This window comes from Leifsonia sp. NPDC077715, from assembly GCF_040686855.1.
GTDB lineage: Bacteria > Actinomycetota > Actinomycetes > Actinomycetales > Microbacteriaceae > Leifsonia.
The window spans coordinates 503,269-549,234 of record NZ_JBFBOG010000003.1; the positions used below are offsets into that span (position 1 = coordinate 503,269).

Annotated in this window: 45 protein-coding genes and 1 tRNA gene (1 of these 46 only partly in view); 33 read left to right on the top strand and 13 right to left on the bottom strand. The window is 70.4% G+C overall.

The window, feature by feature from the left end:
• Positions 1-363 carry the 5' portion of a valine--tRNA ligase gene (gene valS / locus AB0P25_RS16265; RefSeq protein WP_363808695.1) on the bottom strand. It extends 2,244 nt beyond the left edge of the window, so the window shows 363 of its 2,607 coding nt (coding positions 1-363); its start codon is at positions 361-363; the stop codon falls past the left edge of the window.
• A gap of 93 nt (positions 364-456) precedes the next feature.
• Positions 457-1,779 (bottom strand): MFS transporter, encoded by a 1,323-nt coding sequence (locus AB0P25_RS16270; RefSeq protein ID WP_363808697.1) that lies wholly within the window; start codon positions 1,777-1,779, stop codon positions 457-459.
• A 67-nt stretch (positions 1,780-1,846) separates the two neighbouring features.
• On the opposite strand from AB0P25_RS16270, the gene AB0P25_RS16275 reads away from it, so the two are divergent.
• From AB0P25_RS16275 to ndk, 5 genes are all read left to right on the top strand, one after another.
• Entirely contained in the window at positions 1,847-2,485 is a 639-nt protein-coding gene (locus AB0P25_RS16275) for a TetR/AcrR family transcriptional regulator (RefSeq protein WP_363808699.1), read from the top strand.
• Between the two features lie 223 nt (positions 2,486-2,708).
• Positions 2,709-6,074, top strand: a complete 3,366-nt coding sequence (gene ileS / locus AB0P25_RS16280; RefSeq protein WP_363808702.1) for an isoleucine--tRNA ligase — start codon at positions 2,709-2,711, stop codon at positions 6,072-6,074.
• A complete protein-coding gene (locus AB0P25_RS16285; RefSeq protein WP_363808704.1) occupies positions 6,071-7,438 on the top strand; it encodes a folylpolyglutamate synthase/dihydrofolate synthase family protein in 1,368 nt (455 codons plus the stop codon). Before ileS ends, AB0P25_RS16285 begins: the two co-directional genes overlap by 4 nt.
• Positions 7,435-7,848 carry a DUF4233 domain-containing protein gene (locus AB0P25_RS16290; protein WP_363808707.1) on the top strand — a complete coding sequence of 138 codons (414 nt, stop codon included), beginning with the start codon at positions 7,435-7,437 and terminating at the stop codon, positions 7,846-7,848. Before AB0P25_RS16285 ends, AB0P25_RS16290 begins: the two co-directional genes overlap by 4 nt.
• The gene (gene ndk, locus AB0P25_RS16295) at positions 7,845-8,267 is read left to right on the top strand and encodes a nucleoside-diphosphate kinase (protein WP_363808710.1); all 423 of its coding nucleotides are present in this window, start codon (positions 7,845-7,847) and stop codon (positions 8,265-8,267) included. The genes AB0P25_RS16290 and ndk overlap by 4 nt, the downstream gene beginning before the upstream one ends.
• A 76-nt stretch (positions 8,268-8,343) precedes the next feature.
• On the opposite strand, the gene AB0P25_RS16300 is transcribed toward ndk, so the two are convergent.
• Positions 8,344-8,961 carry a vitamin K epoxide reductase family protein gene (locus AB0P25_RS16300; RefSeq protein ID WP_363808712.1) on the bottom strand — a complete coding sequence of 206 codons (618 nt, stop codon included), beginning with the start codon at positions 8,959-8,961 and terminating at the stop codon, positions 8,344-8,346.
• 310 nt (positions 8,962-9,271) lie between these two features.
• Between AB0P25_RS16300 and AB0P25_RS16305 the strand changes: the two genes are divergently transcribed.
• Positions 9,272-11,794 carry an Rne/Rng family ribonuclease gene (locus tag AB0P25_RS16305; RefSeq protein WP_363808714.1) on the top strand — a complete coding sequence of 841 codons (2,523 nt, stop codon included), beginning with the start codon at positions 9,272-9,274 and terminating at the stop codon, positions 11,792-11,794.
• A 4-nt stretch (positions 11,795-11,798) separates the two neighbouring features.
• On the opposite strand, the gene AB0P25_RS16310 is transcribed toward AB0P25_RS16305, so the two are convergent.
• Positions 11,799-12,074 carry a DUF4031 domain-containing protein gene (locus AB0P25_RS16310; RefSeq protein WP_363808717.1) on the bottom strand — a complete coding sequence of 92 codons (276 nt, stop codon included), beginning with the start codon at positions 12,072-12,074 and terminating at the stop codon, positions 11,799-11,801.
• A gap of 252 nt (positions 12,075-12,326) precedes the next feature.
• Here AB0P25_RS16310 and rplU point away from each other — a divergent pair, with 252 nt between their 5' ends.
• The 14 genes from rplU to AB0P25_RS16380 all read left to right on the top strand — a co-directional run bounded on the left by rplU (position 12,327) and on the right by AB0P25_RS16380 (position 22,382).
• Positions 12,327-12,635 carry a 50S ribosomal protein L21 gene (gene rplU / locus AB0P25_RS16315; RefSeq protein WP_082888862.1) on the top strand — a complete coding sequence of 103 codons (309 nt, stop codon included), beginning with the start codon at positions 12,327-12,329 and terminating at the stop codon, positions 12,633-12,635.
• Positions 12,636-12,665: 30 nt separating this feature from the next.
• Positions 12,666-12,923: a 50S ribosomal protein L27 gene (gene rpmA / locus AB0P25_RS16320; protein ID WP_064108854.1), complete on the top strand. Its 258-nt coding sequence runs from the start codon at positions 12,666-12,668 to the stop codon at positions 12,921-12,923.
• An 80-nt stretch (positions 12,924-13,003) separates the two neighbouring features.
• A complete protein-coding gene (gene obgE / locus AB0P25_RS16325) occupies positions 13,004-14,557 on the top strand; it encodes a GTPase ObgE (RefSeq protein ID WP_363808720.1) in 1,554 nt (517 codons plus the stop codon).
• A complete protein-coding gene (proB, locus tag AB0P25_RS16330) occupies positions 14,554-15,396 on the top strand; it encodes a glutamate 5-kinase (RefSeq protein WP_363808723.1) in 843 nt (280 codons plus the stop codon). The genes obgE and proB overlap by 4 nt, the downstream gene beginning before the upstream one ends.
• Before the next feature lie 9 nt (positions 15,397-15,405).
• Complete coding sequence (locus AB0P25_RS16335; protein WP_363808725.1) at positions 15,406-16,683, top strand: glutamate-5-semialdehyde dehydrogenase; 1,278 nt, start codon at positions 15,406-15,408, stop codon at positions 16,681-16,683.
• 72 nt (positions 16,684-16,755) lie between these two features.
• A complete protein-coding gene (locus AB0P25_RS16340; RefSeq protein WP_363808727.1) occupies positions 16,756-16,992 on the top strand; it encodes a hypothetical protein in 237 nt (78 codons plus the stop codon).
• Positions 16,993-17,020: 28 nt separating this feature from the next.
• Positions 17,021-17,623 carry a nicotinate-nucleotide adenylyltransferase gene (gene nadD, locus AB0P25_RS16345; protein ID WP_363808730.1) on the top strand — a complete coding sequence of 201 codons (603 nt, stop codon included), beginning with the start codon at positions 17,021-17,023 and terminating at the stop codon, positions 17,621-17,623.
• A complete protein-coding gene (locus AB0P25_RS16350; protein ID WP_363808732.1) occupies positions 17,620-19,008 on the top strand; it encodes a hypothetical protein in 1,389 nt (462 codons plus the stop codon). The genes nadD and AB0P25_RS16350 overlap by 4 nt, the downstream gene beginning before the upstream one ends.
• A gap of 64 nt (positions 19,009-19,072) precedes the next feature.
• The gene (rsfS, locus tag AB0P25_RS16355; RefSeq protein ID WP_363808735.1) at positions 19,073-19,450 is read left to right on the top strand and encodes a ribosome silencing factor; all 378 of its coding nucleotides are present in this window, start codon (positions 19,073-19,075) and stop codon (positions 19,448-19,450) included.
• A gap of 63 nt (positions 19,451-19,513) precedes the next feature.
• The gene (locus tag AB0P25_RS16360) at positions 19,514-19,801 is read left to right on the top strand and encodes a zf-TFIIB domain-containing protein (RefSeq protein ID WP_363808737.1); all 288 of its coding nucleotides are present in this window, start codon (positions 19,514-19,516) and stop codon (positions 19,799-19,801) included.
• Between the two features lie 93 nt (positions 19,802-19,894).
• A tRNA-Ala gene (locus AB0P25_RS16365) sits at positions 19,895-19,967 on the top strand.
• A 69-nt stretch (positions 19,968-20,036) separates the two neighbouring features.
• Positions 20,037-20,651, top strand: coding sequence for a GNAT family N-acetyltransferase (locus AB0P25_RS16370; RefSeq protein WP_363808739.1), 615 nt, complete (start codon positions 20,037-20,039; stop codon positions 20,649-20,651).
• 230 nt (positions 20,652-20,881) lie between these two features.
• A complete protein-coding gene (locus AB0P25_RS16375) occupies positions 20,882-21,517 on the top strand; it encodes an MEDS domain-containing protein (RefSeq protein ID WP_363808742.1) in 636 nt (211 codons plus the stop codon).
• Positions 21,507-22,382, top strand: coding sequence for a helix-turn-helix transcriptional regulator (locus AB0P25_RS16380; RefSeq protein ID WP_363808744.1), 876 nt, complete (start codon positions 21,507-21,509; stop codon positions 22,380-22,382). Before AB0P25_RS16375 ends, AB0P25_RS16380 begins: the two co-directional genes overlap by 11 nt.
• A 15-nt stretch (positions 22,383-22,397) precedes the next feature.
• Here AB0P25_RS16380 and AB0P25_RS16385 read toward each other — a convergent pair whose 3' ends face one another.
• From AB0P25_RS16385 to AB0P25_RS16395, 3 genes are read right to left on the bottom strand one after another with little or no spacing between them, the layout of a single operon-like run.
• Positions 22,398-23,435, bottom strand: coding sequence for a thioredoxin (locus AB0P25_RS16385; RefSeq protein WP_363808746.1), 1,038 nt, complete (start codon positions 23,433-23,435; stop codon positions 22,398-22,400).
• Positions 23,425-24,378 carry an alpha/beta hydrolase gene (locus AB0P25_RS16390; protein ID WP_363808748.1) on the bottom strand — a complete coding sequence of 318 codons (954 nt, stop codon included), beginning with the start codon at positions 24,376-24,378 and terminating at the stop codon, positions 23,425-23,427. The genes AB0P25_RS16385 and AB0P25_RS16390 overlap by 11 nt, the downstream gene beginning before the upstream one ends.
• Positions 24,375-25,586 (bottom strand): epoxide hydrolase family protein, encoded by a 1,212-nt coding sequence (locus AB0P25_RS16395; RefSeq protein WP_363808751.1) that lies wholly within the window; start codon positions 25,584-25,586, stop codon positions 24,375-24,377. The genes AB0P25_RS16390 and AB0P25_RS16395 overlap by 4 nt, the downstream gene beginning before the upstream one ends.
• A gap of 234 nt (positions 25,587-25,820) precedes the next feature.
• Here AB0P25_RS16395 and AB0P25_RS16400 point away from each other — a divergent pair, with 234 nt between their 5' ends.
• Positions 25,821-27,152, top strand: a complete 1,332-nt coding sequence (locus tag AB0P25_RS16400) for an LCP family protein (protein WP_363808752.1) — start codon at positions 25,821-25,823, stop codon at positions 27,150-27,152.
• Here the strand turns inward: AB0P25_RS16400 and AB0P25_RS16405 are convergent.
• Together AB0P25_RS16405 and AB0P25_RS16410 are read right to left on the bottom strand one after the other, a co-directional pair.
• Complete coding sequence (locus AB0P25_RS16405; protein ID WP_363808754.1) at positions 27,149-27,355, bottom strand: DUF6186 family protein; 207 nt, start codon at positions 27,353-27,355, stop codon at positions 27,149-27,151. The genes AB0P25_RS16400 and AB0P25_RS16405 overlap by 4 nt on opposite strands.
• On the bottom strand, positions 27,352-27,990 hold the full coding sequence (locus tag AB0P25_RS16410) for a hypothetical protein (RefSeq protein ID WP_363808757.1): 639 nt from the start codon (positions 27,988-27,990) through the stop codon (positions 27,352-27,354). Before AB0P25_RS16410 ends, AB0P25_RS16405 begins: the two co-directional genes overlap by 4 nt.
• Positions 27,991-28,059: 69 nt before the next feature.
• Here AB0P25_RS16410 and AB0P25_RS16415 point away from each other — a divergent pair, with 69 nt between their 5' ends.
• The gene (locus AB0P25_RS16415) at positions 28,060-29,457 is read left to right on the top strand and encodes an MFS transporter (protein ID WP_363808759.1); all 1,398 of its coding nucleotides are present in this window, start codon (positions 28,060-28,062) and stop codon (positions 29,455-29,457) included.
• Here AB0P25_RS16415 and AB0P25_RS16420 read toward each other — a convergent pair.
• Positions 29,439-30,272, bottom strand: a complete 834-nt coding sequence (locus AB0P25_RS16420) for a UbiA family prenyltransferase (RefSeq protein ID WP_363808761.1) — start codon at positions 30,270-30,272, stop codon at positions 29,439-29,441. The two genes, AB0P25_RS16415 and AB0P25_RS16420, sit on opposite strands and share 19 nt — an antisense overlap.
• A gap of 74 nt (positions 30,273-30,346) precedes the next feature.
• Here AB0P25_RS16420 and AB0P25_RS16425 point away from each other — a divergent pair, with 74 nt between their 5' ends.
• The 7 genes from AB0P25_RS16425 to AB0P25_RS16455 all read left to right on the top strand — a co-directional run bounded on the left by AB0P25_RS16425 (position 30,347) and on the right by AB0P25_RS16455 (position 38,396).
• Positions 30,347-31,360 carry a LacI family DNA-binding transcriptional regulator gene (locus AB0P25_RS16425; RefSeq protein WP_363808763.1) on the top strand — a complete coding sequence of 338 codons (1,014 nt, stop codon included), beginning with the start codon at positions 30,347-30,349 and terminating at the stop codon, positions 31,358-31,360.
• A 136-nt stretch (positions 31,361-31,496) separates the two neighbouring features.
• On the top strand, positions 31,497-33,194 hold the full coding sequence (locus AB0P25_RS16430; RefSeq protein WP_363808765.1) for a glycoside hydrolase family 13 protein: 1,698 nt from the start codon (positions 31,497-31,499) through the stop codon (positions 33,192-33,194).
• Between the two features lie 45 nt (positions 33,195-33,239).
• On the top strand, positions 33,240-34,616 hold the full coding sequence (locus AB0P25_RS16435) for an extracellular solute-binding protein (protein WP_363808767.1): 1,377 nt from the start codon (positions 33,240-33,242) through the stop codon (positions 34,614-34,616).
• 2 nt (positions 34,617-34,618) lie between these two features.
• Positions 34,619-35,548: a sugar ABC transporter permease gene (locus tag AB0P25_RS16440; RefSeq protein WP_363808769.1), complete on the top strand. Its 930-nt coding sequence runs from the start codon at positions 34,619-34,621 to the stop codon at positions 35,546-35,548.
• A 47-nt stretch (positions 35,549-35,595) separates the two neighbouring features.
• Complete coding sequence (locus AB0P25_RS16445) at positions 35,596-36,540, top strand: carbohydrate ABC transporter permease (protein WP_363809328.1); 945 nt, start codon at positions 35,596-35,598, stop codon at positions 36,538-36,540.
• Between the two features lie 16 nt (positions 36,541-36,556).
• Positions 36,557-37,732: a glycoside hydrolase family 3 N-terminal domain-containing protein gene (locus tag AB0P25_RS16450; RefSeq protein WP_363808771.1), complete on the top strand. Its 1,176-nt coding sequence runs from the start codon at positions 36,557-36,559 to the stop codon at positions 37,730-37,732.
• Between the two features lie 112 nt (positions 37,733-37,844).
• Positions 37,845-38,396, top strand: coding sequence for a YceI family protein (locus AB0P25_RS16455; protein WP_363808773.1), 552 nt, complete (start codon positions 37,845-37,847; stop codon positions 38,394-38,396).
• A 258-nt stretch (positions 38,397-38,654) separates the two neighbouring features.
• Here AB0P25_RS16455 and AB0P25_RS16460 read toward each other — a convergent pair whose 3' ends face one another.
• The 3 genes from AB0P25_RS16460 to AB0P25_RS16470 all read right to left on the bottom strand — a co-directional run bounded on the left by AB0P25_RS16460 (position 38,655) and on the right by AB0P25_RS16470 (position 42,026).
• Complete coding sequence (locus AB0P25_RS16460) at positions 38,655-40,043, bottom strand: FAD-dependent oxidoreductase (protein ID WP_363808775.1); 1,389 nt, start codon at positions 40,041-40,043, stop codon at positions 38,655-38,657.
• A gap of 82 nt (positions 40,044-40,125) precedes the next feature.
• Positions 40,126-41,541, bottom strand: coding sequence for an aspartate aminotransferase family protein (locus tag AB0P25_RS16465; protein WP_363808777.1), 1,416 nt, complete (start codon positions 41,539-41,541; stop codon positions 40,126-40,128).
• Between the two features lie 2 nt (positions 41,542-41,543).
• Entirely contained in the window at positions 41,544-42,026 is a 483-nt protein-coding gene (locus AB0P25_RS16470) for an Lrp/AsnC family transcriptional regulator (protein ID WP_064108876.1), read from the bottom strand.
• Positions 42,027-42,114: 88 nt separating this feature from the next.
• On the opposite strand from AB0P25_RS16470, the gene AB0P25_RS16475 reads away from it, so the two are divergent.
• From AB0P25_RS16475 to AB0P25_RS16490, 4 genes are all read left to right on the top strand, one after another.
• Complete coding sequence (locus tag AB0P25_RS16475; RefSeq protein WP_363808780.1) at positions 42,115-43,551, top strand: gamma-aminobutyraldehyde dehydrogenase; 1,437 nt, start codon at positions 42,115-42,117, stop codon at positions 43,549-43,551.
• A gap of 89 nt (positions 43,552-43,640) precedes the next feature.
• Positions 43,641-44,915, top strand: a complete 1,275-nt coding sequence (locus AB0P25_RS16480; protein WP_363808782.1) for an amino acid permease — start codon at positions 43,641-43,643, stop codon at positions 44,913-44,915.
• Positions 44,909-45,163 carry a hypothetical protein gene (locus AB0P25_RS16485; RefSeq protein ID WP_363808784.1) on the top strand — a complete coding sequence of 85 codons (255 nt, stop codon included), beginning with the start codon at positions 44,909-44,911 and terminating at the stop codon, positions 45,161-45,163. Before AB0P25_RS16480 ends, AB0P25_RS16485 begins: the two co-directional genes overlap by 7 nt.
• A gap of 84 nt (positions 45,164-45,247) precedes the next feature.
• Positions 45,248-45,853, top strand: coding sequence for a gamma carbonic anhydrase family protein (locus tag AB0P25_RS16490; RefSeq protein WP_363808786.1), 606 nt, complete (start codon positions 45,248-45,250; stop codon positions 45,851-45,853).
• Positions 45,854-45,966 lie beyond the last annotated feature (113 nt).

Consider the following 45,966-nt stretch of genomic DNA (forward strand, 5'->3'; position numbering starts at 1 on the left):
GGGAGGGGTGAAGTCCGGGTCGTACGGCAGCGACGGGTCGCAGCGCACGCCGTAGTAGTTCTGGACGCGGCGCTCCGTCGGCAGGCCGTTGTCGTCCCAGCCCATCGGGTAGAACACCTTCTGCCCGCGCATGCGGTGGAAGCGCGCCACCACGTCCGTGTGCGTGTAGCTGAAGACGTGGCCGATGTGCAGCGAACCGGAGGCCGTCGGCGGCGGGGTGTCGATGGAGTAGACCCCGTCGCGACCGGCCGCGAGCGCGGCCTCCCGATCGAACCGGAAGGTGCCGTCGCTCTGCCAGCGGTCACCCCACTTGGCCTCGAGCCCTTCCAGGGCGGGCTTCTCGGGCACGTTCGGCGTGCTCATAGGGGTCCTCCGATTCGATATATGCGGCACCGTGTCCTCGGGGTGCCTGAGTGTGGGATCCCTACCAGCGTACCGAACGCGCCCGCGCCTCGCTCAGACCTCGTCGACGTACGGCGTGCGGCGCGCGGCGAACAGGGCCGCCACCAGCGTGATGATCGACATCACGGCGAGCACGATGCCCGGGTGCCACCACGCGTTGCCGGTCGCGTGGCCGAAGATCAGCGTCAGCGCCGGGACGAACGAGGTGAGCAGCGCCGCGATGCTGTACGCGACCGAGAGGCCGCTGTAGCGCACATCGCTCGGGAAGAGGTCCGACATCAGGCCGCCGAGCGCCGCCCAGGAGAGGGTGGGCAGGATGCCGCCGATGATCATGCTCCCGACCAGGATGCCGAAGTTCGCGTACTGGAGCAGGAAGTACATCGGGAACGCGACGATCAGCGTCCCGATCGCGCCGTACGCAACCACCTTCGCCGACCCGATCCGCGCCGCCCAGGCGCCGAACAGCGGGATGGTGATCAGCTGCAGCAGGCCGCCGATCGTCGTGGCGACCAGGAGGTCCTGGTACTTGAAGCCCAGCACCGCGGTGCCGTAGTCGACCATGTACGTGTTCATCAGCGAGTACGAGCCGATGCCGAGGATGGCCGCGCCGATGCCGATGATGAAGCCGGTCGGGGCCTTGCGGAAGACGTCCACGACGGGGAAGCGGTCGCGGGTGCCGGTCTCGAGGAGCTTGCGGAACACCGGCGTCTCGTCGATCGACCAGCGCAGGTAGAGCGAGACGAGGAGGAGCGGGAACGCCGTCAGGAACGGGATGCGCCATCCCCACGCCGCGATGTCGGCCGTGGAGAGGGTGAGGGTCAGCACGATGAAGACGACCGCGCTCAGGATGGAGCCGACCGGCGAGCCGAGCTGGGGGAGCGCCGCGTAGAAGCCGCGCTTCTTCGGGTTCGCGTACTCGGTCGCGAGCAGGATGGAGCCGCCCCACTCGCCGCCGACCGAGAAGCCCTGCAGCAGGCGCAGCAGCACGATCGCGATCGCGCCGAACCATCCGGCCGCCGCGTAGGTCGGCAGCACGCCGACGAGGCCGGTGCTGAGGCCCATGATCAGGATCGTGATCAACAGGGTCGGACGGCGCCCGATCCGGTCGCCGAGGTGGCCGAACACGATGGCGCCCACCGGGCGGATGACGAAGCCCGCCGCGATGGCGAGGAAGCCGGCGAGCGCGCCGCCGAACGCGCCGAGCGGCGCGAAGAAGAGGGGACCCACGAAGAACGCGGCGAAGTACGCGTACAGGTAGAAGTCGTACGACTCGAGCGCGGTGCCGACGAACGACGCGATGGTGACGCGTCGGGCGGTGCCGGGGGTGATGCCGGGGCGATCGGTCTCGCTGCGGACGGGGGTTGCGGTGGTAGTCACGGCTGTCCTTCGAAAACGGAATAGTATTTGGACCGGGTCCAATAATGGCACGGAAGGAGAACACCGGATGTCCGTCGCCCATTCCCCGCGTCCGTCCGGCGCCGGTCGGCCCCGCTCCTCCTCCCGCGCGATGATCGCCGAGGCGGCCGCCGAGCTGTTCCTGGAGCAGACCTACTCCGGCACCACGGTCGACGACATCGCCCGGCGCGCCGGGGTCAGCCGGGCCACCTTCTTCAATTACGTCGGGTCGAAGAGCGACCTGCTGTGGCTCGAGGTGGATGAAGCGCTGACGGCGTTCGACGGCACGCTCGCCTCCGTCTCGTCCGAACTGGCGCCGATGGACGCGGTGCTCGAGGCGATGACGCGCCTCGCCGATGCCTTCGGGCCGGGTCGCCTGCCGCTCGCCGTGACGCAGGTGGAGCTGATGGGGACGGACGCGGAGCTGCAGGCGTCGGCGCTGCCGCGGTTCCTGGCGCTCGTGCGGCGGCTGCAGGCGTTCATCGCCACTCGCGCCGGAGCGTCGTCTGACGCGCTGCTGCCGCGCGCCGCCGCGACCGCGGTCGTGGGCGCCGCGGTCTCCGCCGCGACGGCGTGGGCGCGTGCCGGCGTGGGCCGCGGACCGCTCACCCCGCTCGTCCGCGACGCGGTCGCGCCCGTCTGCGACGGCTACGCCGCCGTCCTCCACAGTGCGCCGGGAAGCCGATAAGATAGAGGCACAGACTGTGATCCGGGTATCGCCGGGGAGTCTTCGGAAGAACGGCGGCGCGCGAGCGCCGCCCAGTAGAACCGAACGGGACCGGCCCGTCACAGCCGAACGATGAGAGGCCCTCCCCGGCGACGGAGGCGGAGCGGGCAAGCGGGGTGGTACCGCGACGGGCGTGCGAGCGTCCGGCGTCCTCGTGCAGCACGTGAAACCTGCCAGGAGAGAGATGCCGTACCCCAAGTCCGCGCCGGACTCGAACGAAGGCGCCGAGCGCGACCAGAACGCCGACGCCACGCGCGCCGAGGTGACGCCCAGCCCCGTCTTCCCCGAGATCGAGACCGACGTCCTGAAGTTCTGGGACGAGGACGGCACCTTCCGCGCCTCCATCGACAACCGCGACGGCGCCGAGGAGTGGGTCTTCTACGACGGCCCGCCGTTCGCCAACGGCCTGCCGCACTACGGCCACCTGCTGACCGGCTACGCCAAGGACGTCTTCCCGCGCTTCCAGACCATGCGCGGAAAGAAGGTGGAGCGCCGCTTCGGCTGGGACACCCACGGTCTGCCCGCCGAGCTCGAGGCGGAGCGGCAGCTCGGCATCACCGACAAGAGCCAGATCGAGGAGATGGGGCTCGCCGCCTTCAACCAGGCCGCGAAGGACTCCGTCCTCCGGTACACCCGCGAATGGCGTGAGTACGTCACCCGCCAGGCGCGCTGGGTCGACTTCGACAACGACTACAAGACGCTCGACACCAGCTACATGGAGTCGGTGATCTGGGCGTTCAAGCAACTGCACGAGAAGGGTCTCGCCTACGAGGGCTACCGCGTGTTGCCGTACTGCTGGCGCGACCAGACCCCGCTGTCCAACCACGAGCTGCGGATGGACGACGACGTCTACAAGATGCGTCAGGACCAGACGGTCACGGTCACCTTCCCGCTGGTCGGCGAGAAGGCGGAGGTGCTGGGCCTCACCGGCGTGCGCGCCCTCGCCTGGACGACCACGCCGTGGACCCTCCCGACCAACCTCGCTCTGGCCGTCGGTCCCGAGATCGAGTACGCGGTGGTCCCCTCCGGCCCGAACGGCGCCGCCGACTCGTACGGCGACCCGGACCAGGAGGTGCTGAGTGGCCGGTACCTGATCGCGAAGAGCCTCCTCGGCAACTATGCGAAGGACCTCGGCTACGAGTCCGCCGCCGACGCCCTCGCCGCCGTGACCGGCACGGTCCTCGGCTCCGAGCTGGCGGACGTCGAGTACGACCGCCTCTGGGACTTCTACGCCGACACCGAGAAGTGGGGCACGCAGAACGCGTGGCGCATCCTCGTCGACGACTACGTCACGGTCGAGGACGGCACCGGCATCGTGCACCAGGCCCCGGCCTACGGCGAGGACGACCAGCGCGTCACCGAGAAGGCCGGCATCCCGGTCATCATCTCGGTGGACGACGGCGGCCGCTTCCTGCCCGACGTTCCGGAGGTCGCCGGCCTGCAGGTGTTCGACGCCAACAAGCCGCTGACCCGGATGCTGAAGGAGCAGGGCCGGCTGCTGCGCCAGGCGAGCTACGAGCACTCGTACCCGCACTGCTGGCGCTGCCGTAACCCGCTGATCTACAAGGCGGTGTCGAGCTGGTTCGTCCGGGTCACCGACTTCCGCGACCGGATGGGCGAGCTCAACCAGCAGATCACCTGGGTGCCCGAGAACGTCAAGGACGGCCAGTTCGGCAAGTGGCTCGCCGGCGCCCGCGACTGGTCCGTCTCGCGCAACCGGTACTTCGGCTCGCCGATCCCGGTCTGGAAGAGCGACGACCCGGCGTACCCGCGCGTCGACGTCTACGGTTCCCTGGAGGACCTGGAGCGCGACTTCGGCCGCCTGCCGCTCAACGCCGCGGGGGAGCCGGACCTGCACCGTCCCTTCATCGACGAGCTGACGCGCCCGAACCCGGACGACCCGACCGGCCGCTCCACGATGCGCCGCATCCCGGACGTGCTCGACGTGTGGTTCGACTCCGGCTCGATGCCGTTCGCGCAGGTGCACTATCCGTTCGAGAACCACGACTGGTTCGACACGCACAACCCGGCCGACTTCATCGTCGAGTACATCGGGCAGACGCGCGGCTGGTTCTACCTGCTGCACACGCTCGCCACCGCGCTGTTCGACCGGCCCGCGTTCAAGAACGTGATCAGCCACGGCATCGTGCTGGGCAGCGACGGGCAGAAGATGTCCAAGTCGCTGCGCAACTACCCCGACGTCAACGAGGTCTTCGACCGTGACGGCTCCGACGCGATGCGCTGGTTCCTCATGTCGAGCCCGGTGCTGCGCGGCGGCAACCTCGTCGTCACCGAGGAGGGCATCCGAGAGGGCGTCCGCCAGGTTCTGCTGCCGCTGTGGAACACCTGGTACTTCTTCTCGCTGTACGCCAACGCGACCGGTTACGAGGCGAAGCGCTCCACCGCGTCCACCGACGTGCTCGACCGCTACCTGCTCGCCAAGACCCGCGATCTGGTGGAGGAGGTCACGGCCGACCTGGAGGGTCTGGACTCGACGCTCGCCGCAGCAAAGCTGCGCGACTTCGCCGACGTGCTCACCAACTGGTACGTGCGCCGCTCGCGCGACCGGTTCTGGGAGGGCGTGGATGAGTCGGGCAACGGTTCCGAGGCGTTCGACACGCTGTACACGGTGCTCGAGACGCTGACCCGTGTCGCAGCCCCCTTGCTGCCGCTCGTCAGCGAGCGCATCTGGAAGGACCTCACCGGCGGCCGCTCCGTGCACCTCACGGACTGGCCGGAGGCGGGGGAGTTCCCGGCCGACGACGCCCTGGTGGACGCGATGGACCGGATCCGCGCGATCAGCTCGACCGCGCTGTCGCTGCGCAAGCAGGCAGGCCGCCGCGTGCGCCTGCCGCTCGCGTCGTTGACCGTGGTCGCCGAGAACGCGGAGGCGCTGCGTCCCTTCGAGGGCATCCTGCGCGACGAGCTCAACGTCAAGGCGGTCGAGCTGGTCGAGCTGCAGGACGACAGCGCGGCGCGCTACGGCATCACGAGCAAGCTGACCGTCAACGCCAGGGCTGCGGGTCCGCGCCTCGGCAAGCAGGTGCAGCAGGTGATCCAGGCCGCGCGCGCCGGCGACTGGTCCGAGGCGGACGGCGTCGTGACCGTGGGCGGCATCCAGCTGGTGGAGGGGGAGTACGACCTCGTGCTCGAGACCGCCGGCACCGGCGACGACAGCTCGGCGCTGGCGCTGCTCGCGGGCGGCGGCTTCGTGCTGCTCGACACCGCGACCACGCCGGAGCTGGAGGCCGAGGGTCTGGCGCGCGACGTGATCCGCGCGGTGCAGGACACCCGCAAGGCGGCCGGGCTCGACGTGAGCGACCGCATCCGGCTGAGCCTGACGTTCGAGCACGAGGACGACGCGCGCGCGCTCGGTCTCGCCGGCGACGTCGACATCGCGACCGAGACGCTGGCCCTGGCGGTGCAGGTGTCGGCTGCGGGAGCATCGGACGAGGACGCGGCCTTCGCGCAGGGCTTCGGCGCCGGGCAGTTCGCCAACGCCGGTGCGTTCACGGTCGGCGTGACCAAGGTGGAGGAGGCGGCCCTGTGACCGACGACGAGGACTTCCGCGACCGCGCGGACGAGGTCTACCAGGCCCTGCTCGCCCGCATCGGCGAGGGGGCGCCCGAACGGCGTCTCGAGGCCACCCGCCGTGCCGTGGAGCTGCTGGGCGACCCGCAGCGGGCGTACCCGATCATCCACATCACCGGCACCAACGGCAAGACGTCGACGAGCCGCATCGCCGAGAGCCTGCTGCGCGCCTACGGGCTGCGCACTGGCCTGCTCACGAGCCCGCACCTGGTGCGCTTCAACGAGCGCATCGTCATCGACGGCGAACCCATCGCGGACGAGGCGCTGGTGCGCAACTGGGACGACATCAGCCCGTACCTCGACATCGTCGACGCGGAGCTGGAGGAGCAGGGCAAGGCGCCGCTGACGTTCTTCGAGGCGCTGACCGCGCTCGCCTTCTCCGCGTTCGCGGACGCCCCGGTCGACGTCGCCGTGATCGAGGTCGGCATGGGCGGCGAGTGGGACTCGACCAACGTCGGCGACGGCCAGGTGGCGGTCTTCACGCCGATCGCGCTCGACCACACCAAGGCGCTCGGCGACACCGTCGAGGAGATCGCGCGCACCAAGTCCGGCATCATCAAGCCGTCGGCGGACGTCGTGTCGTCGTCGCAGGCGCCGGAGGCGGACCGCGTGCTGCGGGAGGCGTCCGAGCTGACCGAGTCGACGTTCGCCGAGCAGCCGCGCGACTTCGACGTCGCCGCGACGCGCGTCGCCGTGGGCGGCCAGCTCGTCACGATCCGCGGCCGGGCGGCCACCTACGAGGACGTCTTCCTGCCGCTGTACGGCGACCACCAGGCGCAGAACGCCGCTGTGGCGGTCGCGGCGGTCGAGACCTTCCTCGGCCGTGGTACGCAGCCGCTCAAGGCCGACCTGGTCGAGGAGGGCTTCGCGACGGCGACCTCGCCCGGACGCCTCCAGCTCATCGGCATCGAGCCGAGCATCCTCGTCGACGCCGCGCACAACCCGGCCGGTGCTGAAACCCTCGCGAGCGCGCTCCGCAGCTACTTCGACTTCGACGAGATCACGTTCGTCGTCGGCATCCTGGAGGACAAGGACGCGCGGGGCGTCATCCGCGCGCTCGCTCCAGTGGCCACCCAGTTCTTCGTGACGCAGCCCGGCTCCGACCGGGCGCGCGACGCCGAGGACTTCGGCGACCTGGTCCGCGACGAGGTCGGCGACGAGGCGGTCATCGTCTACTCGGACGCGATCGACGCGCTCGAGGGCGCCCGCGAGTGGGCCCAGGACGGGCCGAAGCGCGCCGTCGTCGTCGCCGGCAGCATCGTGCTGGTCGGTCAGGCGATGGCGTACGCCGAGGAGCAGGAGTGGAAGCAGGCGGCGTCGTGACCGACGCGCCCGAGCCCGCGCCGAAGGCCGGGCGGCCACGCCGTCAGCGCTCCCTGCGGGAGATGCTCGGCTCCATCGTCCTCGGCTTCGAACTGCTGGTCGTGTTCCTCGGCGCGCTGGTGCTGTTCGGCCTGCAGGCGCTGCCCGCGTGGGTCGCACTCGGCGGGGGAGCGGCGCTGATCGTGCTGATGATCGTCGCGATCGGGCTGCTGCGGAACACCGTCGGCGTGGTCCTCGGATGGATCGTGCAGGTGGTCCTCGTGGCCGCCGGCCTCCTCGTCCCCGCCTTCTTCATCGTCGGCGCGATCTTCACCGCCATGTGGGCGTACTGCATGATCGCCGCCGCGCGCATCGACCGAAACAATCAGGCAGCCGCACGGGCTGCCGGAAACGGAACGGAGAACCCATGACCAGTGCCGTCGAAGAGACCCTCGTCCTCATCAAGCCGGACGGTGTCGCTCGCAGCCTGACCGGCGAGATCCTGCGCCGCATCGAGGCGAAGGGCTACTCGCTCGTCGACCTGCGGATGCTGCAGGCCGACCGCGACCTGCTCGCGCAGCACTACGCCGAGCACGAGGGCAAGCCGTTCTACGAGCCGCTGGTGGAGTTCATGGAGTCGGGCCCGATCGTGGCCATCCGCCTCGCGGGCAACCGCGTCATCGAGGGCTTCCGCTCGCTCGCCGGCGCGACCGACCCGACAACCGCCGCCCCCGGCACCATCCGCGGCGACCTGGCCCGCGACTGGGGCCTGAAGGTGCAGCAGAACCTCGTGCACGGATCCGACTCGCCCGAGTCCGCCCAGCGCGAGCTCGCCCTCTGGTTCGGCTGACCCGCCACTGCTTCTCCTTGACGCGACACGCCGTCCGGTCACCCGACCGGACGGCGTGTCGCGTCAACCAGAAGGGTCAGATGAAGGCGCGGTGGATCCAGTCGAGCTGGATCTGCGCCAGGACGGCGACGATCGCGTAGCAGACGATCGTGATGAGGGGCACCCAGCTGTACAGCGTCGCGAACACGCGACGCGCTCGCTCCGGCACGGGGATGTTGCCCTCCTTGAGGTTGTACAGCGTCACCGCCCAGAACGTCGGGATGGTGACCACCCAGGTGACCATGCACCACGGGCACAGCACGTTGAGCACCGTCAGCGACTGCGTGATCAGGAAGATGACGAGCACCAGCGCCAGCAGCACGCCGACGTTGAACGCGATCCAGTACCAGCGGGCGAAGCGCGCGCGGGTCGCGAGGAGGCCCACGCCGACGGCGATCGTGGCCGTCCAGCCGCCGATCCCGAGCAGGGGGTTCGGGAAGCCGAGCAGCGAGCCCTGCCAGGAGTTCAGGTTCTTGGAGCAGCCGACCAGCACCGAGAAGTTGCAGGACAGCTGCGCGTTCGGGTCCTCGAGCAGGTGGAACTTGTCCACCGTGAGCATGAACGCGGCCCAGAGGCCGATGGCCCCGGCGACGATGAGGAACACGGCGAGAGCGGTCGGGCGGCGGTAGGCGGCCTCGGTGGGAAGGTCGGACACCCTCGGATTATGGCACGACGCCTGCGTGTCGCCCTGGGAGGAGACCTCCCGGAGCGCGGCCCGTGCGATAATCGTTGCAGCAGTCGTCCCGGCCCCGGCCGGGAGGAACGACAAAAGGCTTGCGGGCGCCCTGGAGCGCCCAGTGAAAGGCCGGCCGAAGAGGCCGGCGCAGAACAGTGAGAAGGAGGCCCGCCGCGCCACGAGCCCGGCGGCATCCGAACAGGATTGAGGGAGGCGCCGCACGCGCCGCCTCCCGACGGAGAGTACCCGGCGAGCGGGGAACCGCCGCCGGTCGAGGAGTGCACCAGCGATGGTGGATAACGAGAATATCGACAACACGAACGACAACGAGACGGAGACGGGAGGACGGAAGCGCAAGGGCCTCTTCGGCGCGCGACGCGTGGTGAAGAGAGCGGCACCGAGCATTTCCGAGACCGTCACGCCGACGCCTGACGCGCCCGTCGCCGAGGAGCCGGCCGCCGAGGCGCCGGCCGCCGACGCGCCTGCCGCCGACGCTCCGGCCGAGCAGACCGCTCCCGCGGCGCAGGTCGACCCGACCGCGCCCGTGACGCCGGAGCCGCCGGCTCTCCCGGAGAAGCTGGGCGACGGCGAGACCCCGGCCGCGGCCTCCGCGCCCGGCCTGCCACCGACCACGCTGCTCTTCCAGGCGCCCGACATCCTCCCGCTGCCCCCGCTTCCGGAGGGCGAGGAGGAGCCGGCCACCGGCGTCCGCCGCCGCTCCCGCCGCCGCGCCGGGGAATCCGGCCGCGAAGGGGCCAACGACCCGGCCAATACCGTCGTCAAGGTCCGTACGCCGCGCGAGCCGGAGCTGATCACCGAGCCCCAGAAGGTCAAGGGCTCCACGCGCCTCGAGGCGAAGAAGCAGCGCCGCCGCGACGGCCGCGACGCCGGTCGCCGCCGTCCCGTCATCACCGAGGCCGAGTTCCTGGCCCGCCGCGAGTCCGTCGACCGCCAGATGGTGGTCCGCTCCAAAGGCGGACGCATCCAGATCGGCGTGCTGGAGGACAAGGTCCTCGTCGAGCACTACGTCGCCCGCTCGCAGGAGGCGTCGCTCATCGGCAACGTCTACCTCGGCCGGGTGCAGAACGTCCTGCCGAGCATGGAGGCCGCCTTCGTCGACATCGGCCGTGGCCGCAACGCCGTGCTGTACTCCGGCGAGGTCGACTGGGATGCCGTCGAGACCGGCAACCAGCCGCGCCGCATCGAGCTGGCGCTGAAGGCGGGGGACCGCGTCCTCGTCCAGGTCACGAAGGACCCGGTCGGCCACAAGGGCGCCCGGCTCACCAGCCAGATCTCGCTGCCCGGCCGTTACCTCGTGTACGTGCCCAACGGCTCCATGAACGGCATCAGCCGCAAGCTTCCGGACACCGAGCGCGCGCGCCTCAAGAAGATCCTCAAGGAGGTGCTGCCGGAGAGCGCCGGCGTGATCGTCCGCACCGCCGCCGAGGGCGCAACCGAGGAGCAGCTGACGCTCGACGTCAACCGCCTCACCGCGCAGTGGGCGGACATCAGCCAGCGCGTCGAGACCCAGCAGGCCCCCGCGCTGCTCCACAGCGAGCCGGACCTCCTGATCAAGATCATCCGCGACGTCTTCAACGAGGACTTCCAGAAGCTGATCATCGCCGGCGACGACGCGCGCCAGACGATCGAGAACTACCTCCGTCAGGTCGCTCCCGACCTGCTCGACCGCGTGGAGCCGTACGAGGGCGAGCGCGACGCGTTCGACGAGTACCGCATCACCGAGCAGATCGAGAAGGCGCTGGAGCGCAAGGTGTGGCTGCCCTCGGGTGGTTCGCTCGTGATCGACCGCACCGAGGCGATGACGGTCGTGGACGTCAACACCGGCAAGTACGTCGGCTCCGGCGGCAACCTGGAGGAGACCGTCACCAAGAACAACCTCGAGGCCGCGGAGGAGATCGTCCGCCAGCTGCGCCTGCGCGACATCGGCGGCATCATCGTCGTCGACTTCATCGACATGGTGCTCGAGTCGAACCGCGACCTCGTCCTCCGCCGCCTGGTGGAGTGCCTGAGCCGCGACCGGACCAAGCACCAGGTCGCCGAGGTGACCTCGCTCGGACTCGTGCAGATGACCCGCAAGAAGCTCGGCCTCGGCCTTCTCGAGACGTTCAGCGAGGCGTGCGAGGTCTGCGCGGGCCGCGGCGTGATCGTCCACCACGACCCGGTGGTGAAGCACCGCCAGCCGCAGCAGCAGCCGAACGAGCGCCGTCGCGGCCGTGGCGGCAACGGCAACGGGGGCTCCGGCGCCGGGAACGGCAACGGCGGAGCCGCGAACGGGAACGGCAACGGGAACGGCCACGCCGGCACGCACGAGATCACCGACGACGCGAAGAACGCGCTCGCCAAGATCGCGGCGTCGACCATCCACCACCACGAGGACGAGGCCAAGCCGTCCGAGGGCGAGCAGCTGGAGGTGGCGGAGGTCACCGTCGCCGAGGTGACGGTGACCGAGGTCACGGCCACCAAGAAGCGCCGCCGCAAGGGCAAGGGCGGCGCCGACCGTCAGCAGGCGCCGGAGCAGCAGGCCGCTGCGCAGGAGCACCCGGCACAGGCCGAGGATGCTCCGGAAGCTGCGCAGGAGTCCGCCGACGCCGGTATCCCGCTGATCGAGCTCCCCGAGCCCGCGCCGGTGCACGCGCCCCAGCGGCCGTCGCAGCACGAGACCGAGCTGCTGCTCGACTCCGTGCTCGACGCGCTGCCCGCTCCGAAGGAGCCGGGACAGGGCCGCAGCCGCAGCCGTCGAGCCAGCACCGCGGTCATCGCCGGCGGCGAACTGGCCCCGAAGGGCGAGTAGCGCTTCAGTGGCGCCGCACGCGGTCACGGGCCTTCACCCGCAGGCCGCTGGCGATCAGTCGCGACACGAGCTCGTGGCCGGAGACGGGATGCGCCCCGGCGGCCACGAGCTCGTCGTAGCGCCGGTCGGGAACGTCGTAGTGGTCGAGGTCGAACGCCCGGGACTGGATGCCGTTGGCCGCGGCGAAGGCGTGCAGCTCGTCGAGCGACGCGTCGCTGACCAGGTGCGACCACAACATGCCGTGGGCCGGCCATGCCGGGGGATCGATCAGGACCGTCATAGAATGATTCTAGGAACGGGCTCCGACGCCGGCCGGAAGGCTTCCCAGCGAATTGACGATGGCCGGGGCGTCGGGTAAAGTTGACCGTTGGTGTGTGCCGGGTGCTGCTCGGCCGCCAACATGGTTTTCTGAGAGCCGTCGGTCGCAGCACGCGAACGGGCGGACTCGCCAGTGATATCCAACAAAGTAGAAGAGCAGGACCAGGTCCGCGGCTGCGCCGGGAACTGTTCCCCGACGAAAAGGTACTGACAAGTGGTTTACGCAGTTGTGCGCGCCGGTGGCCGGCAGGAGAAGGTCGAGGTCGGCACCATCGTGACGATGGACCGCATCAAGGCCGACGAGAACGGCACGGTCCAGCTCGCGCCCGTGCTGCTGGTCGACGGTGACACGATCACCTCCGACGCCAAGTCGCTCGCGAAGGTCGTCGTGACCGCCGAGGTCCTGGGCGACCTCCGCGGCCCGAAGATCGTCATCCAGAAGTTCAAGAACAAGACCGGCTACAAGAAGCGCCAGGGCCACCGTCAGGAGCTCACGCGCGTCAAGATCACCGGCATCAAGTAGCCGACAGACCGTTCTCGAGGAGAAGAAACCATGGCACACAAAAAGGGAGCGAGCTCCACTCGCAACGGCCGCGACTCCAACGCGCAGCGCCTCGGCGTCAAGCGCTTCGGCGGCCAGACCGTCAACGCGGGTGAGATCCTCGTCCGCCAGCGCGGCACGCACTTCCACCCCGGCGTGAACGTCGGCCGTGGCGGCGACGACACGCTGTTCGCCCTCGCCGCCGGTGCGGTCGAGTTCGGCACCAAGGGCGGCCGCAAGGTCGTCAACATCGTGGAGGCCTCGGCCTGAGCCGTCGCCACCAGCACCACTTCCGGATGGGCGGGCTTCGGCCCGCCCATCCGCCGTTTCACCACACATAGGAGAGCACCATGGCGACGTTCGTCGACCGCGTGACATTGCACTTGCGCGCGGGCAACGGCGGAAACGGGTGCGTCTCGGTCCGCCGCGAGAAGTTCAAGCCCCTGGCCGGCCCCGACGGCGGCAACGGCGGCAACGGCGGAGACATCATCCTCGTCGCCGACCCGCAGGTCACCACCCTGCTCGGCTACCACCGCCACCCGCATCGCGCGAGCGAGAACGGCGGGTTCGGGATGGGCGATCACCGCAGCGGCCACACCGGCGAAGACCTCGAGCTGCCCGTCCCGGTCGGAACCGTCGTCAAGGATGAGGACGGCGTGGAGCTCGCGGACCTCACCGAGCCCGGCATGCGCTTCGTCGCGGCGGCCGGCGGCGTCGGCGGCCTCGGCAACGCGGCTCTGGCGAACCCGAAGCGCAAGGCGCCCGGCTTCGCCCTGCTCGGCACGCCCGGGTGGGAGGGCGACATCCGCCTCGAGCTCAAGACCGTCGCCGACATCGCGCTCGTCGGCTACCCCTCGGCCGGCAAGTCGAGCCTGATCGCCGCGCTCTCCGCGGCCAAGCCGAAGATCGCCGACTACCCGTTCACGACCCTCCACCCGAACCTCGGGGTCGTGCAGGCGGGCGACGTGCGCTACACCGTCGCCGACGTCCCCGGCCTCATCGAGGGCGCGAGCGAGGGACGCGGCCTGGGGCTGGAGTTCCTGCGCCACGTCGAGCGGTGCTCGGCCCTGCTGCATGTGCTCGACTGCGCGACCCTCGAGCCCGGACGCGACCCGCTGAGCGACCTCGACGTCATCCTCGCCGAGCTCGCCGCCTATCCCGTGCCGGAAGGCCAGACGCCGCTCCTGGAGCGCCCGCAGCTGATCGCCCTCAACAAGATCGACGTGCCGGATGCGCGCGAGCTCGCCGAGTTCGTCCGCCCGGAGCTCGAGCAGCGCGGCTACCGCGTGTTCGAGATCTCCACCGTCAGCCACGAGGGCCTGCGCCCCCTGTCGTTCGCGCTGGCCGAGATCGTCGAGAAGGCCCGTACGGAGCAGCTGGAGCTGGAGCAGGCGCGCCCGCGGATCGTCATCCGGCCGAAGGCTGTGGACGACTCCGGCTACGTGGTGAAGGTCGAGGGCGGCACCGATGGCCCCGTCTACCGCATCCTGGGCGCGAAGCCCGAGCGCTGGGTCGCCCAGACCGACTTCGCCAACGACGAGGCCGTCGGCTACCTGGCCGACCGTCTCGCGAAGCTGGGCGTGGAAGACGCGCTGGTGCGCGCCGGCGCGGTCGCCGGGTCCACCGTCGTCATCGGCCGGAACAACGGCGTCGTGTTCGACTGGGAGCCCACGCTCACCTCGACCGCGGAGCTCATCACGGCGCCGCGCGGTACCGACTCGCGCCTGGACACCAACGCCCGGCCGACGCGCAACCAGCGCCGCGAGGACTACTTCGATCGGATGGACGCCAAGGCGGAGGCCCGCGAAGAGCTCCTGCGCGAACGCGAGGCGGGACTCTGGCAGGACGACAGCTACGACGAGAACGCCGTGCCCACGGCGGAGGAGGAGAGCAGCGAGGGATGACGATCGACGACCGCAGCCAGATCCCGACCGCCCGGCGCATCGTCGTCAAGGTGGGCTCGTCGTCCATCAGCGGCGAGAACGCGGGACAGATCGCGCCGCTGGTCGACGCCCTCGCCGAGGCGCACGGTCGTGGCACGCAGGTCATCCTCGTGTCCTCCGGTGCCATCGCGACCGGTATCCCGTACCTGTCGCTCTCGGAGCGTCCCACCGACCTCGCGACGCAGCAGGCCGCGGCGGCGGTCGGCCAGAACGTGCTGATCTACCGCTATCAGGACAGCCTCGACCGCTACGACATCGTGGCGGGCCAGGTGCTGCTGACGGCCGGTGACATGGAGAACCCGACGCACCGGAGCAACGCGAAGCGGGCCATGGAGCGGCTGCTCGACCTCCGCATCCTGCCGATCGTCAACGAGAACGACACGGTGGCGACGCACGAGATCCGGTTCGGCGACAACGACCGGCTGGCGGCTCTCGTCGCGCTGCTGGTCGAGGCGGACCTGCTGGTGCTGCTGTCGGATGTGGACGCCCTGTACACGAAGCCGCCGCACGAGCCCGGCGCCGAGCGCATCGAGCACGTCGGCTGGGACGACGAGCTCGCCGGTGTGGAGATCGGCTCCACCGGTCTCTCCGGCGTCGGCAGCGGGGGAGCGGTGACCAAGGTGTCCGCGGCGCGACAGGCCGCCGAGCGCGGCACGGCCGTCGTCCTGACCGCGACCTCGCTGGTGTCGCAGGCGCTGCGCGGCGAGCAGGTCGGCACCTGGTTCGCGCCTGCGCCGACCGACGCCACCTCGTCCACAGGTTCGTCGCCGGCCGTCACCTCGGACGCCGCTGCGTCTTAGAATCGACGCATGTCCTCGATCACCCAGGCGCCTGCCGCCACGCTGTCGCTGCACGAACGGCTCGCTGCCGCCAAGACCGCGTCGCGCGCGCTGGCCGTGGCCAACACGGAGCAGAAGAACCGCGCGCTGCGGGCGATCGCCGACGGTGTGCTCGCGTCCTCGGCCGAGGTGCTGGCGGCCAACGAGCTCGACCTGGCGAACGGCCGCGAGAACGGCCTGTCGACGGGGCTCCTCGACCGGCTGACGCTGAGCCCGGCGCGCCTGCAGGGTCTCGCCGACGCGGTGCTCGAGGTCGTCGGGCTGACTGACCCCGTCGGCCAGGCGGTGCGCGGCAGCTCGCTGCCGAACGGCGTCAAGATCACGCAGGTGCGTGTGCCGTTCGGCGTCGTCGGCGCGATCTACGAAGCGCGGCCCAACGTGACCATCGACATCGCGGCGCTCGCGATCAAGAGCGGCAATGCGGCGGTGCTCCGCGGCGGGAGTGCCGCCATCGAGACCAACCGCGTGCTGGTGCGGGTGATCCAGCAGGCTCTGGCGTCGGCCGGTCTGCCCGCTGACGCGGTTCAGACCATCGACGACTTCGGCCGAGAGGGCGCCGCCGAGCTGATGACGGCGCGCGGCTTCGTCGACGTGCTCATCCCGCGCGGGAGCGCTGACCTCATCCAGACGGTCGTCACCCAGTCCACGGTCCCGGTCATCGAGACGGGCGCCGGCGTCGTGCACGTGGTGCTCGACGAGTCGGCTCGCGAGGACTGGGCGGTCGACATCGTGCGGAACGCCAAGGTCCAGCGGCCGAGCGTGTGCAACGCGGTCGAGACGCTGCTGGTGCACCGTGCCGCTGCCGACCGGCTGCTGCCGCCGGTGCTCGGCGCACTGCGCGACGCCGGGGTCACCATCCACGCCGACGAGCGGGCGCTGCCGTTCGCTCCGGACGGGGTGCCCGTGACCGACGAGGACTACGCCACCGAGCACATGAGTCTCGACATCTCGGTCAAGGTCGTCGACGACCTCGACGAGGCGATCGACCACATCCGCCGGTACTCGACACAGCACACCGAGTCGATCATCACGAGCGACCTGGAGAACGCCGAGCGCTTCCTCGCCGAGGTCGACTCGGCGGTCGTCATGGTCAACGCCTCGACGCGCTTCACAGACGGCGGCGAGTTCGGCTTCGGCGCCGAGGTCGGCATCTCGACCCAGAAACTGCACGCGCGGGGGCCCATGGGGCTGCCCGAGCTCACCAGCACCAAGTGGATCGTCCGCGGGTCCGGCCAGGTCCGGGCGTAGGCGACCGCTAGACTCATCATCGGGCCGTGAGGTCCGCAGAAAGGGCAGTGCCCTAAGAAAGGACCGAGCACGATGTCATTCCTGACGACCGTCCTCGCCGAGGCCGAGACGCACGTCGAGCTCCCGATGCCGGCCTGGGCGTTCGGCGCCATCGCGATCGTCATCTTCATCGCCCTCGCGTTCGTGATCTGGAGCTTCAGGGACGTCGCCAACCGGCACAGCCACCGCTCCGCTCCGGACGCGGCCGCCCACGCCGGCGCCCCGGGTGCCACGCACCACGGCACCGGCCACCCGACCCAGGGACACTGAGCCGGCCCGGGCGCGGGCTGACCGCGGCATGGAACTGACGCAGACGGGACGGCCGCGGATCGGCGTGATGGGCGGCACCTTCGACCCGATCCACCACGGCCACCTGGTCGCCGCCAGCGAGGTCGCCCAGTCGTTCGACCTGGACGAGGTCATCTTCGTGCCGACCGGGCAGCCCTGGCAGAAGGGTCCGGTCACCCCGGCGGAGCACCGCTACCTGATGACGGTCATCGCCACCGCGTCCAACCCGCGGTTCACCGTCAGCCGCGTCGACATCGACCGCGGCGGCCCCACCTACACGATCGACACGTTGCGCGACCTCCACGAGGAGCGCCCCGACGCCGAGCTCTTCTTCATCACCGGTGCGGACGCGATCGCTCAGATCCTGAGCTGGCGCGACGTGGACGAGCTCTGGGAGCTGGCCCACTTCGTTGCTGTGAGTCGCCCGGGACACGACTTGAGTATTTCTGGATTACCGGAGCAGGACGTAAGCTTATTGGAAGTTCCGGCCCTGGCGATCTCCTCGACCGATTGCAGGAGCCGGGTCAGCAGGGGATTCCCGGTCTGGTACCTGGTGCCGGACGGGGTCGTTCAGTACATCTCCAAGCACCATCTGTATCGGAGCGTGGCATGACATCGTGGCCTGAACAGCCGCCGACGGGCCAGCCGCAGGCGCAGACGCGGCGACAGGCACGGGAGTTCGAGCGCTCGCGTCGCGCGGGCACGGCCGAGCCGACCCCTGCGGGCCAGATCCCGGAGATGACCACGTCCGGGCAGCGTGCGGAGGACCAGGCCGCTGCTGCCGAGACCGCTGGCCCCGAGACCGCTGGCACCGAGACCGCCGCGTCTCAGACCGCCGCGGCTCAGACCGCCGCCGCGGCTCCGGCGGCCGAGCGCCCCGCGATCCCGGCGAGTGCCTTCGCCGAGCCCGGAGTGTCTTCGCCGTCCGGCGACTCCTTCGGTCTGTTCCGCCAGGCGTCCGACCCCTCGCAGCCCGAGCCGGTCACCCAGCCGATGGCGATCCTGCAGCCCGCGAACTCGGCGCCCGCAGCCGCCTCCAGTGCCCCGGTGTCGTCGACGACCACGCCCTCGGCCGGCGATGCGACCCCGGAGCGCACGCTCACGCGGCGCGAACTGCGGGCCATGCTGCAGGCGCAGGAGGCCAACGCTCAGGCAAATCATCCGGCGACCGTCGGCGATCCGGTGTTCCCGGTGACCTTCACGTCCGGCCCCGAATCCGAGGCCGCGAAGGGTGCGGAGGACTCGGCAGCCGCCTCCAGCGCGACCGCCGTTCCGACCGAGGCCGACGCACCGGCCACCAGCGAGAAGTCAGCGTGGCCGTTCGCTCCGCTCACCCCGTCGTCCGCTCCCGGCGCCTCGCGCACCGCCGAGCCCGAGACCACGGTGACCCAGAGCGCCACCTCGCCCTTCGCCGCGTTCGGCGCTCCGTCCGCCCCCAAGGCCGAGACGCCTGCGCCCGCGCCGGCGGCCGCTGTCGCCGCCGAACCGGAGGAGGACACCTCCGCGCAGGAGCGCCGCCCCTTCACCCCGCCGACCGGTCACTGGTCGACCGCGGCCGAACTGGACGACCAGAACCAGCCGATCACGACCCGCAACGTCACCCAGTCCACCGCTGCGACCACGACCAACGCTCTCATCCTGCCGGTCATCCCGCAGCCGGACGTCAGCTCGCCACTCACCCAGACCGGTGAGATCCTGGTCACCGGGTCGATCGACCTTCCGCGCGGCATGGGAGCGACCGGCGCGCACCCCGACCGCATCGACTCCTCCGACATCGACCGCCTGCTCGACGGCGAGGAGAACGAGTTCAACACGTCCGAGGTGCAGCCGGTGCGGGCATCCCGCGCCATCAGCACGCACACCTCGACCCGCGGCGTGATCGCGCCGCCCAAGAAGCGCGGCAACGCCCTCCCGGTCATCCTGATGACCGTCGCTGGCGTCCTCGCCGTCGGCGTCATCGGCCTGCTCGTCGCGGCCTACGTCCTGAAGGTGTTCTGATCATCCGCGCGTCCGCATCCATCTACGCATCACCCTCGCACCGAACGCGACCGGAGGACTCTCTGTGACCGCATCCCAGCACGCCCGGGACATCCTGCAGGTGGCAGCCGCCGCCGCCGACTCGAAGGGCGCGCAGGATCTCGTCGCCCTCGACGTCTCCGGCCCGCTGCCGCTGACCGACGTGTTCCTGCTGGCCAGCGGGCGCGTCGAGCGCAACGTGCTCGCGATCGCCTCGGAGGTCGAGGACAAGCTCAACGAAGCCGGCATCAAGACGCTCCGTCGCGAGGGCAAGGCCGAGGGGCGCTGGGTGCTGCTCGACTTCGGAGACCTGGTCGTGCATGTCTTCCACGAGGAGGACCGCATGTACTACGCGCTGGAGCGACTGTGGAAGGACTGCCCGGTGCTCCCCATCGAGCTCCCGGTCCACGAGGCGGCCGAGTAGGCTCCCAGCCTTCTTGAGGGTTCGCCTGAGAACCCTCTCATGATCGCCCGTTTGGATGGGTGCATGAAGTGTCCCACCGACAACGCGACCCTCGTGATGAGCGAGCGTCACGGCATCGAGATCGACTACTGCCCGGAGTGCCGGGGTGTCTGGCTCGACCGCGGCGAACTGGACAAGATCATCGACCGGGCGGGCGTGCAGCCTGCGCCGGCCGTGGCAGCTCCGCAGGCGTACGCCGAGCCGCAGTACGGCGAGCCGCAGTACCGGGAGCCGCAGTACCGCGAGCCGCAGTACGGCCAGCGCCCCTATAAGAAGAAGCGCGAGAACTGGCTCAGCGAGCTGTTCGACTGAGGCGAGCGGCACTCAGTTTTTTCTGCCGCCCGCGATGTAGTAAGGTTGAGGAGTTGTCCCGGGAGGTCCGAAAGGCCGAACGGAACACACTCTGGGTCTGTGGCGCAGCTGGTAGCGCACCTGCATGGCATGCAGGGGGTCAGGGGTTCGAGTCCCCTCAGATCCACCGAAACCCCCGGTCGTGAGCGGAAACGCTCCGCCCGGGGGTCTTTTCTTTGCCGCTACAGTTCTCCGTATGCAGACCCGCAGCGCCACTCCCGCCGACGCCGACGCCATCACCGCGACGATCGCGCTCGCGTTCCGCGACGACCCGGTCTGGGGTCCCGCGCTCGAGGCGGCCGACGGGAGCAGCGCACACCTGGAGCCGTTCTGGCGGTTCTTCGTCGAGGGAGCCATCCCGCACGGCGCCGTCCGCCTCGCCGACGGTCCGGGTGGCGAGGCGTCGACCGTCGCGATCTTGCTGCCGCCGGACGTGGCCGAGCTGACCGACGAGCAGGAGGCAGGGGTCGACGCCCTCATGCGGCGGACGCTGACGCCCGACCGCTTCGACGCCTACCAGCGCCTGTGGAAGCGGTTCGAGGAGTCGCACCCGCACGACGGGCCCCACATGTACCTGAGCCTGCTGGCGACGCACCCGGACCATCGCGGCCGGGGGATCGGCCAGGAGCTGCTGGCCGAGAGCCTGCGGGCCTTCGACGCGCAGGGCCTTCCGGCCTATCTCGAGTCCACGAACCCCGCCAACGACCACCGCTACGAGCGGGCGGGCTTCCGCCCGGTCGGCGGGTTCCGCTCGGTGATCGACGGGGCGGCCGTCACGACCATGTGGCGTGAGGTGCAGCCCATCGACTAGCCGGATCGGGGTTGAGCACCCGGCAGAGGACTCAGCGCAGCCGGCGCTCCTCCTCCTGCTCCAGGCGCTCCTTCTCGGCGTCCTTCGCCTCCTGCTCCTTCTGGATCTCTTCTTCGCGCGGCGTCTTGTTCGTCATGGTGCGAGCGTAGCCGCCTGGCGTCGGCGGCGGAACGGTCGGTCGGTCGTTGTGCGCGCCACGCGCCCTGCACTACCCTCCCGAAGCGGGGCGGATGACGGACATGGCGGAGAGCGGACGCGCGGCGGACCCCGTGACCTTCGCGGGCGGGGTGCTCGATGAGTACCGGCACGTCTGCGCCTTCGTGCAGGACCGTGCTGAGGCCGACGCGGCGCTGGACCCGTTCGTCCGGGACGGCCTCGATCGCGGCGACCGGCTCGTGTACCTGGTCGACAGCGCCACGCCCGCGGCGCCTCTCACGCGACTGCGGCGGCTCGGCTACGACGCGCCCGCGCTCCTCGCCGACGGCCGGGCGGAGGTGCGAACGTGGGCGGAGACCTACCTGCGCACCGGGGGCTTCGACCCCGACGACATGCTCGGCCAGCTCGACGAGCTCCTGGGGTCGGCGCCCGAGCCGCGCATCCGGCTGGTCGCCGACATGGGGTGGGCTGCCGGGGACAGGAACACCGCCGATGAGTTGATCGAGTTCGAGGCGCGCGCGAACTTCCTGCACGCCCGCCATCGTCACGTCGTCATCTGCGCGTACGACACCTCGCGTTTCGACGGCGCCTTCATCATCGACATCCTCCGCACGCACCCGATGGTGCTGATCGGCGGCATCCTGCAGGAGAACCCCTTCTTCGTGCCGCCGGAGGAGTTCCTGGGGGAGCGGGGCGGCTATGGACGCTGAGGACCGCACCTGGATGCGCGACCTCGGCGCGCTGCTGGCGCTGCCCTCGCTCTGGGTCGACCACACCCCCACGGAGATCGCCGACGGGCTGCTCAGCGTGCTCGTCGGCATGCTGCGGCTGGACGCGGCGTTCGCCCGGTTCGCCGGACCCGACGGGGAGGCACTGGAGGCGTGGCGGCCGTCGGGGCCTGCCGCTCGGCTGCGCCTGCTGGCCGCGATCGACGGCCACGCACCCCAGAGCCCGGGACGCCGTCCGGGCGTGACCGCGGGGGCGCTCCGGTCGCACGACGACGACGCGGACGGCATCGCGAAGGTGGCCACCCTCGACCTGACATTGCCCTGGGGCACCGGCGTCGTGGCGGTGTCCGCCCCGCGGTCGGACTTCCCGACCGAGCGGGAGACGCACCTGTTACGCGTCGCGGTGGGTCAGGCCGCGATCGCGCTGCACACCGCGCGGCGGATCGCGCGGGAGCAGGCGGCGCGGCGGGACGCCGAGCAGGAGGTGGAGCGACGCGACCGGATGCTGCGATCGCTGATCGACGACCTGTCGCCGGCCGTGTCGGCGGTGTCCCGGCGGCTGCAGCAGGCGTCCCGCGAGGCCGAGGGGCCGGCGCCGACGTCGGTGCTCACCCCGCCGGCGCCCACGGCGGCTGCCGCCGACGCACCGCTCACCGCCTCCCTCACGCGCCGCGAGCTCGAAGTGCTCGGCCTTCTCGCACAGGGCCTGTCGAACAAGGAGATGGCGGCGCTGCTCTGGCTGAGCGATCGCACCATCGAGCGTCACATCACCAGCCTGTACCGCAAGATCGGCGTGGCCCGGCGGAGCGAGGCGACCGCCTACGCCGTCCGCCACGGGATCGCGTGAGCGCGCCGGCCGTCCTCACCCGAAGGTGAAGCAGTACGCCTCCGCGCCGGGCGCGTCGAAGCGCAGCTCGAGGACCCGCTGCCGGATCGGCCCGCTCTGGCGGACCAGCTGGAATGTGTCCTGCCGGTCGAGCACCCCGCGGCCGTCCGCGTCCACGTCGGTGCCGTGGGCGTCGCCCGGCGGCTCGCCGTCGAGCAGCACCCGGAACGGGATGCTCGCGCCCTCCGGCGTCGGACCCATGACGAGGTTCGCATCCCGGGCCTGGAAGGCGAAGGCCACCGCGCCTCCCACCTCGTCGAGCACGGCGGCGTGCCGTGCGTGCGTCCACCGGCCGTCCAGCGTCCACGCGTTCAGCGGCAGGTGGCGGTCGGCCCTGTACCGCTCGGGCCGGTCGTAGCGGTCGGCCGACTCGTCGACGAAACCGCTGCTCTGCGCGTAGCCGAGGTACGTTTCGGGTGAGCGGAGGTCGCGCCAGTCCGCGGCGACCTCGAGACCGACCGGGTCGACCATCACCAGATCCGGATCGACGTCCTGCGCCCCCGTATCCTTCAGCAGCCGCTGGATCATCATCTCGGTGCGCGCGTACTCGCCCTCGCCGAAGTGGTGGTAGCGGAGGCGGCCGTGGGCGTCGGCGAGGTAGACGGCCGGCCAGTAGTGGTTCGCGAAGTCGCCCCACACGCCGTACTCGTCGTCCACGGCGACCGGGTAGCGGACCCCGAGTGCCGCGGTTCGGTCGACCACGTTGCGGCGGTCGTGCTCGAAGCCGAACTCGGGGGTGTGCACGCCGACGATGGTGAGTCCGGCGTCCGTGTACTTCTCGTGCCAGGCGCGGAGGTACGGGAGGGTGCGCAGCCAGTTGACGCAGGTGTAGGTCCAGAAGTCGACGAGTACGACGCGTCCGCGCAGTCCCTCCGGGGTCAGCGGCTCGCTGTTCAGCCACCCGGTCGCCCGGGCGAACGACGGGAGTCGGCCCTCGTCGGGCAGCTCCTCCTCGTCGCCGGCGAGCCGGTGCGCGATCGAACGGAACAGTCCGCGCGAGCGGTCATCGGACACCGGACGCCTCCTCCGATCCGCGGGCGACGATCCCGGCCATGCGGGCGGTGTCGATCACGGCGGCGGCGAACGCCTGGGGCGCCTCCTGCGCGAGGTTGTGACCGACGCCGCCGCCGATGGTCCGGTGTTCATAGGGCCCGGTGAACCGGTCGCGGTACGCGGCGGGCTCGAGGTGGAACGCGCCGTTGGCGTCGCCCTCGAGGGTGATCGCGGGCACGCCGATGGTCGGGCGGCCGGCGAGCCGTTCCTCCACGTCGTCGAACCGCGGGTCTCCGGGCGCGAGGCCGAGCCGCCAGCGGTAGTTGTGGATGACGATGTCGACATGGTCCGGGTTGGCGAACGCGGGACGGCTGCGCTCGAAGTCCGCGTCGGTGAAGGCCCACTGCGGCGACGCCGTGCGCCAGATCAGGCGCGCGAAGTCGTCGCGGTACCGGTCGTAGCCCTCGCGTCCCCGCTCGGTGGCGAAGTAGTACTGGTACCACCACGCCAGCTCGCTCGCCGGCGGCAGCGGATGCGCGTTCGCCGCCTGCCCGGCGACGAGGTAGCCGCTCGCCGTGACCTGCCCGAGGACGCGCTCCGGCCACAAAGAGGCCAGCACGTTGGTCGTCCGGGCGCCCCAGTCGCAGCCGCCGACGACCGCCGCGTCGATGCCGAGGGCGTCGAGCAGGGTGAGCGCGTCGTCCGCGAGTGCGGCCGGCTGGCCGGTGCGGAGCGCGCCCGGGTCGCGGAACGTGGTCGTCCCGTACCCGCGGAGGAACGGCACGATCACGCGGAACCCCGCATCGACGAGCAGCGGGACGACGTCGTCGTAGCAGTGGAGATCGTACGGCCAGCCGTGCAGCAGCAGCACCGGGGGCGCGTCCGCTGCTCCTGCATCCACGTAGCCGACGTTCAGCCCACCGGCGTCGAGCTGCCGCACCGGCCGCGGATCCGGCCCGGTCACCGCAGCGACCGGAACGTCGCACGGACCTCCTGCGAGAACAGTTCGGGCTGCTCCCAGGCGGCGAAGTGGCCACCGCGATCGAGGCGGTTGAAGTGGATGAGATGCGGGTACGCCGCCGTCGCCCACGTCCGCGGGGCGGCGTAGATCTCGTCCGGGAAGACGCTCACGCCGGTGGGCAGCGGAACGCCCTTCGGGGCGAAGAAGGCAAGCTTGCTCTCCCAGTACAGCCGGGCGGACGAGACGGCGGTGTTCGTGAGCCAGTACAGCGTCACGTTGTCGAGCACGTCGTCGCGGCTCAGCTCCTCCGAGCCGCCCTGGAAGACGCGGGCGATCAGGTCGTAGCTGCGCGCGTCGTGGTCGAGCATCCACGCCGCCAGGCCGATGGGGGAGTCGGCGAGCGCGTACAGCGTCTGCGGCTTGTTGCCCATCTCCTGCGCGTAGGCGAGACCGTGCGCGTAGAAGAACGCGAGCTGGTCCCACGCGCCCCGCTCCTCGTCGTCGAGGTCGGCCGGCGGGTCCTGGTGGGCGTCGAGCGCGGCCTGGATGGCGTCGGGGACGGTGGCCGGCATGTTCGTGTGGATGCCGATGAGTCCGGGAGGCTGCAGTAGCGCCAGCTGCTCGGTGACGGCGTTGCCCCAGTCGCCGCCCTGGGCGACGTACCGGTCGTAGCCCAGCCGCTCCATGAGCTGCGCCCAGGCCTTCGCGATCCGGATGGGGTCCCATCCCGTCTCATCCGGCTTGCCGGAGAACCCGTGGCCGGGGAGCGACGGGATGACGAGGTGGAACGCGTCGGACGCGTCGGCGCCGTGCGCGGTGGGGTCGGTCAGCGGCCCGACGATCTTCAGCTGCTCGATGATGGAGCCCGGCCAGCCATGCGTGACGATCATCGGCAGCGCGTCGGCGTGCGGGGAGCGGACGTGGATGAAGTGGATGTCGAGTCCGTCGATCTCGGTGACGAACTGGTCCAGCCCGGCGAGCCGCGCCTCCACCGCCCGCCAGTCGTAGTCGTTCGCCCAGTAGTCGGCGAGGGCGCGCATCACGTCGAGCCGGACGCCCTGCGAGGTGTCGTCCACGGTCTCGCGCTCCGGCCACCGGGTGGCGAGGATGCGGCGTCTGAGGTCGGCGAGCTCGTCGTCGGACGCGGTGTAGTGGAAGGGGCGGATCTCGGGTGCGGCGCTCCCGGTCCGACGCGGTTCGGTGACGGTCATGGGGTCCTCCTGCGGGTGTCGCGGCGGCCGAGCGGCCCCCGCATGACGAGGGTGCGCGCGGCGGGCGGCCGCCGGCATCCGGAAGACCCCGCGACGACGGGGGAGTCGGTGAGCCGAATTGGGGGAAATCCCGTACCCGGGTGAGAACGGTCACACCCACGCCGCGCCCTTCGCAGCGGAGGGAAAGGCTTCGCGGCTAGGATCGCGTCAACGACCGACGACCGAGGGAAGCCGATGACCGATCTGCCGCGACGCCACCAGCGCGCCCGCGGACCGGAGGGCGTCCGGCACGGCCGCCTGCCCCGGCGGCGAGGAGCCGTGGCCGCCCTCAAGCTGCTCGCCGCGGTCGTGGTGGTGGTCTTCGTGAGCGTCGGGTCCGTCGCGGCGTACGCCGTGTGGGATGTGGCGCGGTCGATCAAGACCGGCGTCCACCTGCAGGCGGCGCCCGGCCAGTCGGCGATCCCGCAGGACATCCCGAACGTCTCGGCGATGCCGGGCGGCATCAATCTGCTCCTCGCCGGGACCGACAGCCGCAGCGACCTCGGCGGCATCTACAACAGCGCGGAGGAGCAGGACGCCAGCAGCGGCGCCGGCAACAACGACGTCACGATGCTGCTGCACATCGCCCAGGACCACAAGAGCATGATGGTTGTCAGCTTCCCGCGCGACCTCATGGTGGCCATCCCGGACTGCCCGGATCCGAACGGCTCGGGGACGATCGACGGCACCTCGTACGCGCAGTTCAACACCGCCCTGTCGCGGGGCGGCCTGAACTGCGTGGTGGCGACCGTGTCCAAGATGACCGGCCTGACCATCCCGTTCGCGGCGACCATCAACTTCAACGGCGTGAGCGCGATGTCGAACGCCGTCGGGGGCGTCACGGTCTGCCTCGCGAGCCCGGTCACCGACGACTACACGAACCCGCCGCTCGACCTGCCGGCCGGAGAGAACACGATCGTCGGGGATATGGCGCTCTCGTTCCTGCGCAGCCGCCACGGCGTCGGCGACGGCAGCGACCTCGGCCGCATCTCCAACCAGCAGGTGTTCCTGTCGGCGCTCGCGCGCAAGATCGTCAGCGGCGGGGTGCTGTCGAACCCCGTGCAGCTCTACTCTCTCGCGAAGGCGGCGGTGGACAACATCACGCCGTCGGAGAGCTTGACCAACCCGACCACCCTGGTGCAGATCGCCCTCGCGCTGAAGGACACCGGGCTCGACAACATGGTGTTCGTCCAGTACCCCGCGGTCACCGATCCCGACAACCCGAACCGCGTCGTCCCCGACGACCAGGCCGCGAGCGCGCTCGACGAGGCGCTGGTGAACGACCAGCCGGTGAAGCTCACCGGGTCCACCGGCCGCGCGGCGGAGGACCCGACGGCCACGGCATCGCCCGGGCCCGACGCCGGCGCCGGCGGCGAGCCGTCCCCGGTGACGCCGACCACGCCGGCTGCCCCCGCGCCGGACGCCGGTGCGACGCCGGCTCCGACCGGCACGGGATCGGTCGACCTGCCGTCGACGATCACCGGCCAGACCGCCGCGCAGCAGACCTGCACCAAGGGCAACAACTAGGGCTGAGGCGGCACGACGAGGAAGTGCCACCCGATCCACCACCAGAACAGCACGATGGTGAACCGCGCGGCACGGTCGGTCATGACGAGGTCGAGGACGGTGCTGAGCCGCGCCACCGTACGGGGCGCGATCCGCGCCTGGACAACGAGCGCCGCGAGCAGCAGGCCGCAGACGACGAAGCCGGCGGTCGTGACCTCCCTCATGGTCTCCGCCCCCTCCGAACGAGCGCATAGCCGCCGAGCAGCCACAGGGCGACGAGGACACCGCGGGCCGGCTGCCAGGCCAGCACCGGGTCGAGCAGGTCCGAGAGCGCGGGGAAGTCCTGCTCGTGTCCCGGAAGGTCGCGGCCCAGGAAGAAGGCGGCGATCTCCCAGAGGCATCCGGCGGCGATCACGGCCGACCACAGGATCGCCGCCCGGCGGAGCGCATGCGTCGCGGACAGCGGCGCGGCATCCACTGCGGGAGCGCGGCCCGCCCACACCACCGGAAGGAGCACGACGCCCAGCCCCACGACGATCGCCGTGTCGGCGGGCCCGTAGAGCGGTGTGACCGCGACCGTCAGTGCAGCCACGGCGATGAGCACCCCTGCCACGATCCGCCGCGACAGGGTTTCGCGGTCCGTCCGGAGACGCAGCGGGATGCGCAGCCAGCCGAACTGGTCGAGCAGCAGCACCGCGGCGCCGAGCCCGTAGATCCAGGCGTCGACCGGCGCTCCGCGCACCACGTGGAAGACGGCGGTCACGACGAGCACGGCGACCCACGCCAGGCGCGTCAGCACGAGGACCCGAGCCGAAGGGGCCGCCCGCCCGGCCGGGAGGGTGCGTTCCCGCTCAGCCATGCGCGAACTCTACGCCGCACCATCCCGATCCGCTTGCCACAGCGGCGTGGAAGAACGTTGAATGAGCCCATGGCCACAACGCGGATCGAACCGATGACGTCCCTTCAACTCCGGGTGCTCGTCATCGCGATCCTGTCGAGCTTCGTCGCCTTCCTGGACGGCGCCGTCATCAACGTGGCGCTCCCGGCGATCTCCAAGGAGCTGGGCGGTGGGCTGCAGTTGCAGCAGTGGGTGGTGGACGCGTACCTCGTCACCCTCGGGTCGCTCATCCTGATCGCGGGGTCGCTGTCCGACGTCTTCGGTCGCAAGCGGGTGCTGTACGCGGGGCTGATCGGGTTCGGCGTGACGTCGCTCCTGTGCGCCTTCGCGCCGAGCGGCGTCTTCCTGGTGCTCGCGCGGGCGCTGCAGGGTGTCGCGGGCGCCCTGCTGGTGCCCTCGTCGTTGGCGATCATCATCTCCCGCTTCGAGGGTCCGGCGCAGGCGAAGGCCATCGGGCGGTGGACGGCGTGGACCGGCATCGCGATGATCGCGGGTCCCGTGGTCGGCGGCCTGTTCGTCGACACGCTCGGCTGGCGGTGGGTGTTCGTGATCAACGTCGTCCCGATCGCCGTCACCCTGCTGCTCCTGAGGACGGTGCATGTTGCCGATCACGGCATGGGCGGCCGCGTCGACATCGCGGGGGCGATCCTTGGCTCGGTCGGCCTCGCGGGCACCGTCTTCGCCCTGATCGAGCAGGGGACCTTCGGCTGGGCGAGCCCGCGGGTCTGGATCCCGCTCGTCGTCGGCCTGCTCAGCCTGGCTGCGTTCTTCGTCGTGGAGACGCGGGTGAAGCAGCCGATGCTGCCGCTCGGGCTGTTCCGGGTCCACAACTTCTGGGTGGGCAACATCGCGACCTTCTTCGTCTACGGGGCGCTCTCGTTCGGCCCTCTGGTCGTCACGCTGTTCCTGCAGCAGGTCGCCGGGTTCTCCGCGATCGCGGCGGGCTTCGTGTTCATCCCGTCGACGCTGTGCATGCTGCTGCTCTCCGGCTTCTTCGGCGGGCTCGCCGGCCGGTACGGTCCGCGCCTCTTCATGGCGGTCGGTCCGGTCATCGCCGCCGGCGGCTTCCTCTGGCTGATGACCATGGGCACCGACGTGAACTACTGGACGACCCTGCTGCCCGCGGTCCTGCTCTTCGGCGTCGGGCTCGCCATCACCGTCGCGCCGCTGACGAGCGCGATCCTCGGGGCGATCCATCCGGAGCAGGCGGGCATCGCGTCCGCGGTCAACAACGCCGTGTCGCGCATCGCGGGCCTGCTGGCGATCGCGGCGATCGGGATGATCGTCGGCGGCACGCTGAACGAGGCGGGTCTCCACCGCGCGATGCTGGCGGGCGCGCTGCTGCTGCTCGTCGGCGGGGTGGTGTCGGCGATCGGCATCCGGAACGGCGTGCCGGCGGCCGAGAAGGTTCAGACCGTCACGGACTGACCGGCGAGCGCCAGCATCACCACGTCGACGATGGCGCAGGTCATGATGAGCTGCATCAGCAGGCGCGTGGGGCTCCGGCGCAGGAGGAGCACGACCCCCGTGAGCGCGGCCGCGAGCCCGATCACAAGTCCCACGAGCAGGACCGGCCGCACCGGGAGGCCAGGCCCGAACGTGATCAAGAGGGTGGCGAGGGCGAGCGCGGAGAACGCGAGCAGCCCGCTCGGCCGGGCGCCGAGACGATGGGGGAGGCCGCGGATGCCGGTGCGCGCGTCGTCCTCGAGGTCGGGCAGCACGTTGGTGACGTGCGCGGCGACGCCCAGCAGAGCGCCCGCGGCGTAGACCCACCACTGCGGCCACGCCGGCTGCTCCTGGCCGAGGGTCGCGATGGCCGGGAGCAGGCCGAAGGCGACGGCGAACGGGACCCACGAGTACGCGGTCGACTTGAGGCCCAGGTTGTACGCCCAGCCGCTCGCGATGGCGATCGCGTGCACCACCAGGGCGCCGATCCCGAGCGGAAGGGTGAGGGCCAGCGCGACGGCCAGCGCGACGAACGCGGCGGCGCGGACGGTCCCGACGGAGACGTCGCCGCGGGCGGCGGGCTTGTCGGTGCGCTCCACGGCACGATCGCGGGCGGCATCCAGCCAGTCGTTGCTCCACCCGATCGAGAGCTGCCCGAACAGGATGGCGAGCGCGAGCAGCACGAGCCGGGCCGGCGGATAGCCGAGGCCGATCCCGAGGCCGACAGCGATCACCGTCACGACGACGGTGGGACCGGGATGGCTGGCGAGGAGGAGGGAGACCACCTTCTTCGCCATGGTGGTCATCGTAGCCCTCGGGTGCCTTGCAAGAGACTTGCGCGAATATGCAACCTCTTGCGTACACTATGGCCATGTCGAAACGTCTCGCCGAGGTGGCGCGCAAGGTCGGTGTGAGCGAGGCCACCGTCAGCCGGGTGCTCAACGACAAGCCCGGCGTCTCGGACGCCACCCGCCAGGCGGTGCTCACCGCGCTCGATGTGCTCGGGTACGAGCGTCCCACCAAGCTCCGGGGCGAGCGGGCGCGGCTGGTCGGGCTCGTGCTGCCCGAGCTGCAGAATCCGATCTTCCCCGCCTTCGCCGAGATCATCGGCGGTGCGCTCGCGCAGAACGGGTACACGCCGGTGCTCTGCATGCAGACCGCGGGCGGCATCTCCGAGGCCGACTACGTCGAGCTTCTGCTGCAGCAGCAGGTCTCCGGCGTCGTGTTCGTCGGCGGCGCGTACGCGCAGCAGGATGCCGACCACGCCCACTACGGCCGGCTGACCGACCTCAACCTGCCGACCGTGCTCGTCAATGCACCGGTGGACGACCTCCATTTCGCCACGGTCTCCTGCGATGACACGGTCGCTACGGGCCAGGCGCTGACCCACCTGCGCTCCCTGGGGCACGAGCGGATCGGGCTGCTGCTCGGCCCCCGCGACCACGTCCCGTCGCAGCGGAAGCTCGCGGCCGCACGCCGCCTGGCCGAGGGATGGGGTGTCCCGTTCGACGAGTCGCTGGTGGTGCACTCCCTCTACTCGCTCGAGGCCGGGCAGGCGGCGGCGACCCGGCTGCTCGCCCAGGGCGTCACCGCCATCCTGTGCGCGTCCGATCCGATGGCGCTCGGTGCGATCCGGGCGGCGCGGCGGTCCGGTCTGTCGGTGCCCCGGGACGTCTCGATCGTCGGGTACGACGACTCGGCGCTGATGAACTCCACCGAGCCGCCGCTGACAACGATCCGCCAGCCGATCGAGCCGATGGGGCGCACCGTGATCGAGCTGCTGCTGCGGCAGATCTCCAGCGATTCGGCGATCCGGGACGAGCTCTTCTTCGAGCCGGAGCTCGTCGTGCGGGGGTCCACGGGGCCCGCTCCGCATCCCGCTTGACGCGCAAGCACGCGCAAAAGTACGCAAGCTGATTGCGTTTTGTTTAGTTCTTGCGTCATTCCGTCGCACTAGCTACATTTCGGTAGCGACGACGGCGCCGGACGGTCCGTCGTGACAGACGACCGAAAGGCTCAGCGTGGACCTCTCCCTGGTGGAAGCGCCCGTCTTCCCGACGCCGCCCACAGGCGACCCCGAGTGGTGGCGCAGCGCGGTCATCTACCAGATCTATCCGCGCAGCTTCGCGGACGGGAACGGCGACGGCGTCGGCGACCTGGCGGGCGTCCGCGAGCACCTGCCGTACCTCGCCGACCTCGGCGTCGACGCGCTGTGGTTCACGCCCTGGTACGACTCGCCGCTGGCCGACGGCGGCTACGACGTGGCCGACTACCGCCGCATCCATCCGGCCTTCGGCGACCTGCAGGAGGCGGAGGCGCTGATCCGCGAAGCGCTCGAGCTCGGCATCCGCACCATCATCGACATCGTCCCGAACCACGTGTCGGAGCGGCACCGGTGGTTCCAGGAGGCACTGGCCGCCGGCCCGGGCGCGCCCGAGCGCGAGCGGTTCTGGTTCCGTCCGGGCACCGGGCCGGACGGCGACGGGATGCCGACCGGCTGGCGCTCGAACTTCTCCGGCGACACCTGGACGCGCACCACGAACCCCGACGGGACGCCCGGCGACTGGTACCTGCACCTGTTCAGCCCGCAGCAGCCCGACCTCAACTGGAACCACCCGGACGTGCGTCGAGAGCACGAGGACATCCTCCGGTTCTGGTTCGACCGCGGCGTCGCCGGCGTCCGCATCGACTCCGCGGCGCTGCTCGTGAAGGACCCGGCGCTGCCGGAGGTGCCCGAGCGCCCGGGAGCGGGGGAGCACCCCACCCAGGACCGCGACGAGCTCCACGACATCTACCGCGGCTGGCGCGCCCTCGCCGACGGGTACCCTGGCACCCGCGTGCTCGTGGGCGAGATCTGGCTGCCGGAGATCGACCGCTTCGCGCTCTATCTGCGGCCCGACGAGCTGCACACCGCGTTCAACTTCGACTTCCTGGCCCGGCCGTGGGATGCACGGCAGCTGCGCGCATCCATCGACGAGACGCTGGCCGCCCACGCGCCGGTCAATGCACCGAGCACCTGGGTGCTGTCGAACCACGACGTCACGCGGGCGGTCACCCGGTACGGGCGCGAGGACTCGTCGTTCGCGTTCGCCACCAAGCGCAAGGGCACGCCTACGGACCTCGCGCTCGGTCGCCGCCGCGCGCGTGCCGCCGCGCTGCTCACCGCCGCGCTGCCCGGCTCCCTGTACATCTACCAGGGCGACGAGCTCGGCCTGCCCGAGGTCGAGGACCTGCCGGACGAGCTGCGCGAGGACCCGATGCACGAGCGATCGGGCGGCGTCGATCCGGGTCGCGACGGCTGCCGCGTGCCGCTGCCCTGGCGCGGCACCGAGCCGCCCTTCGGCTTCAGCCCCGACGGCGCCGCGGGCTCCCCGTGGCTCCCGCAGCCGGCCGACTGGGCCGCTCTCACCGTCCAGGCGCAGCAGAGCGACCCCAGCTCGATGCTGTGGCTGTACCGCCAGGCGTTGCGCATCCGCCGCGCCGAGCCGGGCCTCGGGGATGGACCGCTCGCCTGGCTCGACGCTCCGGAGGGGGTGCTCGCGTTCGGGCGCGGCGCCGCCTTCGTGAGCGTCACCAACCTCTCCTCGGCCCCGGTCGCCCTGCCCGAGCACCAGGCCATCCTCCTCAGCAGCAGTCCGCTCGCCGGCGGCCTGCTGCCTCCCGACTCCACGGTCTGGCTGCGCGCCCAGCGCAGCGCCGCGGGGCACCTCACCACCTGAATCGCACCATCCACGCACCGCATCACACTCGAAAGGGTCCAGACAATGAAGTCACCACGCACCATCGCGGCCGTCGCCGCGGTCACGATCGCCGGGGCCGGCCTCCTCGCCGGATGCTCCTCCGCCGGCGGCGAGGCGAACGACGGCAAGGTCCACATCACCGTCGCCAGTCTCATCCCGGGCAGCGACAAGGCCGCCTTCAAGGCGTTCGACGACCGGGTGAAGGAGTTCGAGAAGGCGAACCCGAACATCGTCATCAAGTCCGAGGAGTACCAGTGGACGGGTCCCACGTTCGCGACGCAGCTCGCGGGCGGCACCCTCCCGGACGTCTTCAACGTGCCGTTCACCGACTCGCAGTCGCTGCTGCAGGCCGGCCAGCTCGCCGACATCACCGCCGAGGTGAACAAGCTGCCGTACGCGGACAAGTTCAACGAGAAGGTTCTCGCGGTGGCCAAGTCCGGTGACAAGATCTACGGCATCCCGTACGGCCCGTACGCCATGGGCCTCTCGTACAACCGCGAGATCTTCCAGAAGGCCGGTCTCGATCCGGACAAGCCGCCGACGACCTGGGACGAGGTCCGCCAGGACGCGAAGACCATCTCGGAGAAGGTGCCGGGCGTCGCCGGGTACATGCAGATGACCCAGGGGAACACCGGCGGCTGGGAGCTCACCACCACGGTGTACTCGCGCGGCGGGCGGATGGAGACCACGGACGGTGGCAAGACCAAGGTCACCACGAACAACCCGGTGACCAAGGAGGCGCTGCAGTGGTTGCACGACCTCCGCTGGGAGGACAACTCGGTCGGCAGCAACTTCCTGCTCGACTGGAGCGGCATCAACCAGGCGTTCGGCGCCGGCCAGATCGCCATGTACCCGTCCGGCTCCGACGTGCTGACCTCGCTCGTCCAGCAGAATGCGGTCGACCCGAAGAACTACGGGCTGACCATGCTGCCGATCGACTCCTCGAACAGCGACGCGGGCGTCCTCGGCGGCGGCAACGTCGCGGCGGTCAGCCCGAAGTCGTCGCAGGCGCAGAAGGACGCCGCCGTGAAGTGGATCGACTTCTACTACATGCAGAAGCTGCTGAGCCAGGAGCAGGCCGTCGCCGACGCGAAGGTGCTGGTGAAGTCGGGCCAGCCGGTCGGCGTCCCCACGCTCCCGGTGTTCGACAAGGCCACCTACGACCAGAACATGGAGTGGATCAAGGACGAGATCAACGTGCCGCAGGAGAACGTGGCCGGGTTCACCGACAAGATCTTCGACGCCAACCTCGTCCCTGAGCCGAACAAGCACACGCAGGAGCTGTACGGCGCGCTCGACTCGGTCGTCCAGGCGGTGCTGACGGACAAGAACGCGAACATCGACCAGCTGCTCACCAAGGTCGACGGCGACATCCAGAAGCTCGTCGACGCCGACAAGTGACCGTGACAACACACGATCGCACGCTGACGCGTCCCCGCCGCACACCCCTCACCTGGGTGCGCGGCGGGGGCCTCAGCTCCCTGCTCTTCCTGCTGCCGATGCTCGTCATCTTCGGGGTCTTCTCGTGGTGGCCGATCGTGCGCAGCGTGGTGATGAGCTTCCAGCACACCAACCTCGTCACCGCGCCCACCTGGGTGGGCTTCGACAACTTTGTCCAGGTGGTGAACGATCCGCTGTTCTGGACAGCGGTCGGCAACACCGCCTGGTTCGCGTTCCTCGCGCTCATCCTCGGGTATCCGATCCCGCTCATCGCCGCCGTGCTGATGAGCGAGGTGAAGCGGGCGAAGGGGCTGTACAGCGCGCTCGCCTACCTGCCGGTCGTCGTGCCGCCGGTCGTGGCGGTGCTGCTGTGGAAGTTCTTCTACGACGCGCGCCCCGACGGCGTGTTCAACACGATCCTCGGCTGGGTCGGCATCCCGCCGCAGCCGTGGATCCAGTCCGCCACCCAGGCGATGCCGTCGCTCGTCGTCGAGGCGACCTGGGCCGCCGCGGGCGGGACCATCATCATCTACCTGGCCGCGATCACCGGAGTGGCGCCGGAGCTGTACGACGCGGCCGAGGTGGACGGTGCAGGCATCTGGCAGAAGGTCTGGCACGTGACGATGCCGCAGCTGCGCAGCGTCCTGCTGATCACGCTCATCCTGCAGATCATCGGGACGGCGCAGGTGTTCCTCGAGCCGTTCCTCTTCACCGGCGGAGGGCCGGTCGACTCGACGGTCACCATCCTGCTGCTGATCTACCGGTACGCGTTCCAGAACTCCCTCGGCGGCGACTACGGGGCCGCGACCGCGCTCAGTCTGATGCTCGCGGCGTTCCTCGCCGTGCTGTCGCTCGTGTACTTCCGTCTCACCAAGTCCTGGAGCCAGAATTGACCACCACGACCACGCTCCCGCCCGAAGTCCGCAACGTTCTCGGCGACGTGATCGAGGAGGGCGGCGCGCCGGAGCCGCCCCGCCGACGGCGCCGACGTCGGCGGCCGGCGGAGGAGGGCGAGCGCGGCATCCTGTCGGTCTCCGACCGGCGGAAGCCCGGCGTCCGCTGGTCGACGCGCGTCGTACACGGGCTGCTGCTGCTCCTGCTGGTCGTCGTCGGGCTCGGGCCGCTGCTGTGGCTCGCGAAGTCGGCGATCACGCCGACGGCGGACACGCTGCGCACGCCGATGGCGTTGTTCCCGCACGGCGTGGACTGGGCGAACCTGTCGACCGCGTGGTCGACGGTCCACATCGACGTGCAGTTCGTCAACACGATCTGGGTCGCGGCGGGGTCGTGGGCGGCGCAGATCATCGTCGCGACGACCGCGGGCTACGCGCTGAGCGTGCTGCGGCCGGCGTACGGGAAGGTGCTCTATGGACTCATCCTGACGACGCTGTTCGTGCCGTCGGTGGTGCTGCTCGTGCCGCTCTACCTCACCATCCTGAACCCGCCGCTGCTCGGGCAGTCGCTCATCAACACGTTCTGGGCGGTGTGGCTGCCGGCCGGAGCGAGCGCGTTCAACGTCGTGCTGGTGAAGCGGTTCTTCGACAACCTCCCGCGCGAGGTGTTCGAGGCGGCGCGGACGGACGGGGCCGGGCCGTTCCGGCTGTTCTGGTCGATCGTGCTGCCGATGTCGAAGCCGATCCTCGGGGTGGTGTCGGTGTTCGCGATCATCGCCGCGTGGAAGGACTACCTGTGGCCGTTGCTCGTGCTGCGCGACCCGGCCATCCAGCCGCTGTCCGTCCGCCTGCCCACCCTGCAGGCGGCCATCCAGCTCGACGTGTACCTGGCGGCGCTCGCGATCTCGACGCTGATCCCGATCGCGCTGTTCCTGGTCTTCCAGGGGCTGTTCCTGCGGAGCGCGGGACTCGGAGGCGCCGTCAAGGGCTGACGTCTACGATCGTGGGATGCCCTCGAACCGATCCCGCTGGATGCTCGCCGCCGCGGTCGCGGCGACCGCGATCCTCGGGCTCGCCGGGTGTTCCGGCGCCGCGTCGCCGGCGGAGGCCGGGCGCACGTCGGCGCGGGCCACGCCGTCCGCGACGCCGACGCCGACCCGCGACCCGGCCGAGGTCTGGGTGGATGTGCGCCTCGCGAACATGACGCTGCGGCAGAAGGTCGCGAGCCTCTTCATGCTCCATGCGCCGGGCACCGATCCGGCCGCGTTGCAGGCGTTCGTGAGCACCTACGGCCTCGGCGGACTCATCTTCATGGGCGACAACATCCCGGCGACGCCCGAGGCGCTGGCCGCGCAGACCGCGGCGACGCGGGCCACCGACCCCGCGTTGCCGCCGCTGATCGGCATCGACGAGGAGGGCGGCGACGTCACCCGCCTGCCCTGGGACGGCCAGCCGGGCGGCGAGGAGCTGCGGTCGCAGCCGCCCGCGGCCGCGCAGGCCGCGTTCGCCGCGCGTGCGCAGTTGTTGAAGCAGGCGGGCGTCACGGTGAACTTCGGCACGGTCGCCGACGTGACCGCCGATCCCTCCTCGTTCATCGCCGACCGCGTGCTCGGCACCGACCCGGCGTCATCGGCCACGAGGGTCGCGGCGTCGGTGACGGGGGAGCGCGGCGCGGTGTTCAGCACCCTCAAGCACTTCCCGGGCCATGGCGAGACGGAGGCGGACTCGCACCACACCGTTCCGACCGCTCCGATCGACCTCGCCCGGTACGCCGAGCAGGACGAGCCGTCGTTCCGCGCGGGCGTCGACGCGGGCGCCGAGTTCGTCATGTTCGGGCACCTCGTCTACAGCGGGGTGGACGCGCAGCCGGCGTCGCTCTCAGCGACCTGGCACCGCCTCCTCGCCGACCGGCTCGGCTTCCGCGGCGTGACGGTCACCGACGACCTGCGCATGCTGCAGGACGCGGGCCTGCCGCAGTACCGGGACGCGGGCGAGAACGCGGTGCAGGCCGTGGCCGCCGGCAACACCATGGTGCTCATCGTGCAGAGCCCGCAGACCGACCCGAACGCGCTGATCGACGCCGTGACGGCGGCGGTGCAGCAGGGGCGCATCCCGCTCGAGCAGATCGACGCGGATGCCCGGAAACTCCTGGTTCTGCGGCACTCGCTCGCGCCGAAAGAGTGACGCGTCAACTTTTTTTGGCGAAATCGGAATATCCCCGGAGTCGATGCGCTTGCATGTACCTGACGCGGATGGATGGGCCATCCCGCGAGCGACTTCCCTGAAGGAGACACCCGTGACCATCGAGATCCCCGGTTACAAGGCAGGCACCTGGACCATCGACCCCACCCACAGCGAGGTCGGGTTCAGCATCCGCCACTTGATGATCAGCAAGGTGAAGGGCGTGTTCGAGAACTTCGACGCCACCTTCGTCACCGCCGAGAACCCGCTCGACTCCAAGGTCACCGCCAAGGCCGACGTCGCGTCCATCAACACCAAGGACAAGAACCGCGACGCGCACCTCCGCACCGGCGACTTCTTCCTCGCCGAGGAGCACCCGACCATCGACTTCGTCTCCACCGGCGTTCGTCACGAGGGCGGCGAGTTCCTGGTCGACGGCGACCTGACCATCAAGGGCGTCACCAAGCCGGTCACCTTCGAGTTCGACTTCGGCGGCTTCGGCCAGGACCCCTACGGCAACTACAAGGCCGGCGCGACCGCGAAGACCAAGATCAACCGCGAGGACTTCGGCCTCACCTACAACGCGGCCCTCGAGACCGGCGGCATGCTGCTCGGCGACGAGGTCACCATCACCCTCGAGCTGCAGGCTGTGCTCGACCAGGCCTGATCCGCTCGGGTCCTGCAAAAAGAGAGGAGCTTCCGGCCCAATCCGGCCGGAAGCTCCTCCCTTTCCCGTATCCCACGGCGTGTTGCGCGCAGAGTCCTCCCTTTCTCGCGGCGGGTGGGGCTGCGCGAAACGGAGGAGGCAGGCGCAACCGGACGGCGTGTCGAGGCGGAACGGAGGAGTTGCAGCCGCCCAACGGCGAGACATCCTCCGTTTCGCGCGGGTGGGGCGGGCTAGGTGGGGCGGGCTAGGTGGGGCGGATCAGTGCCCGATGAGGGGGCCGAGCACCCGGGACACGACCGAGGGCCGTCGGGTGACCGACTCCTCGAGGTCGGCGGACTCCATCGCCACCAGGCCCGCGTTCGCGCCGGCGAAGCGCAGCGGCTCCGGCTCCCAGCGCGGGGAGCGGTGGCCGACCCAGGGCAGTTCCGTCAGGGAGGTCCGCGCTCCGGTCAGCAGGTCGGCGAGCGTCCGTCCCGCCAGATTGGTCGTGCTCAGCCCGTCGCCGACGTAGCCGCCCGCCCACGCCTCCCGCGCGTCCGCGTCGTAGCCGACGCTCGCGTGCCAGTCGCGCGGGACACCCAGCGGACCGCCCCAGTGGTGCGTGATCCTCGCTCCCGCCGCATCCGGGAACAGGTCGAACAGCGTCCGCACCAGGTGCTCGCGCACGCGCGGCGACCGGTCGTAGGAGGGGTGGATGGCGCTGCCCAGGTGGTAGCGCGCGCCGCGGCCGCCGAACGCGAACCGGTTGTCGGCGGTCCGCTGCCCGTAGACGATGAGGTTGCGGAAGTCGGTGAACGTCTGCCCGTGCTCGATCCCGATCCGCTCCCAGGTGGCGTCGGGCAGCGGCTCGGTCGCGATCATGAGCGAGTAGAGCGGCAGGATGCGGCGCCCCACCTGGGGCAGCTGCGAGCCGTAGCCTTCGGTGGCGTTCACGACGGTTCCGGCGCGCACCAGCCGGTCGGCGCCGCCGGAGCGCGCCCGGACCGTGCCGTCGTCCCACGACAGCACCTCGGTGCCCTCGGCGATCGTCGCGCCGCGGCGCTCCACGACCCGGGCGAGCCCACGCACGAGCTTGGCCGGGTGGATGCGCGCGCAGGCGGGGGTGAACGTCGCGGCCACGGCATCCGGCGCGTTGAATCGGCTGCGGACGGTCTCCGTTCCCCACAGCGCGACCTCATCGACGCCGTAGCGCTCGGACTCCTCGAACTCGCCCTGCGCGGCCGAGACCTGAGGGCGGCTGCGGGCGAAGGTCACCGTGCCGCCGCGGGCGTAGTCGATGTCGATGCCCTCGGCCTCGGCCACCCGGCCGACCTCGTCCACCGTGTCGACCATGGCGCGGCGGGTGGCGACGGCGGCGTCGAACCCGTAGCGCTTCTCCAGCTTCGACGCCGACCACGGGAACAGCGCCGAGCACCAACCGCCGTTGCGGCCGGAGGCGCCGAACCCGGCCACCTCCTTCTCCAGCAGAAGGATGCGCAGGGAGGGGTCGCGCTCCTGGAGGTAGTACGCCGTCCACAGCCCGGTGAGCCCCGCGCCGACGATCGCCACATCCACGTCGGTGTCGGAGCTCAGCCCCGGTCGCGGCCGGAACCCGTCCTCCTGCTCCGCGATCGAATCGAACCAGAACCCGACCTCGCGGTAGTCCATGCGTCTCCCTAGCTCAACGAATGGTCCCAACACGCCGTTACGTTCGGGTGCATAACGGCGTGTTGGGACCAGTGGATGCGGATCAGAGGTGGTTGGACGCCTCGGTCAGCACCGACTCGAGGATCTGGCGGATCTCGACGAACTCGTTCGGGCCGATCGTGAGCGGCGGAGCGAGCTGCACCACGGGGTCGCCGCGGTCGTCGGCGCGGCAGTACAGGCCCGCGTCGTACAGGGCCTTGGAGAGGAAGCCGCGGAGCAGGCGCTCCGACTCGTCGTCGTCGAAGGTCTCCTTGGTGTTCTTGTCCTTGACCAGCTCGATGCCGAAGAAGTAGCCGGCGCCGCGCACGTCGCCGACGATCGGCAGCGCGAGCAGCTTCTCGAGCTCGGCGCGGAAGAGCGGGGAGTTCTCGCGGACGCGCTCGTTGAGCCCTTCCTCTTCGAAGATGTCCAGGTTCTCCATCGCGACCGCGGCCGAGACCGGGTGACCGCCGAACGTGTAGCCGTGGTAGAACGACGTGTTGCCGTGCTTGAAGGGCTCGTAGATCCGGTCGCTGATGATGGTCGCGCCGATGGGGGAGTAGCCGCTGGTCATGGCCTTCGCGCAGGTGATCATGTCCGGCACGTAGCCGTACTCGTCGCAGGCGAACATATGGCCGATGCGGCCGAAGGCGCAGATGACCTCGTCGCTGACCATGAGCACGTCGTACTTATCGCAGATCTCGCGGACGCGCTGGAAGTAGCCGGGAGGCGGCGGGAAGCAGCCGCCGGAGTTCTGCACCGGCTCGAGGAAGATCGCGGCGACGGTGTCCGGACCCTCGAACTGGATCATCTCCTCGATGCGGTTGGCCGCCCAGACGCCGAACGCCTCGATGTCGTCACTCGGAGCGCCCATCTCGTCGGCCCGGTAGAAGTTCGTGTTCGGGACGCGGAACCCGCCGGGGGTCAGCGGCTCGAACATCTCCTTCATCGCGGGGATGCCGGTGATCGCGAGCGCGCCCTGCGGGGTGCCGTGGTACGCGACCGAGCGCGACAGCACCTTGTGCTTGGTCGGCTTGCCCTGCAGCTTCCAGTAGTACTTCGCCAGCTTGAACGCGGTCTCGACCGCCTCGCCGCCGCCGGTGGAGAAGAAGACGCGATTGAGGTCGCCGGGCGCGTAGGACGCGAGCCGGTCGGCCAGGCGGATGGCGTTGGGGTGGGCGTACGACCAGATCGGGAAGAACGCCAGCTCCTCCGCCTGCTTCGCAGCAGCCTCGGCGAGGCGCTTGCGGCCGTGGCCCGCGTTCACCACGAACAGCCCGGAGAGGCCGTCGATGTAGCGCTTGCCGTGGTCGTCCCAGATGTGGTGGCCCTCGCCCTTGGTGATGATCGGGACGCCGTGGCCGTCCTCCATCACCGACTGGCGGGCGAAGTGCATCCACAGGTGGTCCCGGGCCTTCGCCTGCAGGTCCGCCTCATCCGGTGTGATGGGCTCGCCGAAGGTTTCTACGGTTGTCGTCATGGTTATCGCGTTCCCCAGTTGTAGAACTGTTTGTGGAGTTTGAGATAGACGAACGTCTCCGTGGAGAGCACTCCCGGAAGCGTCCGGATCTCGGAGTTGAGCATCGTGATGAGGTCGAGGTCGTTCTCGCACACCACTTCGGCGAGGATGTCGAAGGTGCCGGCGGTCAGCACCACGTAGTCCACGTCCGGCATGGCCGCGAGCTTGTCGGCCACGGCCCGGGTGTCTCCGGTGCACCGTACGCCGATCATCGCCTGCCGGTAGAAGCCGAGCTGCATCGGGTCGGTCACGGCCACGATCTGCATCACACCCGACTCGGTCAGCTTCTGCACGCGCTGGCGCACCGCCGCCTCGCTGAGACCGACGGCCTTGCCGATCTCGGCGTACGACTTGCGGCCGTCCACCTGCAACTGCTCGATGATCGCCTTGGAGACATCGTCGATGGTCGCAGCCTTTTGGCCGTTCGTTGCCCGAGGGGTACTCATGGACCGATTCTGTCAGCGGAGTGGGGACCTGGCAAGCGATTCCGCACCGATCTACCGCTTTCGCTGACGAAATCAGTAGGCTGCGGGCATGAACACACCCGAACTCCGGAACTTCGTCGGCGGCCGGCACGTGGATGCGCGCGGCTCCGACGGCATCCAGCTCGTCGACCCCGCGACCGAGGAGGTCTACGGCACGACGCCGATCTCGACCGCCGAGGACGTGGCCGAGGCGTACCGCGCTGCCGAGGCGGCGTTCGCCGTCTGGGGCGAGACGACGCCGGCCGAGCGGCAGCTCGCGCTCTTCCGCATCGCGGACGCGATGGAGGCGCGCGCGGAGGAGTTCGCCGACCTGGAGTCGCAGGACACCGGCAAGCCGCGCGCCACGCTGGTGGAGGACGAGATCCTGCTCTCGGTGGACCAGATCCGCTTCTTCGCCGGCGCCGCCCGCAACCTGGAGGGCCGCTCGGCCGGCGAGTACATGAAGGACCACACGTCGTTCATCCGCCGCGAGCCGATCGGCGTCGTCGGGCAGGTCACGCCGTGGAACTACCCGCTCAACATGGCGGTGTGGAAGTTCGCTCCCGCCCTCGCCGCGGGCAACACGACGGTGCTGAAGCCGTCGGACACCACGCCGCTGTCGACCCTGCTGCTCGCGGAGGTCGCGGCCGAGTTCCTGCCGGCGGGCGTGCTCAACGTCGTGCTGGGCGACCGCACGACCGGCGCCGCCATGACGGCCGACCCGATCCCGCAGCTCATCTCGATCACGGGCTCCGTGCGCGCCGGGATGGAGGTGGCGCGCGCCGCCTCCTTCGACCTCAAGCGGGTGCATCTGGAGCTCGGCGGCAAGGCGCCGGTCATCGTCTTCGACGACGCGGACATCCAGAAGGCGGTGGAGGGGATCGTCGCGGCCGGGTACTTCAACGCCGGCCAGGACTGCACGGCGGCGACCCGGCTGCTGGTGCAGGACGGCGTCCACGACGAGTTCGTCGCGGCGCTGGCCGAGTACACGCGCGGCAACGCCCGCACCGGCGCGCCGCGGGAGGACGGCATCCTGTACGGCGCGCTCAACAACGCGAACCAGCTGGCGCAGGTGTCCGGCTTCGTCGACCGGCTGCCGGATCACGCGACCGTCGAGACCGGCGGCCGCCGGCAGGGGGAGCGCGGCTACTTCTGGGAGGCGACCATCGTGTCCGGCCTGCGCCAGGACGACGAGGCGGTGCAGAACGAGATCTTCGGGCCGGTTCAGACCGTGCAGCGGTTCTCGACCGAGGCGGAGGCGCTGGCCAACGCGAACGGCGTGAAGTACGGACTCGCGTCGAGCGTGTGGACGAAGGACCACGGACGCGCCATGCGCTTCGCCAAGGGACTCGACTTCGGCTGCGTGTGGATCAACACGCACATCCCGATCGTGGCCGAGATGCCGCACGGCGGGTTCAAGCACTCCGGTTACGGCAAGGACCTCTCGCAGTACGGATTCGACGACTACACGCGCATCAAGCACGTCATGTCGTACATCGGCGAGTGAATCATCCTGTCCTATAGGTATTCGGCCCGCCGCTCCGCTACGCTGCCTCCACACACATCGTCGTGTGGCACAGAAGTGGAAGGCATCCGATGTCTCAAGAACCCGCGTCCGCGCACCTGGAGGACGGCGAACACCTCGCCGTCCTCGGGTACGAGGACTCCTTCAACCGGTCGATGACCCTGTGGGCGAACTTCGCCCTCGGGTTCACCTACCTGTCGCCCCTGGTGGGCGTCTACTCGCTGTTCGCGGTGGCCATGGCGACCGGCGGGCCGCCCTCGATCTGGTGGATCGTCATCGTCGGCGCCGGCCAGCTGCTCGTCTCGCTGGTGTTCGGCGAGGTCGTCTCGCAGTACCCCATCCACGGCGGCATCTACCCGTGGGCCCGGAGGCTGTGGGGACGGCGGTACGCGTGGATGGCTGCCTGGGTCTACGTCTGGGCGATGATCGTCACCATCACCGCCGTCGCGTCGTACGGCAGTGGGTTCCTGGCGAGCCTGTTCGGGCTGGAGGCGACGAAGGAGGTCACGCTCGGTCTGACCGTGCTGCTGCTCGTCGTCGCGCTCGCGCTCAACTTCACCGGCACGAAGACCCTGGCGACCGTCGCCCGGATCGGGCTGGGGGCGGAGCTGATCGGTGTGATCGCGGTCGGCCTGTACCTGCTGATCTTCCAGCGCAAGCAGCCGTTCTCGGTGTTCTTCGACTCGATGGGCGTGCAGGGCGACGGGTCGTACGTGGCCGCGTTCCTCGGCGCCGCACTCGCCGGCCTGTTCCTCTTCTACGGGTTCGAGGCGTGCGGGGATGTGGCCGAAGAGGTGGCGAATCCGGCGCGGCGCATCCCGAAGGCCATGATCATGACGATCCTCGTCGGCGGCGTCTCGGCGCTGTTCGCGTTCGGGGGCTATGTGCTGGCTGCTCCCGACCTCGAAAAGATCGTCTCGGGCAAGGATGTGGACCCGATCCCGGAGATCCTGCAGTCGGCGCTCGGGACGGTCGGGGCGAAGATCTTCCTGGTCGTCGCCGTGACCGCGTTCCTCTCGTGCGTGCTCAGCCTGCAGGCGGCCGCGAGCCGGCTGCTGTTCTCGTTCGCGCGCGACGGGATGGTCCCGGCGCACCGCTGGCTCGCCAAGGTGTCGCCGCGGACGAAGGTGCCGGTCAACGCGCTCATCGTGGCGTGCAGCATCCCCGTCATCATCAGCCTGATCGTCTACGTCGGACCGGACGGGCTGATCACCCAGGTGACCGCGTTCGCCGTGCTGGGGATCTACGTCGCCTTCCAGTCGGTGGTGCTCGCGTCGCTGCGGCAGCGGCTCAAGGCTGGCGTCCGGCCGGGCCGTTCAGCCTGCGCGGCGCAGGGCTCGTGGTGAACATCCTGGCGCTCGCGTACGGGGTGTTCGCGATGATCCTGCTGGCGTGGCCGACGAACACGGGCAACGTGTTCAACGACTGGATCGTGCTGATCGGGCTCGGGATCGTCGCGGGTGCGGGACTCCTGTACCTCTTCATCGCGCGCCCCGACCGTAACTCGAACGCGCCCGAGGGGGACGCGATCCGCGTGGCCGAGCTGCTGCGCGCCCGTCGCGCGGCGCCGGCTTCGGACTCCACGCGCGTCTAGCCGTCGAGCGCAGGGAAGACGTCGCCGATCGGCCTGATCGGCGACTTTTTCCTGTGCTCGCGATCGGGTGGCTAGGGTGTGGGGATGTTGTACGGGCATCGGGCGAGTGAGCCGAAGGTCGACCCGGCGGCGTGGGTCGCGCCGTCTGCGGTGGTCGTGGGCGACGTGCGGATCGCCGCGGGCGCTCGCATCCTGCACGGGGCGGTGCTGAGCGCGGAGGACGGACGGGTCACGGTCGGCGAGGACAGCGTGGTGATGGAGCATGCCCTGGTCCGCGGACGTGCCGGGCACCCGGCGCACATCGGGGCTGCCGTTATGGTCGGCCCCGGCGCTCACGTGAACGGCAGCACCGTCGGGGACGAGGCGTTCATCGCGACGAACGCGTCGCTGTTCCCCGGGAGCAGCATCGGCGAGGGTGCGGAGGTCCGCATCAACGGGGTCGTCCAGGTCAATACGGTGCTGCCGGCCGGTGCGGTGGTGCCGATCGGCTGGGTGGCGGTCGGCGATCCCGCTCAGATCCTGCCGCCGGAGCGCCATGACGACATCTGGGCCATTCAGCGCGAACTGGACTTCACGGGGACGGTGTACGGCGCGGGCGCCGGCGCGACCATGCGGGAGATCATGCGGCAGCAGTCCGCGTTCTACGGCGCGCACGCCGCCGACACCGAGCTCGCGCCCACCACCGAGTAACGACGGTCACGCATTCGTGCCGAATGTGCGGAATGGCACGGCCAGAACGCACATTCGGCACGAATCTTCGCGGGTCAGGAGTCGCGGCCCCGGAACCCGAGAGGGGTGCCGTC

Coding starts and splice junctions, on each gene's coding strand:
- AB0P25_RS16275 (WP_363808699.1), top strand. CDS start 1,847: ATGTCCGTCGCCCATTCCCCGCGTCCGTCCGGCGCCGGTCGGCCCCGC.
- ileS (WP_363808702.1), top strand. CDS start 2,709: ATGCCGTACCCCAAGTCCGCGCCGGACTCGAACGAAGGCGCCGAGCGC.
- ndk (WP_363808710.1), top strand. CDS start 7,845: ATGACCAGTGCCGTCGAAGAGACCCTCGTCCTCATCAAGCCGGACGGT.
- AB0P25_RS16305 (WP_363808714.1), top strand. CDS start 9,272: ATGGTGGATAACGAGAATATCGACAACACGAACGACAACGAGACGGAG.
- AB0P25_RS16310 (WP_363808717.1), bottom strand. CDS start 12,074: ATGACGGTCCTGATCGATCCCCCGGCATGGCCGGCCCACGGCATGTTG.
- rpmA (WP_064108854.1), top strand. CDS start 12,666: ATGGCACACAAAAAGGGAGCGAGCTCCACTCGCAACGGCCGCGACTCC.
- obgE (WP_363808720.1), top strand. CDS start 13,004: ATGGCGACGTTCGTCGACCGCGTGACATTGCACTTGCGCGCGGGCAAC.
- proB (WP_363808723.1), top strand. CDS start 14,554: ATGACGATCGACGACCGCAGCCAGATCCCGACCGCCCGGCGCATCGTC.
- AB0P25_RS16335 (WP_363808725.1), top strand. CDS start 15,406: ATGTCCTCGATCACCCAGGCGCCTGCCGCCACGCTGTCGCTGCACGAA.
- AB0P25_RS16340 (WP_363808727.1), top strand. CDS start 16,756: ATGTCATTCCTGACGACCGTCCTCGCCGAGGCCGAGACGCACGTCGAG.
- nadD (WP_363808730.1), top strand. CDS start 17,021: ATGGAACTGACGCAGACGGGACGGCCGCGGATCGGCGTGATGGGCGGC.
- AB0P25_RS16350 (WP_363808732.1), top strand. CDS start 17,620: ATGACATCGTGGCCTGAACAGCCGCCGACGGGCCAGCCGCAGGCGCAG.
- AB0P25_RS16360 (WP_363808737.1), top strand. CDS start 19,514: ATGAAGTGTCCCACCGACAACGCGACCCTCGTGATGAGCGAGCGTCAC.
- AB0P25_RS16370 (WP_363808739.1), top strand. CDS start 20,037: ATGCAGACCCGCAGCGCCACTCCCGCCGACGCCGACGCCATCACCGCG.
- AB0P25_RS16375 (WP_363808742.1), top strand. CDS start 20,882: ATGACGGACATGGCGGAGAGCGGACGCGCGGCGGACCCCGTGACCTTC.
- AB0P25_RS16380 (WP_363808744.1), top strand. CDS start 21,507: ATGGACGCTGAGGACCGCACCTGGATGCGCGACCTCGGCGCGCTGCTG.
- AB0P25_RS16395 (WP_363808751.1), bottom strand. CDS start 25,586: ATGACCGTCACCGAACCGCGTCGGACCGGGAGCGCCGCACCCGAGATC.
- AB0P25_RS16400 (WP_363808752.1), top strand. CDS start 25,821: ATGACCGATCTGCCGCGACGCCACCAGCGCGCCCGCGGACCGGAGGGC.
- AB0P25_RS16405 (WP_363808754.1), bottom strand. CDS start 27,355: ATGAGGGAGGTCACGACCGCCGGCTTCGTCGTCTGCGGCCTGCTGCTC.
- AB0P25_RS16410 (WP_363808757.1), bottom strand. CDS start 27,990: ATGGCTGAGCGGGAACGCACCCTCCCGGCCGGGCGGGCGGCCCCTTCG.
- AB0P25_RS16415 (WP_363808759.1), top strand. CDS start 28,060: ATGGCCACAACGCGGATCGAACCGATGACGTCCCTTCAACTCCGGGTG.
- AB0P25_RS16420 (WP_363808761.1), bottom strand. CDS start 30,272: ATGGCGAAGAAGGTGGTCTCCCTCCTCCTCGCCAGCCATCCCGGTCCC.
- AB0P25_RS16425 (WP_363808763.1), top strand. CDS start 30,347: ATGTCGAAACGTCTCGCCGAGGTGGCGCGCAAGGTCGGTGTGAGCGAG.
- AB0P25_RS16435 (WP_363808767.1), top strand. CDS start 33,240: ATGAAGTCACCACGCACCATCGCGGCCGTCGCCGCGGTCACGATCGCC.
- AB0P25_RS16450 (WP_363808771.1), top strand. CDS start 36,557: ATGCCCTCGAACCGATCCCGCTGGATGCTCGCCGCCGCGGTCGCGGCG.
- AB0P25_RS16460 (WP_363808775.1), bottom strand. CDS start 40,043: ATGGACTACCGCGAGGTCGGGTTCTGGTTCGATTCGATCGCGGAGCAG.
- AB0P25_RS16465 (WP_363808777.1), bottom strand. CDS start 41,541: ATGACGACAACCGTAGAAACCTTCGGCGAGCCCATCACACCGGATGAG.
- AB0P25_RS16470 (WP_064108876.1), bottom strand. CDS start 42,026: ATGAGTACCCCTCGGGCAACGAACGGCCAAAAGGCTGCGACCATCGAC.
- AB0P25_RS16475 (WP_363808780.1), top strand. CDS start 42,115: ATGAACACACCCGAACTCCGGAACTTCGTCGGCGGCCGGCACGTGGAT.
- AB0P25_RS16480 (WP_363808782.1), top strand. CDS start 43,641: ATGTCTCAAGAACCCGCGTCCGCGCACCTGGAGGACGGCGAACACCTC.
- AB0P25_RS16490 (WP_363808786.1), top strand. CDS start 45,248: ATGTTGTACGGGCATCGGGCGAGTGAGCCGAAGGTCGACCCGGCGGCG.